This window comes from Xanthomonas sp. F10 (genome assembly GCF_014206815.1).
Lineage (GTDB): Bacteria > Pseudomonadota > Gammaproteobacteria > Xanthomonadales > Xanthomonadaceae > Xanthomonas_A > Xanthomonas_A indica.
This window is the reverse complement of the sequence record NZ_JACHNP010000003.1, coordinates 287,708-344,222: the sequence shown is the minus strand read 5'-3', so window position 1 is coordinate 344,222 and position 56,515 is coordinate 287,708. Positions and strand designations below refer to the sequence as shown.

Annotated in this window: 47 protein-coding genes and 1 pseudogene (1 of these 48 only partly in view); 21 read left to right on the top strand and 27 right to left on the bottom strand. The window is 67.2% G+C overall.

Annotation, left to right across the window (positions count from 1 at the left end):
- The 4 genes from FHR56_RS18275 to FHR56_RS18260 form a co-directional block, all read left to right on the top strand.
- Nucleotides 1-236, top strand: the final stretch of a protein-coding gene (locus tag FHR56_RS18275; protein ID WP_260400323.1) for a hypothetical protein. It extends 277 nt beyond the left edge of the window; the window shows 236 of its 513 coding nt (coding positions 278-513); its start codon lies off the left edge, out of view; it ends in the stop codon at nt 234-236.
- A gap of 212 nt (nt 237-448) precedes the next feature.
- Nucleotides 449-721: a hypothetical protein gene (locus tag FHR56_RS18270; protein WP_019797179.1), complete on the top strand. Its 273-nt coding sequence runs from the start codon at nt 449-451 to the stop codon at nt 719-721.
- A 185-nt stretch (nt 722-906) separates the two neighbouring features.
- The gene (locus FHR56_RS18265) at nt 907-1,518 is read left to right on the top strand and encodes an NAD(P)H-dependent oxidoreductase (protein WP_019797178.1); all 612 of its coding nucleotides are present in this window, start codon (nt 907-909) and stop codon (nt 1,516-1,518) included.
- A gap of 85 nt (nt 1,519-1,603) precedes the next feature.
- The gene (locus FHR56_RS18260; protein ID WP_184502720.1) at nt 1,604-2,311 is read left to right on the top strand and encodes a 2OG-Fe(II) oxygenase; all 708 of its coding nucleotides are present in this window, start codon (nt 1,604-1,606) and stop codon (nt 2,309-2,311) included.
- Nucleotides 2,312-2,483: 172 nt separating this feature from the next.
- On the opposite strand, the gene FHR56_RS18255 is transcribed toward FHR56_RS18260, so the two are convergent.
- Complete coding sequence (locus tag FHR56_RS18255) at nt 2,484-3,569, bottom strand: PA0069 family radical SAM protein (protein WP_184502719.1); 1,086 nt, start codon at nt 3,567-3,569, stop codon at nt 2,484-2,486.
- A 387-nt stretch (nt 3,570-3,956) separates the two neighbouring features.
- Here FHR56_RS18255 and cls point away from each other — a divergent pair, with 387 nt between their 5' ends.
- From cls to FHR56_RS18240, 3 genes are all read left to right on the top strand, one after another.
- Nucleotides 3,957-5,429 (top strand): cardiolipin synthase, encoded by a 1,473-nt coding sequence (gene cls / locus FHR56_RS18250; RefSeq protein ID WP_184502718.1) that lies wholly within the window; start codon nt 3,957-3,959, stop codon nt 5,427-5,429.
- Nucleotides 5,430-5,539: 110 nt separating this feature from the next.
- Nucleotides 5,540-5,806: a hypothetical protein gene (locus tag FHR56_RS18245; protein WP_010340662.1), complete on the top strand. Its 267-nt coding sequence runs from the start codon at nt 5,540-5,542 to the stop codon at nt 5,804-5,806.
- A 14-nt stretch (nt 5,807-5,820) separates the two neighbouring features.
- Nucleotides 5,821-6,573, top strand: coding sequence for a pyridoxine 5'-phosphate synthase (locus tag FHR56_RS18240; RefSeq protein WP_184502717.1), 753 nt, complete (start codon nt 5,821-5,823; stop codon nt 6,571-6,573).
- A gap of 193 nt (nt 6,574-6,766) precedes the next feature.
- Here the strand turns inward: FHR56_RS18240 and FHR56_RS18235 are convergent, their stop codons facing one another.
- The 12 genes from FHR56_RS18235 to dnaA all read right to left on the bottom strand — a co-directional run bounded on the left by FHR56_RS18235 (nt 6,767) and on the right by dnaA (nt 20,086).
- Nucleotides 6,767-7,174 (bottom strand): biopolymer transporter ExbD, encoded by a 408-nt coding sequence (locus FHR56_RS18235; RefSeq protein ID WP_184502716.1) that lies wholly within the window; start codon nt 7,172-7,174, stop codon nt 6,767-6,769.
- 317 nt (nt 7,175-7,491) lie between these two features.
- Nucleotides 7,492-7,905 (bottom strand): biopolymer transporter ExbD, encoded by a 414-nt coding sequence (locus FHR56_RS18230; RefSeq protein WP_010340665.1) that lies wholly within the window; start codon nt 7,903-7,905, stop codon nt 7,492-7,494.
- A 3-nt stretch (nt 7,906-7,908) separates the two neighbouring features.
- Nucleotides 7,909-8,334: a biopolymer transporter ExbD gene (locus FHR56_RS18225; RefSeq protein WP_010340666.1), complete on the bottom strand. Its 426-nt coding sequence runs from the start codon at nt 8,332-8,334 to the stop codon at nt 7,909-7,911.
- A gap of 40 nt (nt 8,335-8,374) precedes the next feature.
- A complete protein-coding gene (gene exbB, locus FHR56_RS18220) occupies nt 8,375-9,139 on the bottom strand; it encodes a TonB-system energizer ExbB (RefSeq protein ID WP_019796135.1) in 765 nt (254 codons plus the stop codon).
- Nucleotides 9,140-9,235: 96 nt separating this feature from the next.
- Nucleotides 9,236-9,796 (bottom strand): energy transducer TonB, encoded by a 561-nt coding sequence (locus FHR56_RS18215; protein ID WP_184502813.1) that lies wholly within the window; start codon nt 9,794-9,796, stop codon nt 9,236-9,238.
- Nucleotides 9,797-10,062: 266 nt separating this feature from the next.
- On the bottom strand, nt 10,063-11,256 hold the full coding sequence (locus FHR56_RS18210; RefSeq protein ID WP_184502715.1) for a tetratricopeptide repeat protein: 1,194 nt from the start codon (nt 11,254-11,256) through the stop codon (nt 10,063-10,065).
- 147 nt (nt 11,257-11,403) lie between these two features.
- Complete coding sequence (locus FHR56_RS18205; protein ID WP_184502714.1) at nt 11,404-12,210, bottom strand: M48 family metallopeptidase; 807 nt, start codon at nt 12,208-12,210, stop codon at nt 11,404-11,406.
- Between the two features lie 69 nt (nt 12,211-12,279).
- Nucleotides 12,280-13,131, bottom strand: a complete 852-nt coding sequence (locus FHR56_RS18200; protein ID WP_184502713.1) for a CPBP family intramembrane glutamic endopeptidase — start codon at nt 13,129-13,131, stop codon at nt 12,280-12,282.
- A 78-nt stretch (nt 13,132-13,209) separates the two neighbouring features.
- Nucleotides 13,210-15,672, bottom strand: coding sequence for a DNA topoisomerase (ATP-hydrolyzing) subunit B (gyrB, locus tag FHR56_RS18195; protein WP_184502712.1), 2,463 nt, complete (start codon nt 15,670-15,672; stop codon nt 13,210-13,212).
- 113 nt (nt 15,673-15,785) lie between these two features.
- Entirely contained in the window at nt 15,786-16,886 is a 1,101-nt protein-coding gene (gene recF, locus FHR56_RS18190; protein ID WP_184502711.1) for a DNA replication/repair protein RecF, read from the bottom strand.
- Nucleotides 16,887-17,370: 484 nt separating this feature from the next.
- Nucleotides 17,371-18,471, bottom strand: coding sequence for a DNA polymerase III subunit beta (gene dnaN / locus FHR56_RS18185; RefSeq protein WP_010340416.1), 1,101 nt, complete (start codon nt 18,469-18,471; stop codon nt 17,371-17,373).
- A gap of 274 nt (nt 18,472-18,745) precedes the next feature.
- Nucleotides 18,746-20,086, bottom strand: a complete 1,341-nt coding sequence (gene dnaA / locus FHR56_RS18180; protein WP_160947494.1) for a chromosomal replication initiator protein DnaA — start codon at nt 20,084-20,086, stop codon at nt 18,746-18,748.
- Between the two features lie 261 nt (nt 20,087-20,347).
- On the opposite strand from dnaA, the gene rpmH reads away from it, so the two are divergent.
- The 5 genes from rpmH (at nt 20,348) to mnmE (ending at nt 26,928) form a co-directional block, all read left to right on the top strand.
- A complete protein-coding gene (gene rpmH / locus FHR56_RS18175; RefSeq protein WP_003469983.1) occupies nt 20,348-20,488 on the top strand; it encodes a 50S ribosomal protein L34 in 141 nt (46 codons plus the stop codon).
- Nucleotides 20,489-20,526: 38 nt separating this feature from the next.
- A complete protein-coding gene (gene rnpA / locus FHR56_RS18170) occupies nt 20,527-20,964 on the top strand; it encodes a ribonuclease P protein component (RefSeq protein WP_160947493.1) in 438 nt (145 codons plus the stop codon).
- An 18-nt stretch (nt 20,965-20,982) separates the two neighbouring features.
- Nucleotides 20,983-22,713 (top strand): membrane protein insertase YidC, encoded by a 1,731-nt coding sequence (yidC, locus tag FHR56_RS18165; protein ID WP_160947492.1) that lies wholly within the window; start codon nt 20,983-20,985, stop codon nt 22,711-22,713.
- A 98-nt stretch (nt 22,714-22,811) separates the two neighbouring features.
- The gene (locus FHR56_RS18160) at nt 22,812-25,553 is read left to right on the top strand and encodes a tetratricopeptide repeat protein (RefSeq protein WP_160947491.1); all 2,742 of its coding nucleotides are present in this window, start codon (nt 22,812-22,814) and stop codon (nt 25,551-25,553) included.
- A gap of 31 nt (nt 25,554-25,584) precedes the next feature.
- On the top strand, nt 25,585-26,928 hold the full coding sequence (gene mnmE, locus FHR56_RS18155) for a tRNA uridine-5-carboxymethylaminomethyl(34) synthesis GTPase MnmE (protein ID WP_160947490.1): 1,344 nt from the start codon (nt 25,585-25,587) through the stop codon (nt 26,926-26,928).
- Nucleotides 26,929-26,957: 29 nt separating this feature from the next.
- Here mnmE and FHR56_RS18150 read toward each other — a convergent pair whose 3' ends face one another.
- The gene (locus FHR56_RS18150) at nt 26,958-27,863 is read right to left on the bottom strand and encodes an NAD(P)H-binding protein (RefSeq protein WP_160947489.1); all 906 of its coding nucleotides are present in this window, start codon (nt 27,861-27,863) and stop codon (nt 26,958-26,960) included.
- 132 nt (nt 27,864-27,995) lie between these two features.
- On the opposite strand from FHR56_RS18150, the gene FHR56_RS18145 reads away from it, so the two are divergent.
- On the top strand, nt 27,996-28,448 hold the full coding sequence (locus tag FHR56_RS18145; protein WP_160947488.1) for a helix-turn-helix domain-containing protein: 453 nt from the start codon (nt 27,996-27,998) through the stop codon (nt 28,446-28,448).
- A gap of 216 nt (nt 28,449-28,664) precedes the next feature.
- Here FHR56_RS18145 and FHR56_RS18140 read toward each other — a convergent pair whose 3' ends face one another.
- Nucleotides 28,665-29,507, bottom strand: coding sequence for an ATP-binding cassette domain-containing protein (locus tag FHR56_RS18140; RefSeq protein ID WP_160947487.1), 843 nt, complete (start codon nt 29,505-29,507; stop codon nt 28,665-28,667).
- Between the two features lie 132 nt (nt 29,508-29,639).
- Here FHR56_RS18140 and FHR56_RS18135 point away from each other — a divergent pair, with 132 nt between their 5' ends.
- Both FHR56_RS18135 and FHR56_RS18130 read left to right on the top strand, forming a co-directional pair.
- The gene (locus FHR56_RS18135) at nt 29,640-30,836 is read left to right on the top strand and encodes a fatty acid desaturase (protein ID WP_160947486.1); all 1,197 of its coding nucleotides are present in this window, start codon (nt 29,640-29,642) and stop codon (nt 30,834-30,836) included.
- Nucleotides 30,833-31,240: an EF-hand domain-containing protein gene (locus tag FHR56_RS18130; RefSeq protein ID WP_160947485.1), complete on the top strand. Its 408-nt coding sequence runs from the start codon at nt 30,833-30,835 to the stop codon at nt 31,238-31,240. Before FHR56_RS18135 ends, FHR56_RS18130 begins: the two co-directional genes overlap by 4 nt.
- A gap of 235 nt (nt 31,241-31,475) precedes the next feature.
- On the opposite strand, the gene FHR56_RS18125 is transcribed toward FHR56_RS18130, so the two are convergent.
- From FHR56_RS18125 to FHR56_RS20525, 5 genes and pseudogenes are all read right to left on the bottom strand, one after another.
- A complete protein-coding gene (locus FHR56_RS18125) occupies nt 31,476-31,886 on the bottom strand; it encodes a hypothetical protein (protein WP_160947484.1) in 411 nt (136 codons plus the stop codon).
- A 219-nt stretch (nt 31,887-32,105) separates the two neighbouring features.
- Entirely contained in the window at nt 32,106-32,552 is a 447-nt protein-coding gene (locus FHR56_RS18120; protein WP_160947483.1) for a hypothetical protein, read from the bottom strand.
- Between the two features lie 433 nt (nt 32,553-32,985).
- Nucleotides 32,986-33,516 (bottom strand): annotated as a pseudogene (locus FHR56_RS18115) (RHS repeat-associated core domain-containing protein); the annotation flags it as partial.
- 73 nt (nt 33,517-33,589) lie between these two features.
- Nucleotides 33,590-33,949, bottom strand: coding sequence for an ankyrin repeat domain-containing protein (locus FHR56_RS18110; RefSeq protein WP_160947482.1), 360 nt, complete (start codon nt 33,947-33,949; stop codon nt 33,590-33,592).
- Nucleotides 33,950-33,956: 7 nt separating this feature from the next.
- A complete protein-coding gene (locus tag FHR56_RS20525; protein WP_221441956.1) occupies nt 33,957-38,669 on the bottom strand; it encodes an RHS repeat-associated core domain-containing protein in 4,713 nt (1,570 codons plus the stop codon).
- Nucleotides 38,670-39,102: 433 nt separating this feature from the next.
- On the opposite strand from FHR56_RS20525, the gene mutM reads away from it, so the two are divergent.
- Entirely contained in the window at nt 39,103-39,915 is an 813-nt protein-coding gene (mutM, locus tag FHR56_RS18100) for a bifunctional DNA-formamidopyrimidine glycosylase/DNA-(apurinic or apyrimidinic site) lyase (RefSeq protein WP_160947481.1), read from the top strand.
- Between the two features lie 237 nt (nt 39,916-40,152).
- On the top strand, nt 40,153-41,757 hold the full coding sequence (locus FHR56_RS18095; protein WP_160947480.1) for a glucan biosynthesis protein D: 1,605 nt from the start codon (nt 40,153-40,155) through the stop codon (nt 41,755-41,757).
- Between the two features lie 445 nt (nt 41,758-42,202).
- Here FHR56_RS18095 and FHR56_RS18090 read toward each other — a convergent pair whose 3' ends face one another.
- Nucleotides 42,203-42,961 (bottom strand): sel1 repeat family protein, encoded by a 759-nt coding sequence (locus FHR56_RS18090; RefSeq protein WP_160947479.1) that lies wholly within the window; start codon nt 42,959-42,961, stop codon nt 42,203-42,205.
- Between the two features lie 165 nt (nt 42,962-43,126).
- A complete protein-coding gene (locus tag FHR56_RS18085; protein ID WP_010340794.1) occupies nt 43,127-43,747 on the bottom strand; it encodes a thymidine kinase in 621 nt (206 codons plus the stop codon).
- Between the two features lie 135 nt (nt 43,748-43,882).
- Between FHR56_RS18085 and rep the strand changes: the two genes are divergently transcribed.
- Nucleotides 43,883-45,859: a DNA helicase Rep gene (gene rep / locus FHR56_RS18080; protein ID WP_160947478.1), complete on the top strand. Its 1,977-nt coding sequence runs from the start codon at nt 43,883-43,885 to the stop codon at nt 45,857-45,859.
- A 512-nt stretch (nt 45,860-46,371) separates the two neighbouring features.
- Here the strand turns inward: rep and glyS are convergent.
- Nucleotides 46,372-48,591: a glycine--tRNA ligase subunit beta gene (gene glyS / locus FHR56_RS18075; RefSeq protein ID WP_160947477.1), complete on the bottom strand. Its 2,220-nt coding sequence runs from the start codon at nt 48,589-48,591 to the stop codon at nt 46,372-46,374.
- Nucleotides 48,592-48,746: 155 nt separating this feature from the next.
- Entirely contained in the window at nt 48,747-49,655 is a 909-nt protein-coding gene (gene glyQ, locus FHR56_RS18070; RefSeq protein ID WP_160947476.1) for a glycine--tRNA ligase subunit alpha, read from the bottom strand.
- Between the two features lie 76 nt (nt 49,656-49,731).
- Here glyQ and FHR56_RS18065 point away from each other — a divergent pair, with 76 nt between their 5' ends.
- A complete protein-coding gene (locus FHR56_RS18065; RefSeq protein WP_160947475.1) occupies nt 49,732-51,552 on the top strand; it encodes a GspE/PulE family protein in 1,821 nt (606 codons plus the stop codon).
- A gap of 318 nt (nt 51,553-51,870) precedes the next feature.
- Here the strand turns inward: FHR56_RS18065 and FHR56_RS18060 are convergent, their stop codons facing one another.
- Nucleotides 51,871-52,683, bottom strand: a complete 813-nt coding sequence (locus FHR56_RS18060) for a substrate-binding domain-containing protein (protein ID WP_160947474.1) — start codon at nt 52,681-52,683, stop codon at nt 51,871-51,873.
- Nucleotides 52,684-52,918: 235 nt separating this feature from the next.
- Between FHR56_RS18060 and FHR56_RS18055 the strand changes: the two genes are divergently transcribed.
- Both FHR56_RS18055 and FHR56_RS18050 read left to right on the top strand, forming a co-directional pair.
- Nucleotides 52,919-53,689: a glutamine amidotransferase gene (locus FHR56_RS18055; RefSeq protein ID WP_160947473.1), complete on the top strand. Its 771-nt coding sequence runs from the start codon at nt 52,919-52,921 to the stop codon at nt 53,687-53,689.
- A 47-nt stretch (nt 53,690-53,736) separates the two neighbouring features.
- Complete coding sequence (locus FHR56_RS18050) at nt 53,737-54,630, top strand: BPSS1780 family membrane protein (RefSeq protein ID WP_160947472.1); 894 nt, start codon at nt 53,737-53,739, stop codon at nt 54,628-54,630.
- An 11-nt stretch (nt 54,631-54,641) separates the two neighbouring features.
- Here FHR56_RS18050 and FHR56_RS18045 read toward each other — a convergent pair whose 3' ends face one another.
- Together FHR56_RS18045 and FHR56_RS18040 are read right to left on the bottom strand one after the other, a co-directional pair.
- A complete protein-coding gene (locus tag FHR56_RS18045; RefSeq protein ID WP_160947471.1) occupies nt 54,642-54,941 on the bottom strand; it encodes a hypothetical protein in 300 nt (99 codons plus the stop codon).
- Nucleotides 54,942-55,039: 98 nt separating this feature from the next.
- The gene (locus FHR56_RS18040) at nt 55,040-56,050 is read right to left on the bottom strand and encodes a trypsin-like peptidase domain-containing protein (protein ID WP_019795930.1); all 1,011 of its coding nucleotides are present in this window, start codon (nt 56,048-56,050) and stop codon (nt 55,040-55,042) included.
- Nucleotides 56,051-56,515 lie beyond the last annotated feature (465 nt).

Genomic DNA, 56,515 nt, shown 5'->3' with positions numbered 1-56,515 from the left:
CTCTTCCCGATGCGACGGCGACTGCGCTGACCACGGCACTGGAGCGAGTGCCACCATTCCAGGCCAAGGGCGGCGTGGTGGTGTTCGCGCTCAACGTCACCCTTTGGGACGCGCCGCCGACCGAGCGCCAAGGGCCAGCACCAGCGGCCTGGCAGCGTGCCGCCGAGGGCCAACGGGCGCCGATGGAGATCGGCGACCTGGTCGAGCGGGTCTGGCCAGCGCGTGCGGCGCACTGAAGCCGCCTCTGCGTCTTTGGTTGCATCGTGGCGCACGGCAGGCCATCCACCCCGACGGCCCCCCCCGGATTTGCGCCGACGGCCGTTGGCACATCGGCTTCGGCTAAGCATCCAGGCTGCGGTAGGGTAGCGGCAGCCCGGTGACATGCGCCGAGGGCGCCGATGCCTGGCGATCGTCGCGTGCACCGGTCGTACCGGGCGGGAGGAAACCCATGAACCAGACCCTCGTCGTGCTGTTCTTCTTCGCCACCGCACCGGTCGCGCTGATGCCTACCGTCATCGCGCTGTTCACCCGCCACCGCTGGCGAAAGCGCATCGTGTTGATCAACCTGGCGCTGTGGACGCTGTTGTTCTTCGCCGCCAGGAGCTTCACCCTGTCCAACTCCAGCCGTTTCGAGTTGCCGACCCTGCTGGCGCTGGCGATGTGGCTGGTGCTGCTGGGCATCGCGATCCGCGGCAACCCGGCGCCGGCCGCCAAGCGCTAGGCGACGGTCGCCGCGGCACATGCTGCGCTAGAGCACGACAGCCAGTGCGCCCGCAGTCGTCCGTCACCGCTGGGTCGCGATGCAGCCCGCCACGTCCACCTCACCCGGCCTGCACGCAACAGCGACGGCATGCGCATGCGCGACCGGCCACAGTGCGGCCACCCATCGTCCTCACGGAAGCAGCCATGTCCCTGCGCGCCTTCGGCCTGAACTGCACGCTCAAGCGCGGTACCGCGCCCTCGTCCACTCAGCGCCTGCTCGACCAGGTGCTGCAGGCACTGGCGGCGCACGGCGTGCAGGGCGATTCGGCGCGCGTGGCCGACTTTGACGTGCGGCCCGGCGTGCGTGCCGACGAAGGCGAGGGCGATGCCTGGCCGCAGCTGCGCCAGCGCGTGTTGGACGCAGACATCTTCGTGTTGGCCACGCCGATCTGGGTCGGCCATCCGTCGAGCCTGGCGCAGCGCGTGCTGGAGCGCATGGATGCGTTTCTTGGCGAAATCGGCGACGACGGCGTCTATCCGACCTTCAACCGCGTCGCCATGGTCGCGGTGGTGGGCAACGAGGACGGTGCGCACAAGGTCAGCGCCGACCTGTACCAGGGGCTCACCGATTTCGGCTTCAGCGTCGCCGCCGGCAGCCCGCCGTACTGGGTTGGCGAAGCCATGGGCAGCACCGACTACCGGGACCTGAAACAGACACCGAAGGTGCTGGCCGACACCATCACGACCGCCGCCAGCAACGCCGCGCACCTGGCGCGCCTGCTCAAGGCCAATCCGTACCCGCCGCCGCTGGCCTGAGGCGGCCCGCCGCGTCGCCGCGCCGATCGCTGGGGGCCGCTTCGCTGCGGCTGCAACCCTGCGAAATCGCTGGTAAGGTCGCGCGATGTCCGACCCGCATCCCGATTTCATCGAAGTGTTCGAGGGCGCCATGTCCCGCGAGGACTGCGCCGCCATCCTGCGCCGTCTGCGCGGCAGTACCCAGTTGCGGCCCGGCGAAGTCGGCAGCGGCGTGTTTCCCGAGCTCAAGCGCAGCCGCGACCTGCGCATCAGCGGCCTGGAACCGTGGCGCGACGTGGAACAGCGACTGCAGCAGGCCGTGTTCGGCGGGCTGCTGGGCTACCTGCGCAAGTACCCGCAGACCCTGATCTCGCCGCTGATGCTGCAGGTGCCGGGCGCCGACGGCCAGCCGCACCGGCTCAGTGCCGACGACTTCGCCCTGCTCGACGACGCGGCACTGTCCAACCTGGCGCGCACCTGCCTGCGCCCGGGCGCGATCAACCTGCAGTGGTACGAGGCCGGCGAGGGTGGCTATCCGTACTGGCACTGCGAGCTGTATCCGCGCGATCCCGGCGCCGAGACCCTGCACCGGCACCTGTTGTGGACCCTGTACCTCAACGACGATTTCGACGAGGGCGAGACCGAGTTCCTGTTCCAGCGCCGCAAGATCGCCCCGCGCGCCGGCAGCCTGCTGATCGCCCCTACCGCCTTCACCCACACCCACCGCGGCAACCGCCCGCAGCGCGGCGACAAGTTCATCGCCACCAGCTGGATCCTGTTCCAGTCGGCGCAGGCGTTGTACGGCCGGGAGTAGGGGTTCGTCAAAAGCAGGGAGTGGGGATTGGGGATTCGCAAGAGCGGCTTTCTTGGCGGTTGAATTGCAATGGCGGCGGACCGAGGCGTCGCGCCGCTTTTGCGAATCCCGAATCTCAAATCCCTAACCCCTGCTTTCGACGAATCCCCAATCCCGAATCCCCAATCCCCGCTCAAAACAACTCGCCCTGCGGCGATGGCGGGCGCGGCGGCAGCGGTTTGACGAAGTGGCTGCACTCCAGGCGGCGGCGTGGGGACTCGGCATAGCCCAGCCGCTTGTGCGCCAGGGCGAAGCGCCGCGCCAGCAGGTCGGCGTAGACGCCTTCGCCACGCATGCGCTTGCCGAACGTGCTGTCGTAGTCCTTGCCGCCGCGCAGTTGCTGCACCGTGCTCATCACGTGCGCGGCGCGATCGGGGTGGTGCGCCTGCAACCAGTCGCGGAACAGCGGCGCCACTTCGTGCGGCAGGCGCAGCAGCACGTAGCCAGCAGACTCGGCGCCTGCTTCGCGGGCCGCTTCCAGCACCGCTTCCAGCGCGTGGTCGTTGATCCACGGGATCACCGGCGCCACCATCACCCCGACCGGCACCCCGGCGGCGTGCAGGGTACGCATCGCCCGCAGCCGCGCGTGCGGGGCGGAGGCGCGCGGCTCCAGCCTGGCCGACAGCCGCGGGTCCAGCGAGGTCACCGAGAAGTGCACGCTGACCAGGTTGTCGCGGGCCAGCGGCGCCAGCAGGTCCAGGTCGCGTTCGACCAGCGCGTTCTTGGTGATCAGCGAGAACGGGTGGCGGGTCTCGGCGAAGACCTCGATCAGGCGCCGGGTCAGCTGCAGCTTGCGCTCGATCGGCTGGTAGGCGTCGGTGTTGATGCCCAGCGCGATCGGGCTGGGCACGTAACCGGGCTTGGCCAACTCGCGGCGCAACAACTCCGCAGCATTGGTCTTGGCGAACAGCCGCGTCTCGAAGTCCAGCCCCGGCGACAGGTTGAGATAGGCATGGCTGGGGCGGGCGAAGCAGTAGCTGCAGCCGTGCTCGCAGCCGCGGTACGGGTTGACCGATTGCGCGAACCCCACGTCCGGCGACTGGTTGCGGCTGATGATGCTGCGCGCCGTCTCCTCGCTCACCTGGGTGCGCAGGCGCGGGGCGGCGAATTCCTCGCTGTCGTCGGGGTACCAGCCGTCGTCCTCGGCCTGGCTGACGGTCCGTTCGAAGCGGCCGGGCAGGTGGCTGCCGGCGCCGCGGCCCTTGATGGCAGTGCTCATCGGCATAGGCTACGCGCCGAGCGTCTCGGCGGATGCGACGGTGCCTGCCGCTGCGCTGAATGTTTCAGGCCGACGATTGCGGCACGGCCACCTTCTCCGATTGCGCAGGATTGCGCGCTGGCAGCGCAGCAGGTCGACGCTCACGGTGTCCGGCCGCGATGATGCCGCGCTTGGCCGGGGGCCGGTCCCCGTAGCGCGCGACCAGGTCCCGCAGGTGTCACGCGGCTGCCGCGGGCAGCTGTCATACACCGTGCAGTGCCATGCCGGTTCGCGTCGCCAGTTGCCAGCAGCAAGACAGGCGGCCACCGCGTCGAGCCGGCCGACCGCGACATCCCGCGCCTGCACCGCCTTCGCCGCAACCTCCGCGCCACCCTCTAGAATCCGCCGATGCTCGTGATCGCGACTCTGCAGAACACCTGGGACCGGCTGACCGGTATCCCGCACATCGGCGCCTACCTCACCGCCGCCTACCTGCTGTACATCCTGTGGCTGAGCGGCTGGATCGTGCTGCAGAAGCGCGAGCCGGCGGCCACGCTGAGCTGGGTGCTGTCGCTGGCCGCCTTGCCCTACCTCGGCTTCGTCATCTACTACCTGCTGGGCCCGCAGAAGGTGAAGCGGCAGCGCCTGCGCCGCGGCCGCTCGCGCTCGGGCATGGAGCACTACAGCAGCGTGTGCCCGCCGGACGCCGACTGCACGGAACTGGCCAAGATCGGCCAGGCCACCACCGGGCTGGCGCCCAGCTCGGCCACCGCGGTGCAGTGGCTGGTCGACGGCGCGGCCACCTACGAGGCGATCGTGCGCGACATCGGTGCCGCCCAGCACCACGTGCACCTGGAGTACTACATCTTCAATCCCGACCGCACCGGCACGCGCATCCGCGACGCGCTGGTCGAGCGCGCCCGCGCCGGGGTGCGGGTGCGCCTGCTGCTGGATGCGGTCGGCTCCTCGCAGGTGCGCAAGCGCTTCCTGCGGCCGCTGCTGGAGGCCGGCGCCGAGGTGGCCTGGTTCCATCCCACCCAGCTGCTGCGGCCGTTCAAGTTCAAGCGGCCCTGGGTCAACCTGCGCACCCACCGCAAGATCGTGGTGATCGACGGCCGCATCGCCTTCACCGGCGGCATCAACGTCACCGACGAGGAGAACGAGGCGCTGCGCGCCGATGCCTACCGCGACCTGCACCTGCGCTGCGAGGGCCACGTGGTGCGCAGCCTGCAGCTGGTGTTCGTGGAGGACTGGCTGTACGCCACCCGGCAGGGCCGCGATGCCTTCGACATGGCGCGGATCTGGCCCAACGACATGCCCAGCCGCGACGCCGGCAGCATCCAGGCGCAGGTGCTGGTGTCGGGGCCGGATTCGTCGTGGGAGAGCATCCATCGCCTGCAGGTCGCGGCGATCTACGAGGCGCAGCGGCGGGTGTGGCTGGTCACGCCGTACTTCGTGCCGGGCGAAGCCGCGCGCATGGCGCTGACCTCGGCGGCGCTGGGCGGGCTCGACGTGCGCCTGCTGGTCCCCAAGCGCAGCGACTCGCGGCTGGTGACGCTGGCCGCGCGCTCGTACTTCGACGAATTGCTGCAGGCCGGGGTGCGGATCTACGAGTACGGCCCGCGCATGCTGCACACCAAGGCGCTGATCACCGACGAGGACCTGTGCCTGGTCGGCAGCGCCAACTTCGACAACCGCAGTTTCCGGCTCAATTTCGAGGTCGCCACGTTGTTCCGCGACCGCGGACTGACCCGGCAACTGGCCGAGTTGCTGGAAGGCGAGATGGCCGACGCGGTACGCGTACGCGACGACCGCAAGCGCTCGCTGTGGCGCTACCGGCTGCCTGAGGCGGTGGCGCGGCTGACCTCGCCGCTGCTGTAGCCGCGGCCGTCGCGCCACCCCGGCGCCCGGATGCGGCGCGCCAGCTGCGGCGCCACGTGGAACCGGCACGCCCGGCGGCGCTACACTGCGCCATCCTTGGGGAGATCGTCATGTATTGGCTCTTTCTGCCGCTTGCGCTGGGTGCTTTCGTTCTGGCGTTCACGACGCCGCACATGTGGTTGCTGGTGGTGAGCCTGCTGGCCGCGCTGGCCTTCCTGCTGGCCTGGGCGCGCGGCTGGTACGTGGCCAAGATCGGCGATGCCAGCCAGCGCGACGCGATGCCGATGATCGATCCGGCGGAACTGCGCCGCCTGCGCGAGCAGGCCGAGGCGCGCCGCGCCGCGGCCGCCGCCAGCGACGACGCCGCGGCACCGTAAGCGGCACGCCGGCGATGACCAAGCTCAGCGTCAACGTCAACAAGATCGCGGTGCTGCGCAATTCGCGCGGCGGCGACCTGCCCAGCGTGCTCGAGGCCGCGCGCGCCTGCCTGGATGCCGGGGCGCACGGCATCACCGTGCACCCGCGCCCGGACCGCCGCCACATCCATGCCGAAGACGTGCTGGCGCTGGCCGAGTTGATCCGCGACCGCGGCGTCGAATTCAACATCGAGGGCAACCCGTTCGCACCGCCGCGGCCCGGTTATCCCGGGTTGATCGCCCTGTGCGCGCAGACCCGCCCGGCACAGGCCACCCTGGTGCCCGACGGCGACGGCCAACTCACCTCCGACCACGGCTTCGACTTCGGCCGCGACAGTGCGCGCCTGCGCCCGCTGATCGCCGAACTGAAAGCGCTGGGCTGCCGGGTCAGCCTGTTCGTCGATGCCGACAATCCCGAGCTGGCGGTCGCGGCCGAACTGGGCGCCGACCGCATCGAGCTCTACACCGGCCCCTATGCCGCAGCGTGGGAGCGGGGCGACAGCGCCGCGGCAGTGCCGTTCGCGGACGCCGCACGCCGCGCGCAGGCGGCCGGTCTGGGCGTCAACGCCGGCCACGATCTGGCCCAGGCCAATCTCGGCGCATTCCTGGCGAACGTGCCGCAGGTGCTGGAGGTCTCGATCGGCCACGCGCTGATCGGCGAGGCGCTCTACGCCGGGCTCGACGCCACGGTGAAGGCCTATCTGGCGGTGCTGGCGGGCGCACGCTGAGCCAGGCCGACCACGCGAGGCGTGCGCACCCTGCTGGCCTGCACGCTGCGCGGACGCGATCGCGTTCTGCAAGACAGTAGCGATCAGCGCAGTCCGGTCAGCGTGGGGTTTCCGCTGCCTCCCGCAACCAGGGGGACGCGCGTTGCCAGGCGCGACGCCACCGGAACAGTGGCGTCGCATCGCGGGCGGCCTGTTACTGCACGAAGCCGATGCGCTGCACGTCGGCGTTTTTCGCCGCCGCCAGCACCTTGGCCATGGCGTCGTAGTCGGCATCCGGGCTGGCATCGATGCGCACATCCGGTGCGTTGTTGCCGGCCTGTGCCATCGCTTCCTGCAATCGCGGCTGCAGTTCGCGCAAGGGCAGGGGGATGGCATTCCAGAAGAGTTGCCCGCTCGCATCCAGGCGTAACTCGATCGGCTCGGGTGGTGGCAGCGGTCGCGTCGGCCTCGAATCGCGCTGCGGCAGGTCCATGGCGATCGTCCGCGTCAGCATCGGCGCGGTGACGATGAAAATGATCAACAGCACCAGCATCACATCGACCAGCGGGGTGACATTGATCTCCGCCAGCGGTCCCCGAGTCCCTGCAGCACTGAACGCCATGGCCAGCCTCCTGTGGGTGTGGTGTCGCGCTGCCAGCCTACACCTGCTACGCGGCGGTGCGCGAGGGGGAAGGATGGCGTGGTCGGCGTGACGGCCTGGCCCGGGCGGCGGACAAGCAGGCTGCAGGATGGACGGGAGGCGCGTGTCCGAACCAATCGGACGCATGTCGCTCCAGCGTATTCGGCCGGACCTGGCACGCCTGGCGAACGGGCAGGGGATGGCGTCCGTCCGCGCATAAAAAAAACGCCACCGTTGCCGGTGGCGTTTGCAGTCGCGTCATGACTGAGGTGTTGCGGTGAAGCGAATTGCGGTGAAGCTTATTGCTGCACGAAGCCGATCTTCTTCATGTCCGAGTTCTTGGCGGCGGCCAGCACCTTGGCCATCACTTCGTACTCGGAATCCGGATTGGCATCGATGCGCAGTTCCGGCTGGTTGGTCGGATCGCGCTGGACTTCGTTTTCCATCATCTGCGGGAGCGCACTCACCGCCACCGGGCTGTTGTTCCAGAACACCTGGTTCGACGCATCGATCCGCAGATCGATCGGCGGCGGCGGATCGCGCAACTGCGGCGGCGGGTTGATGACCCGCTGCGGCAGATCCACGTCGATCGGGTACGTCATGATCGGCGCGGTGACGATGAAGATGATCAACAGCACCAGCATCACGTCGACCAGCGGCGTGACGTTGATGTCGGCCATGGGACCACGGCCGCCTCCTGAGCTGAACGCCATGGCTCAGTTCCCCTTCTCTTTGGTCGCAACGAAGCCGACGTCCAGCATGCCCTGACTCTGCGCGATCTTGGTGATCTCGTTGATCGTGCGCATCTTGGTGGTGCGGTCGCCACGCAGGTTGAGCGGCGGCTGCGGGGTCTGCTGTGCGGCGGTCGAGAAGCGCGACTCCAAAGCTTCCTTGGAGATCGGCTCATCGTTCCAGTACAGCGACCCATCTTCCTTGACCGCCAGCGTGATCGGATTCGAACGCTTGTCGTCCTTGTCCGGATCCTGCTTCAAGTTGGCTTGGGGCAGTTCCACCTTGACCTTGTGGGACATCAGCGGTGCCGTGATGATGAAGATGATCAGCAGCACCAGCATCACGTCCACAAGGGGCGTGACGTTGATGTCGGCCATGGGGCCGCCGCTGTTACCACTACTGAAAGCCATAACGGGCTCCGTTAACGTTGCGTGGACGACTTAGCCGGGATCAGCGAACGCGCGAACCGGTGGCGAAGAAGTCGTGCAGGTCGTGAGCGAAGGTGTCGAACTTGGCGATCACCGAGCTGTTGACCTTGCTGAAGAAGTTGAAGGCGAACACGGCCGGGATCGCGACGAACAGACCGATCGCGGTCATGATCAGCGCTTCACCGACCGGGCCGGCCACGGCGTCGATCGAGGCGGAGCCGGTGGCACCGATCTTGATCAGCGCGCCGTAGATGCCCCACACGGTACCCAGCAGACCGACGAACGGCGCGGTCGCACCGACGGTCGCCAGCAGGGTCATGCCCGACTGCAGCTTGGTGCTTTCGCGGGTCACGGCCTGACGCAGGGCGCGGTCGACGAACTCCGAACGGCTCAGGGTCTCGCCCAGGCCGGTGCCGGCGCCGGCTTCGGCGCGCTGGTGGTGCGCAGCGGCCTGCGCGGCGTCCAGCGCGATCTTCGAGAACGGCTCGGAAGCCGGCTGCTCTTCCATCGCACGGATGGCGTCCTGCGCGTTCGGGGTGTCCCAGAACAGGCTGGTGACGCGGTCGGCCTGGCTCTTCAGGCGGGTGGCGCGGAAGATGTTGATGATCGTCCAGTACCAGGACGAGGCGGACATGATGATCAGGGTGATGAGCACCACCCAGGAGACGGCGAAGTCACCCGGCTTGGAGGTCATTTCGGTGATCAGGTGCTCGAAGCCCATCTGCGACAGGGCGTTCGATGCGTTGTTGCCCCCCGCAGCAGCGGCGATGAAAATTTCCTGCAGCATGACGCTTACCTTTGTTGTGTGTGGTGGTGATGAGGGTGGTGCAAAGAGTAGACAGGCCGTGCGGACCGGCGGTGCGCCGGCCCGCGAACCCTTGTATCAGTTCAGCGCGAAGTTGACCGGGACGCGGACGCGGCCGGCGGTCTTTTGTCCATTAGCCATAGCGGCATTGAACCGCCACTTGCGCGCTGCTTCCATGGCGGCGCGGTCCAGGTCGCGGTTGCGGCTGGATTTCTCGACGGCAACGTTCGTCACGTTACCATTCGCATCGACATCGATGATCAGGATCACCTCGCCCTGCGCGCCCGACCGGAATGCGGCCGGCGGATACTTCGGCGGGTTCATGTTCTTCGACGAGATATCGACGCTCGCGCCGATGTCGGTCGGCTGCGACGGCGGCGCAGGCGGCGATGGCGGGGTAACCACGTCGTTCGGGCGCGGCTCCGGCACGTCGATCACCGGGGCTTCCGGCGGCGGCGGCAGCGGGGTCGGCTTCGGCGGCGCCAGGTTCTTCACCGGCGGCGGCGGAGTTTCCGGCGGCTTCGGCGGCGGCGGCGGCGGCGGGGGAGGCGGCGGCGGTGCATCCACCAGGGTGACCATGATGTTGCGTTCCTTCTCCGCCACCGCCTTGGGCGCAACGGCCGGAATCAGCAGCAACATCAGCGCCGCAAGATGCAGCGCGATTACGAAGGCAATACCGATGATGCGCGGCCAGCTGAGGCCGGAGGCGTCATCTTTGTCGTACTGCCGATGGATGACCAGTTGTTCCGTCATGCGCCAATGACTCGATTAAAGGGGGGCGGATTCCGCTGTGGAGCGGGATCCAAGTTCACGCGGCGATGACACCGCAGGAACCTCCAAGCTTATACCAATCCCTGTTACCTGCACTACTTTCAGCACTGGTCGTCGGGGGCTTTTTTTGCGTGCTACTTCAGGTTGATGATCTTCTTGGCGTCTTCGGGCTTTTTGACGCCCTTGGCCAGTGCCTGCTGCGCGGCCTGCTTGGCTTCGGCCACACGGCCTTCCGAATGCAGCACCTTGGCCAGGTTCAAATAGGTTTCGCCGTCCTTGGACAGCGGCGCGGCCTTCTGCCAGTTCTCGATCGCCTGCGGCAGCTGGTCGGTGTAGTAGTACGACTGCGCCAGGGCGAGGTAGGTCTGGTAGTCCGGCTTCAGAATGCCCTTCTGCATGCCTTCGTTGATGACCGCGATGACGTCCTTTTCGTGGCCCTCGGTGTTGGCGTAGATCGAGTACAGCTGCTTGTATTCCTTTTCGTCGGTCAACTGACCGGCGGCACGCAGCTTGTCCATGACCGCTGCGGCCTTGTCCATCTGGTCGGCCTGCATGTACATGCTGGCCAGGTTGAGCTGGGCCTTCTTGTCGTTGGGCGACTTGGCGGCCAGCGCCTCGGCGGCCTTGACCGCCTCACCGGTCTGGCCGGCTTCGGCGTAGGACGCCATCAGCAGCTGGTTCCAGCTGTCCTTCGGCTCCGGCGAGGCGGCGATCGCCTGTTTCAGCACGGGGATCGCTTCCTGGTAGCGCTGCGCCTGGTACAGGGCCTGGCCCTTGAGGATCAGGTCTTCCGGACGTGTCGACTTGGACTCGGCGAGGAACTTGTCCAGCGAGGCCAGGCCTTCGGCGGTCTGGTCGTCCTGCAGCTGCAACTGCGCCAGCATCAGCATCGACTGGAAGTGGCCGTTGTTGTCCAGGCCGTTGAACTGGATCGCCTGCTTCAGGTACGCCTGCGCGGCCTTGCTGTCGTCGAGGTTGTAGGCGGCCTGCGCGGCCAGCTGCGCGGCCAGCGACTTGTCGTACTCGTTGGCGCCGCTGTTGGCCAGGATCTCGTCGGCCTGGGTGCGCACCGAGGCGTAGTCCTCGCCCTTGTTGTAGGTGTCGATCAGCTTCTGCAGCTTGCTGCCGAGCTTGGACGACGGCTTGCCGTTGGGCTCCTTGCGCTCGGCGTTGGGGAACAGCACCGCCGCCTTCTCGGTCTTCGCGTTGCGAGAGGAGCGGTGGTCGGAGCGATCGCTCTGCGCAGCGGCATCGGTCACCACCGCGCCACCGAGGGCACCTGCGATCACCAGGGACAACAACGCTTGCTTGCGGATGCGGAATTTCATGGGTCACCTCGGTGGAAACCGCCCGGAGCGGCACGGAAGACGGAGCGGCCATTCCTCGGCCGAGCCAGCAAACCTATCAGAAACCTGTACGCCGTGAAAACGTTTTTAGATGCGTTTTCTGTGACAGGCGCGGGGACGACGACCGACTCAGCCGCACTTGGGCGTCCTGCCGGCGCTGCGCGCCTGCGCATACACCGGTTCCAGCGCGGCGACGTCGCGCTGCAGCTCGCCGATGCGGGCACTGGGATCGGGGTGGGTGGAGAGCCATTGCGGAGGACGGTCGCCGCCGGCGGCCATCATGTTCTTCCACAGATCCACCGCCTGCGCCGGGTCGAACCCGGCCTGCGCCATCAGGCGCTGGCCGACGATGTCCGCCTCGGTTTCCTGCTGGCGCGAACCCGGCAGCAGGAACAGCGTCTGCGCGGTCATGCCGCCGACCTGGCCGACGGTGTCGGCCGCGCCCTGACCGTAGCGCGCGCCGGCCAGCGCGCCGATCACGCTCAGACCCGCCTGCGCGCCGAGCTGGCGGGTGATGCGTTCTTCGTGGTGACGCGAGATGACGTGGCCGATCTCGTGGCCGAGCACGGCGGCGAGCTGGTCCTGGTTCTTGGCCACGCTGAAGATGCCGCTGTTGACCCCGACCTTGCCGCCGGGCAGGGCGAACGCGTTGGGTTCCTTGTCGTTGAACAGCGCGGTTTCCCAGCCGGTGCCGCGCCATTGGTCGGGCAGTTGCGCGACCAGCGCGTTGACCACGCAGCGCACGTACGCATTGCGCTTGGGATCGGTGTCCAGCTGTTCCTTGGCCTTGGCTTCGGCGAACGCCTGCGCGCCCATCTGGTCGAGTTGTTGTTGCGAGATGCCGCCGACGACCTGGGTGCGCCCGGTTGGCGATGTCGTCGTCGCACACGCTGCCAGCAGCATCGCGAACGACGCGCCAAGTACCACTTGCTTCATACGGTCCCCCCCTCCTAACACGCCTCGCAGTGTGGGGGGCCACGTCTTAACATTTCGTCAAACAAACCTTCAGGTTGCGCCAAACCAATAGAGCCCGGCCACCGCGAGGGCGTTGTTGAGCCCATGCGCGGCGATCGGCGCCCACAGGGTGCCGGTGCGCTTGTACAGCCAGGCGAACGCCGCGCCCATGCCGCCGTAGACCAGCCACAGCTGGGCGGTCGCGGCCAGGCTGTTGCCGGTGGTTCCCGGCACCTCGTGCACCAGGGCGAAGGCGGCGCCGCTGAGCAGCATGCCCAGCCGTGGCCGGCCGGCATCCCACAGCCGCCCGAACAGCACGCGGCGGAACAGCAGTTCCTCGTAGGCCGGGGCGATCACCACGGCGAACACGATCAGGAACAACGGCATCTGCGCCATCGCCTCGCGCATCAGCGGCAGGTTGGTGGGTTCGGGCTTGATGCCGAACTGCGCCGACACCGCGGAGATCGCCGCGCTGCCGAAGAACACCCCGGCCGCGACCAGCAGCACCCAGCCCCAGGTCGACGGCACGCGCGCCGCCTGCCACGAGGCGCGGCGCTCGGCGGCACTGGCCGGGCGCCGCAGGAAGTACAGCAACAGCGCCGCGGACAGGGTGCTGACCAGCGCGATCAGCAGCTGCGCCAGCGCGCCCGGCTGGCCGACCTGCTGCGCGACCAGCGTGGCCAGGCGATCGGCGGGAATGCCCTGCGCCTTCAGCTGCATGGCCAGTTGGAAGCCGCGCAGCACGCCCCAGACCAGGCCGCACAGCACGCTCACCCCAAGCAGCACCACCGCCGCCAGCAGCACGTCGAGGAAGAAACCGAGGATCGGCCGGCGCGGACGGGTCGGCGCCGGCGGGGAGGACAAAGACAGCGGAGCGGCGGGCAACGGCGGCGGTGCGGTCATCGCGGTCCTGCGCGGAAGCGGGCGGAAGGCACGGAGGGCAGCCGGCCCCGGCACGCGCCGGGGCGACCGCCGCCGCGGTCAGATGTCGAGGTTGGCGACCTTCAGCGCGTTTTCCTCGATGAAGTCGCGGCGCGGTTCGACCACGTCGCCCATCAAGGTGCTGAAGATCTGGTCGGCGGCGACCGCGTCCTCGATGCGCACCTGCAGCAGGCGGCGCGTGTCCGGGTTCACCGTGGTCTCCCACAGCTGCTCGGCGTTCATTTCGCCCAGGCCCTTGAAGCGCTGGATCTGGCGGCCCTTCTTGGCCTCCTCGAACAGCCAGGCGTAGGCCTGGGCGAAGCTGGTGATGGCCTGGGTCTTGTTGCCGCGCACGATCTGCGCGCCCTCGCGCACCAGCCCGTGCAGCTCCCGCGCGATCTCGCGCAGCGGACGCAGCTCGCCGCTCTCGAACACCGCCATCGGCACCACGTAGGTGGTCTCCTCGCCCATGTGCCGGCGCTCCACCAGCAGGGTAGCTGGACGCTGCGCGTTGGAGGCCTGGAAACGCAGGCTGTAGCGCGCCGAGCCCAGGCTGCCGCGGTTGAGCACCGCCTGCAGCGCCTCCAGGCTCGGATGCGCCTCGCCCTCGGCCTCGAGCTGGGCCACGTCCAGCGGCGGCAGATCGATCAGCGCGGTCAGCAGCGCCGGGTCGTAGCGGTGCGCATTGCGCGCCACCGCCTCGTTGGCGCTGGCGAACAGCAGCAGCAGCTTCTCCAGCGCCGCGCCGGTGATCGGCGGCTCGTTGCTGGCCGGGATCAGCGCCGCGCCTTCGACCGCGCTGCTGGCCAGGTAGGCGTTGAGCGCATTGTCGTCCTTCAGGTACAGCTCCTGCTTGCCCTGCTTGAGCCGGTACAGCGGCGGCAGGCCGATGTAGACGTAGCCGCGCTCGATCAGTTCCGGCATCTGCCGGTAGAAGAAGGTCAGCAGCAGGGTGCGGATGTGCGCGCCGTCGACGTCGGCGTCGGTCATGATGATGATGCGGTGGTAGCGCAGCTTGTCCGGGTTGTACTCGTCGCGGCCGATGCCGGTACCCAGCGCGGTGATCAGCGTGCCGACCTGGTCGGAGGACAGCATGCGGTCGAAGCGCGCGCGCTCGACGTTGAGGATCTTGCCGCGCAGCGGCAGCACCGCCTGGTTCTTGCGGTTGCGGCCTTGCTTGGCCGAGCCGCCCGCCGAGTCACCCTCGACGATGAACAGCTCCGACAGCGCCGGATCCTTTTCCTGGCAGTCGGCCAGCTTGCCGGGCAAGCCGGCGATGTCCAACGCGCCCTTGCGGCGGGTGAGGTCTCTTGCCTTGCGCGCGGCCTCGCGGGCGCGGGCGGCATCGACGATCTTGCCGGCGATGGCCTTGGCCTCGTTGGGGTTCTCCTGCAGGAACTCCTCCAGGCGCGCACCGAAGGCGTTCTCCACCGCCGGGCGCACGTCCGAGCTGACCAGCTTTTCCTTGGTCTGGCTGGAGAAGCTCGGGTCCGGCACCTTCACCGACAGCACCGCGATCATGCCTTCGCGCATGTCGTCGCCGGTCAGGTTGATCTTGGCCTGCTTGGCGATGCCGTTCTGCTCGATGTAGGTGTTGAGCACGCGGGTCAGCGCGCCGCGGAAGCCGGCCAGGTGGGTGCCGCCGTCCTTCTGCGGGATGTTGTTGGTGAAGCAGTACATCGTCTCCTGGTAGGAGTCGGTCCACTGCAGTGCCACTTCCACGGTGATGCCGTTGTGCTCGCCGGTGACCGAGATCACGTTCGGGTGCAGCGGGGTCTTCAGCTGCGCCAGGTGCTCGACGAAGCTGCGGATGCCGCCCTCGTAGTGGAAGTCGTCGCGGCGGCCCTCGCCGCGCTCGTCGGCGAGCACGATCTTGACCCCGGAGTTGAGGAAGGACAGTTCGCGCAGGCGCCGGGCCAGGATGTCGTAGTGGAATTCCACGTTGTTGTGAAAGGCCACCACCGACGGCCAGAAGCGCACCGTGGTACCGCGCTGGGTGGTCTCGCCGAGCTTGGCCAGCGGCGCCACGGCCGCGCCGTTGCTGAATTCCTGCTGGTAGTGAAAGCCGCCCTGGAACACGTCCAGCAGCAGCTTCTCCGACAGCGCGTTGACCACGCTGACGCCGACGCCGTGCAGGCCGCCGGACACCTTGTAGCTGTTGTCGTCGAACTTGCCGCCGGCGTGCAGCACGGTCATCACCACCTCGGCGGCGGAGACCTCGCGGCCGAGCTTGGCGCTCATCTGCGCGTGCTTGCCGACCGGGATGCCGCGGCCGTTGTCGGACACCGACACCGAACCGTCGGCGTGGATGGTCACCGCAACGTGATCGGCATGCCCGGCAAGGGCTTCGTCGATGGAGTTGTCGACGACCTCGAACACCATGTGATGCAGGCCGGTGCCGTCATGGACGTCGCCGATGTACATGCCGGGCCGCTTGCGGACCGCCTCCAGGCCTTCCAGGGCGGTGATGCTATTGGCGTCGTAGTTGCCGTTGCTTGCCGGGGTGTTCTGTTCGTCGGTCATTGCGCGTGCCGTAGGCTCCACGAGGCGGCGAAGACAGGCCGGGGCCTGTTCGCGCCGCTGGATAGGGGATTGGCAGAAATTATAGCAGCCCGGGCCGCCGGACCCGTGGCGGCCTAGGAAACGGCCAGGATCTGGCCATGTTCCACGTGGAACCGCGCGATCGGCAGGCCGGCGTCGGCCAGCGCCTGCGGCGTTTCCGTCGCGGTGACGAAGACCTGGGCCGGTCCGGCACGCAGCCGCTCCAGGACCCGGCCCTGGTGGTGGCGGTCCAGTTCCGAGGCCAGATCGTCCAAGGCAATCACCGGCCACTCGCCGCGCTGCTCGGCATAGTCCTCGGCTTGCGCCAGCAGGCAGGCCAGGGCGGTGAGCTTGGCCTGCCCGCGGGAAAGCGCGTCGCGGCCGGGGATCTCGGCGAAGCTGAGGCTCCAGTCGGCGCGGTGCGGCCCGGCCGAGGTATAGCCCAGTTGCCGGTCGCGTTCGCGATTGAGCAGCAGCGCATCGGCCAGCGAAACCTCCTGACGGCGCCAGCCGGGCGCGAACTGCAGATGCGCGATCCCCAACGCCGGCGCCAGATCGGGGGCAAGGGCGAGCAGGCGCTGCAGCAGGCGGTCCAGGTAATCCTGGCGGCGCGATGTCAGCGGCTCGCCTGCCTCGGCCAGTTCGTGATCCCAGGCGTCGAGCGCCGCGCCGCTGCCGCCGCTCTTGAGCAGGGCGTTGCGCTGCTTGAGTGCCCGCGCATAGCGCCGCCATAGCGACAGGAAGTCAGGTTCCACGTGGAACAAGCCCCAATCGACGAAGCGGCGCCGCGGCTCGCCACCACCGCTGACCAGCAGATGACTGCCCGGCTCGAAGGTGACCACCGCCAGTGCCGCGCACAGTGTGCCGAGGTGGGCGACGTCCTGCCCGTCGAGCCGGCCGCGCCATTCCTGGCCGCTGTGGCGCAGCCCGGCGCGCCGCCGGCGGGTCGCGCCAGCATCGTCGGCCTGTTCCTGCCATTCCACGAAGACATCCAGCGCCTCCTGACCCTGGCGGACCAGCCCATCGCGCACACGGCCGCGGAAGCTGCGGCCATAGGCCATCAGGTGCATCGCCTCGAGCACCGTGGTCTTGCCGGCGCCATTGTCGCCGGTGATCAGGTTCAGCCCGGGCGCAGGGGCCAACTCGAGCGTCACGAAGCGGCGCAGATGGTGAAAGTCGAGGCGAGAGACGTGCATGCGGGGATAGAGGCGAAAGCGCTCGCGCCGGGCGCACGCAGATCGAAGGCTGTGGGGTAGGGCGGCAGCATACCCAAAACGGTTGGGTCGCGTTGGTCGGGCAATCCCGTGCGGGGGCACGCTACGTCATACCGATTTCGTTATGTCCCGCTGAGCCAGGCAGCTCGCGGCCTAGCCCAACGGCGGTGCGCTGCGTCGAAACGCAAGCCGCAAGACATGGAGGAAGGGGCGCTGCTTCCGGTTCATCGACGACGGGATGTGCTTGGCGTCGAAGCCGTCCCTCGATGTCCTTGCGCCGAGCCGGACAGCGTCTCCGTCGATGACCTGCGCGCGCACCGAATGGATCCACCTCGTCGGTCATTGGCCTGCGCGGATCCAGCTCAATGCGCCTTGCAGTGCTTCGTCCCAAGCGACAAAAAGAAAACCCGGCACAAGGCCGGGTCGCTTTTCGCGCGTGTTCCACGTGGAACACGAAGCGAGAACGTCAGAGACGCAGCGGCATCACCACGTGGCGCGAGCGGGCGCTGCTGGCTTCGCGCACCAGCGCCGACGAGTTGGCGTCGCGCAGCTGGATCACCACGAACTCCTCGCGCAGCGCGGACAGCGCATCGAGCAGGTAGTTCACGTTGAAGCCGATCGCCAGGTCGCTGACCTTGGTGTCCGCTTCCACTTCTTCCTGCGCTTCTTCCTGCTCCGGGTTGTGCGCGCTGATCTTCAGCTGGCCCGGGGAGACTTCCACGCGCACGCCGCGGTACTTCTCGTTGGACAGGATCGCCGCACGCTGCAGCGCCGCGCGCAGGGTTTCGCGATCCAGCTTGACCTCGCGGTCGGCACCGATCGGGATCACGGCTTCATAGTCGGGGAAGCGACCATCGATCAGCTTGGAAGTGAAGGTGACATCGTCGCGCTTCACCCGCACGTGCGCGCGACCGACTTCCAGTTCGACTTCGCGCTCGCCGCCTTCCAGCAGGCGCTGCAGCTCGGTCACGCCCTTGCGCGGCACGATGATCTGGCGCTTGGCGCCGCCAGCGTTCTCCAACTCGGTCTCGCACAGCGCCAGGCGATGGCCATCGGTGGCCACGCAGCGCAGGGTCTGGTCGCGCAGGTCGAACAGCAGGCCGTTGAGGTAATAGCGCACGTCCTGCTGCGCCATCGCGAACGCGGTGCGCTCGATCAGTTCCTTCAACGCGGCTTCCGGCACCACCACGCGCTCGGTGGCTTCGACTTCGTCGACCGACGGGAAGTCGTTGGCGGGCAGAGTGGCCAAGGTGAAGCGGCTGCGCCCGGCCTGCACGGTGATCTTGTCGCCGGACTGGGACACGGTGACCTTGCTGCCGTCTGGCAGGGCACGCACGATCTCGAACAGCTTGCGCGCCGGGATCGTGGTTTCGCCGTCCTGGGCATCGTCGACCGCAATGCGCGAGACCATTTCCACTTCCAGATCGGTGCCGGTCAGCGACAGCTGGCCGCCCTGCACCTGCACCAGGAAGTTGGCCAGAACCGGCAAGGTCTGGCGGCGTTCGACCACATTGACGACTTGCGCCAATGGCTTGAGGAAGGCTTCGCGCTGCAGTGTGAAACGCATGTGGTTCCGTGCCCCTATGCTTTAAAAGATGTGGAATAAATCAAAAGCTTGGTGGTGATGGTAGAGCGAAATTCGGTGCAAATGTAGCTCAAGCGACTGAAAACAAAGAATTTTTGGCGCTCCCAATCCCGTGTACTACTGTCCCGGAACTGGTGGGGAAACCTGTGGATAGTTTTGCCGTCGCCGCCGCGTCGCGCTTTATCCACAGTTTCTCCCGGATTTGTCGCGAAGTCATGCACCGATTTATCCGGCGTCCTCCGCACCGGCCGCCGCCCTACTCGCTGAGCTTGCGGATCAGCTTGTCCCAGTCCTCGCGGAGCTTGCCGTCGGTCTCCATCAGGTGCTTGATCTGGCGGCAGGCGTGCAGCACGGTGGTGTGGTCGCGCCCGGCGAACGCGTCGCCGATTTCCGGCAGGCTGTGTTCGGTCAGTTCCTTGGTCAGCGCCATCGCCACCTGCCGCGGCCGCGCCAGCGAGCGCGTACGCCGCTTGGACAGCAGATCCTTGATCTGCAGGCCGTAGTAGTCGGCCACGGTCTTCTGGATGTTGGGGATGCCGATGGCCTGCTGCTGCGCGCGCAGCAGGTCGCGCAGGGTTTCCTGGGCGAACTCGGTGGTGATCGCGCGGCCGGTGAAGTTGGCGCGGGCGGCCAGCGTGTTGAGCGCGCCTTCCAGGTCGCGCACGTTCGAGCGCATCTTCTTGGCGATCAGGAACGCCACGTCGTCGGGGATTTCCGCGCCGCGCTCGCGCGCCTTGGCCAGCACGATCGCCGCGCGGGTCTCGAAATCGGGCGGATCGATCGCCACCGACAGGCCCCAGGCCAGGCGCGACTTCAGCCGCGGCTCCAGGCCCTCGACCTCGCGCGGATACCGGTCGCAGGTCAGGATGATCTGCTGGCGGCCGTCGAACAGCGCGTTGAAGGTGTGGAAGAACTCTTCCTGGGTGCGGTCCTTGCCGGCGAAGAACTGGATGTCGTCGATCAGCAGCGCGTCCACCTGCTGGAACTGGCGCTTGAACTGGTCCATGGTCTTGTCCTGCAGCGCGCGGATCATCGCGCTGAAGAACTGTTCCGAACGCAGGTACATCACCCGCGCATTCGGGTTCTGCTCGCGCATGGCGTTGCCGGCGGCGAACATCAGGTGGGTCTTGCCCAGGCCGGTGCCGCCGTACAGCAGCAGCGGGTTGTGCGCGCGGTCGCCGGGCTTCTGCGCGGCCTGCACCGCTGCGGCCAGGCCGAGCTGGTTGCTGCGGCCCTCGACGAAGTTGGCGAAGGTGTAGTGCGAATCGAGATTGCCGGCGAACGGCTCCAGCAATGGCGGCGCCGGCGTGCGCGCGGCGGCGGCCTCGCTGGGCGGGGCGGCGACCGGTTCCGGCGCGCGCGGGCGCGAGCCGACCTGCAGCAGCACCTCGCCGCTGCCGGCGAAGTAGGTCAGCAGCTCGCGGATGCGCGGCAGGTAGCGCTCGCGCACCTGCTCGACGATGAAGGCGTTCGGGGCGTACAGCACCATGCTGTTGTCATGGCGCTGTTCGGCTTGCAGCGGTTTCAACCAAGTGTGAACGTCCTCGGCTGGAAATTCGGCTTCCAGACGTTCCAGGCAACGGGGCCAAGCATCCATCAGATCTAAATTCGTCGATAGACCGGGCATGAAGGGCGCGCTCGGGCGCGGCGCATTCGGCCGGTGGGAGAGGAAAGCGGATGGATCAGACTACCACCGGCGCGCAGGGTCGGGAATGGTTTTCCCATGGCTATTCACAGATCCATCCACAGGCCGCGGCGGGGGCCTGACGGGCGTAGCAGGTACAGGGAGTTGACCGCGCCGTGAGTGGTCCTATAGAATTTCCGGTTCTTTCCGCCCCATTCAGATCAGAGCGCCCCGATGGCCACCAAGCGCACCTTCCAGCCCAGCAACCTCAAGCGCAAGCGCGACCACGGCTTCCGTGCCCGTATGGCCACCGCCGACGGCCGCAAGATCCTGGCCCGCCGCCGCGCCAAGGGCCGCAAGCGCCTGAGCGCTTGATTGCTTCGCCGCCCCAGGCGGCGCCTGCAATCCGGACCGTGAATCCTCCCGACCCGCGTAGGCGATTTCCTCGCTCTGCGCGGGTTCGCACGTCTGCGGAATACCGCGTCGTGTTCGATGCCGCGCGCCGCTGCTCCGAGCCGCTGATGAGCCTGCACTGGCGCAGTGCGCCGCACCCGGCACGACTGGGGTTGGCGGTGTCGCGCAAGGTCGACAAGCGCGCGGTCGTGCGCAATCGCATCAAGCGCGTGCTGCGCGAGGCCACGCGGCAGCTGTTGCCGTGGCTGGCGCCCGGCGATTACGTGGTGGTGGCGCGCAGCGCCGCCGCCCAGGCCAGCGGCGTGCAACTGCGCCAGGCCTATGAGCGCCTGCTGCGTCGCGCCGGCGCATTGCCGGCCCCGGCCGCGGACGGCACAATGCCGCCGCCTCTCCGTCCTTCTTCCCCCACTTCCACGTCAGAAACCGCTTCTGGCTGAGCCGAGCTTGCCTGTCCGATGAACCAGACCCGCCTTTTCCTGATTTTCGCCTGGCTGATGGTCGCGGCGCTGTTGTGGATGGAGTGGAACAAGGAGCATGCGCCGAACGCCACTGCGACAACGGTCGCGGCGGCGACCACGGTGCCGCCGGCGCAGGACGCCGACGCCGGCGCCACGCATGCGCCCGCGGTGCCGCAGGCCACGGTGCCCGGCACTGCGCCGGCCAGCACCACGCCCGAGACCGCCGCGGCCAGCGCCGCGCCGCGGGTCACCGTCACCACCGACGTGCTGCGCCTGACCCTGGATGGCCGCAGCGTGTTCGACGCCGACCTGCTGCTGTTCCCGCAGACCAAGCAGCCCGGCAGCCCGCCGGTGCAACTGCTGACCGAGGACCCGGCGCATCCGTACACCGCCATCAGCGGCTGGGTGGGCGAGCACAACTCGCCGTCGCCGGGTCCGGGCGGCTTCCGCCCCGAGCAGCCGGGCCAGGACTACGTGCTGGCCAAGGGCCAGGACAGCCTGCAGGTGCCGTTCGTGTGGAACGGCCCGGACGGCGTCAGCATCCGCCGCGTCTACACCCTGCAGCGTGGCCACTACGCGGTGCAGGTGCACGACGAGGTCATCAACCACGGCAGCAAGCCGTGGCAGGGCTATGTGTTCCGCAAGCTGAGCCGGGTGCCGACCATCGTCAGCCGCGGCATGACCAATCCGGATTCCTTCAGCTTCAACGGCGCCACCTGGTTCAGCAAGCAGGACGGCTACCAGCGCAGGGCGTTCAAGGACTACATGGAAGATGGTCCGCTCAACCAAACCATCAAGGGCGGCTGGATCGCACTGCTGCAGCATCACTTCTTTACAAGCTGGATTCCGCAGGCTGATCAGCAATCCCTGTTTGTGCTGTCCAATGACGGTCCGCGCCACGTGATCGAAACGCGCGGCCCGGGCTTCACAGTGGAGCCGGGCGCCAGCGCAAGCACCGAAGCGCGGTTGTGGGTTGGGCCGAAGTTGGTCAACCAAATTGCTAAGGAACAAGTGCAGGGCCTGGATCGCGTCGTCGATTACAGCCGCTTCACTTTGCCCGCAATGCTGGGCCAGGGCCTGTTCTGGATCCTCAGCCATCTGCACAGCCTGCTCGGCAACTGGGGCTGGTCGATCGTCGGCCTGGTGGTGCTGCTCAAGCTGATCCTGTATCCGCTGTCGGCCGCGCAGTACAAGAGCATGGCCAAGATGCGCAAGTTCCAGCCGCGCATCCAGCAGCTCAAGGAGCGCTACGGCGACGACAAGCAGAAGTTCCAGACGGCGATGATGGAGCTGTACAAGAAGGAGAAGATCAACCCGATGGGCGGCTGCCTGCCGGTGCTGATCCAGATGCCGATCTTCTTCGCGCTGTACTGGGTGCTGGTGGAGTCGGTGGAACTGCGTCAGGCGCCGTGGTTCGCCTGGATCCAGGATCTGACCGCGCGCGATCCGTATTTCATCCTGCCGGTGATCAACGTGGCGGTGATGTGGCTGACGCAGAAGCTGACGCCGTCGCCGGGCATGGATCCGGTGCAGGCCAAGATGATGCAGTTCATGCCGCTGGTGTTCGGCGTGATGATGGCCTTCGTGCCGTCCGGCCTGGTGCTGTACTGGGTCACCAACGGTTCGCTGGGCCTGTTGCAGCAGTGGTGGATGACCAAGCGCCACGGCGAACCGGCCACGGCCGGCGGTGGCGGCAGCGGCAAGCCGCCGGCCAAGGCCAAGAAGTAAACCCGACAAAGCCCGCCCTCCGGCGGGCGTTGCGCATGCGGCCGGGGGAGGCGCCGGCGTGTGCGTTTCCGCACCGTCTTGCTCGCGAGTCCCTGGTCATGCGCAAGCGCCGTCGTCCGTTGTCGCCATCCGTGGCCGTGATCGGCCTGCTCGCGTTGGCCCTGGCCGCCTGCCAGCGCTCGCCGGCCGGCAGCGAGACGGCGGCCGCCAAGCCCGCATCGCCCGAGGCGGCGATCGCCATCCCCGGCTCGCCGGTGTTGCAGACCCAGGCCACGGCGCTGCTGCAAGGCCTGCAGGCGCAGCTGGCGGCGCAGCGCAAGATCATCGTGCTGCTGGCCGACGAGGCCGGACAATCGCCGGCCGACCGGCAGACCTCCAGCAGCGTCGGACAGCAGCTGTTCCATGAGGGCCTGGAGCGCCGCGAAACGCTGGCCAGGCAGTTCGACGCGCTGCTGGCGCTGCCCGATCCGCAGCGCTTCGCCGCGGTCGGCAGCCTGCTGGACTACGTCGAATCGGCACTGGACCTGTACGACGCCGACCGCCTGGCATTCCGCGAGATTCTCGCCGACTGGCAGCTGCGCATCGGCAAGGATTCCTCGCTGCCGGCGATCAAGCTGCACCAGCGCATCGGCGAGGACCTGGAGGCGCTCGACGAAATCGAGCGCACCTACAACCGCGAGATCACCGCGATCTTCAGCCGCTTCGATCGCACCCGCGCGATCGTGCAGAAGCGCGAGAAGTGGGAGGACTACGTCGCCCACCTGGGCACGTTGTACACGCGCGAGGCGATCCTGCGCGACTACGGCGTGATCACGCCGTACCCGATGTCGATGAAGGACAGCGACCGAGAGGTGTTCGGCCGCGACCTCCCGCCGAAGACCGTGGTGCTGAGTTTCGACGACGGCCCGCACCGCGCGTACACCGACGAGATCGTCGCCATCCTCAAGCGCTACGACGTGCCGGCCACGTTCTTCGAAGTCGGCCGCAACCTGGGCAAGCTGGAGCCCGATGGCAAGGTCGACTTGTCGCCGCTGGCCAACGTCAGCCGCAGCCTGATGGAGCAGGGCTACACCGTCGGCAACCACAGCCTGACCCACGCGCAACTGTCCAAGGAAACCGGCGCCGCGCTGCGCAGCCAGATCCTCGACACCGACCGCATGCTGCGCGCGGTCGATGCCAAGCGTGCGCCGCTGTTCCGCTTCCCCTATGGCGCGCGCAACGCCGAGGGCATGCAGATCCTCGGCGAGGCCGGGCTGAAGTCGGTGATGTGGAACGTGGATTCGCTGGACTGGGCCGACCCGGTGCCGGAGTCGATCGTGCAGCGCGTGCTCGAGCAGGTCGGCCGCGAGCAGCGCGGCATCCTGCTGTTCCACGACATCCACGAACGCACGGTCAAGGCGCTGCCGCAGATCCTGGACCGGCTCAGCGCCGACGGCTACCAGTTCGCTGCCTGGAACGGGCGCGACTTCAGCGTGGCGCGCGCGGCCAGCAACGCTGCCGCACCGGCGGTGACCAGCGGCTACGACAAGTCGTGGGCGATCGTGATCGGCATCGACGACTACGCGCACTGGCCCAAGCTGCAGTACGCGGCCAACGATGCACAGGCGATCGCGCAGACGCTCACCGGCAGCTTCGGCTTCCCCTCGTCGCAGGTGATCGTGCTGAAGAACCAGGAAGCCACCCGCAACAATATCCTGGCCGCCTTCCACGATCGGCTCGCGCACGGCGGCGTGGGCAAGAACGATCGCGTGTTCGTGTTCTTCGCCGGCCATGGCGCGACCCGCAAGCTGGCCTCCGGACGCGACCTCGGCTACATCATCCCCGCTGATTCGGACCCGGCGCAGTTCGCCACCGACGCGATTCCGATGACCGAGATCCAGGACATCGCCGAAAGCCTGGAAGCCAAGCACGTGCTGTTCGTGATGGACGCGTGCTACAGCGGCCTGGGCCTGACCCGCGGCGGCGGCACCAGCGCCTACCTGCGCGAGAACGCGCGGCGCATCGCCCGGCAGATGCTCACCGCCGGCGGCGCCGACCAGCAGGTGGCCGACAGCGGCCCCAACGGCCATTCGGTGTTCACCTGGGTGCTGTTGCAGGCGCTGTCGGGCAAGGCCGACCTCAACGGCGACGGCCTGATCACCGGCACCGAGCTGGCGGCCTACGTGGCGCCGGCGGTGTCGAGCATCTCGCAGCAGACGCCCGCGTTCGGCAGCCTGCCCGGTTCGCAGGGCGGCGAGTTCGTGCTGCAGGTGCCGGAGGGCGAGGAATTCCTCACCGCCAGCACGCAGCAACTGTCCTCGGCGGCGATCGCGATGAACGACCGCGTCGATGCGGCCGCGCCGGCATCGACCGCGACGCCGAACGCCGGCGCCAGCAGCGCCGACGCGCCGGCCGCCCCGGCCAAACCGGCGGTGGTGGTCAAGGACCTGCAGGGCGGCGAGCGGCCGCTGGCGGTGCCGGCGGCGGCCGGCCCGGTGTCCGACCGGCAGCGCGCGCAGCGCGCCAACGACCGCGGCCTGCAGCTGTACAAGGAGAAGCGCTACGACGAGGCCGAAGCGCAGTTCACCGAGGCGCTGAAGCTGCGCCCGGACTTCGCGCTGGCGGCCAACAACCTGGGCTTCATCTACTATCGCCAGGGCAAGTACGCGCAGGCCGTGCGCTGGCTGGAGAACACGCTGAAGATCGACCCCTCGCGCGCGGTGGCCTACGTCAACCTGGGCGACGCCTACCGCCAGCTGGGCGATGCCGCCAAGGCCAAGCGCGCCTTCCAGACTTACCTGGAACTGCAACCCAATGGTGCATCGGCCGCCTACGTCCGTGGCCAGTTGCAGACGCTCTAATCCACCGCACCACCAACCTGCCGCCCTCGCCATGCCGTCTTCCGCCACCGACACCATCGCCGCCATCGCCACTGCCCCTGGTGCGGGCGGTGTCGGCGTGGTGCGCGTGTCGGGTCCGGCGGCGGCGGCCGTTGCCGCCGGTCTCGGTCTTGGCGGATTGGTGCCGCGCAGCGCCCGCTACGCGCGTTTCCGCGACGCGCATGGCGAGGTCGTGGACGACGGCATCGCGCTGTGGTTCCCGGCGCCGCGCAGCTTCACCGGCGAGGACGTGCTGGAACTGCAGGCGCATGGCAGCCCGGTGCTGCTGCGGCACCTGGTGGCGCGCTGCTGCGAACTCGGCGCGCGTCCCGCACGTCCGGGCGAGTTCAGCGAACGCGCCTTCCTCAACCGCAAGCTCGACCTGGCCCAGGCCGAGGCGATCGCCGACCTGATCGCTGCCGGCGACCTGCGCGCGGCACGTGCGGCGCGGCGCTCGCTGGACGGGGTGTTCTCGCGCCGCGTCGACGACCTGGCCGAACAGCTGATCCGCCTGCGCATCCATATCGAAGCGGCGATCGATTTCGCCGACGAGGCGCTGGACACGCTGGGCGGTGCGCAGGTCCGCGCCGGGCTGGAGCAGGCGCGCGCGGATCTGGCGCAGCTGCGCGTCGACGCCGAACGCGGCCGGCGCCTGCGCGATGGCCTGCACGCGGTGCTGGTCGGCCCACCGAATGCCGGCAAGAGTTCCCTGCTCAACGCGCTGGCCGGCAGCGACCGCGCCATCGTCACCGACATCGCCGGCACCACCCGCGACACCTTGCACGAGACCGTGCGCCTGGATGGCGTGGAACTGACCCTGGTCGACACCGCCGGCCTGCGCGAGGGCGGCGATGCGATCGAGCGCGAGGGCATGCGCCGCGCGCGCCAGGAACTGCAGCGCGCCGACCTGGCGCTGATCGTGCTCGATGCGCGCGAGGCCGGGGCCGGGCAGGCGGCGATCGCCGATGCCATCGCCGAGGTGCCGCAGCGCCTGTGGATCCACAACAAGAGCGACCTGCTCGCTGCTGTACCTGCCGCCAGCGCCGAGCGCGTCTATGTCTCCGCCGCCACCGGCAGTGGTTTGGAGCAGTTGCACGCGCAATTGCGCGCGATCGCTGGCGCCGCGGCCGGCGAGGGCAGCGACGGCGAGTTCTCCGCACGTGCGCGCCACGTCGATGCGCTGCAGCGGGCCGCCGCCCATGCCGACGCGGCCGTCGCCGAACTGCAGCACGAACGCCTGGAACTGGCCGCCGAGGAACTGCGCCTGGCGCATGCCGCGCTCGGCGAGATCGTCGGCACGCTCAGCGCCGACGACTTGCTTGGGCGGATCTTCTCCAGCTTCTGCATCGGCAAGTAGCGCGCACGCGCGCGCGCCACCGAGCCTGCTTACGGCTTCGACGCCGCCAGCTGCGCGCGCTGGTCCTGCAGCCACTGTTCGAACGGCAGCGGTGCCTGCCCGGTCAGCGCCTGGTAGTCGCCAGTGACCGTGGCGACGCGGCCGGCCGCGGTGTTGGTGTCGAACGAGGCATAGACGCGCGCGACCGGCTCGGGCAGGCCGGCGCCGACCATGCCCTGCACCAGGCCCTCGACCGGCACCGGCACCACCTGGATCCGTACGTCCAGGACCTGGGCGACCAGTGCGGCGATCTCGGCGGTGGTGTAGGCGCGGGCGCCGCTGAGGGTGAGCGTGCGCTTGCCGTCGCCGCTGGCCAGGGCGACCGCGGCAGCGCGGGCCAGGTCGTCTCGGGCGATGTGGGCGATGCCGCCATCGCCGGCTGCGCTGTACCACTGGCCCGAGGCCAGCACCGACGGCAGGCTCATGAACAGATTCTCGAAGTACCAGTGGTTGCGCAGCACGGTCCAGGCGGGTAGGGCGCTGGCGGCAAGGGCGTCTTCGGTACCGGCATGGTCGGTGGCCAACAGCAGCGGCGAGCCGTGCGGTTCTGGGCAGGAGGTGTAGACCAGGTGGCCGACGCCGGCGCGCTCGGCCGCGGCGATCGCCGCCTGGTGCTGCTGCAGGCGGTGGCCGGGGCGGTCCAGTGCGTCGGTGCTGATCAGCAGCAAGCGGCCGGCGCCGCGGAACGCTGCGTCGAGCGAGGGGGCGTCGTCGAAATCGCCGTGGCGCACGTCCACGCCGCGCGCCGCCCAGGCGGCCAGGCGTTCGGGCTGGCGGGTCATCGCCACCACGCGCGATGGCGCGATCTGCAGGGTGTCGAGCAGGTGCGCGAGCACGCGCTGGCCGAAGTGGCCGCCGGCGCCGGTGACGAGCAGGGAGTCGGAAGATGCGGACATGACAGGTCTCCTGAGGAAGGGGGCGTCGCTGGACGCCTTGGTCTGGAAAAGGAACCTGGTCTATCCTAGAGACCTCGGCCGACCTGTAAAGACGGCACTTTCTCCGCCCCTGCTTACCTCGAGGTAACCTCCATGGACATCGTCGCACCGCCGGCCGCCACCTGCGACGTGCTGATGAGCCAGCAATTGCAGGACTACCAGCGCGCCGGCATGGCCATCGACCAGTGCCCGGTGCGCGACGTGCTGGCGCAGATCGGCGACAAGTGGAGCACCCTGTTCGTGATGCTGCTGGCCGAACGCCCGCACCGCTTCGGCGAACTGCGCCGCGCGCTGCCGGACATCTCCCAGCGCATGCTGACCCAGACCCTGCGCGACCTGCAGCGCGAAGGGCTGGTCGCGCGTGAGGTGCTGCCGACCGTGCCGCCTGGGGTGGAGTACCGGCTCACTCCGCTGGGCCAATCGCTGAGCGTGGTGCTGGCGCCGCTGGTGCGCTGGGCCGCCGATCACCACGCGCAGATCCGCAGCGCTCGCGCCGCGTTCGAGAGCGATTCACCGGCACCGAGCGCGCACGCCGCCGCTGGCTGAGCGCAGTGTGAGCACGAATGGTGGGGCTGCTGATCACCGAGGACGCCCCATACGTAGATACGTAGGAGCGGCTTCAGCCGCGACGGGCTTTACTGGAACGCCCGGTCGCGGCTGAAGCCGCTCCTACGGACATTTCCGCATTACCGGCATCACTTGCGGCATCTCGCAACCCTGCAAACCCGACAGCCCCGAACGCCCGACCTCGGCAACCCCGGATCAGCGCTCCGCGATCACCCGCGCGCTGTAGCTGTCGCCGTCGCGCTGCACCCGCACCGGTCCGCCGAATACCGCCGACAACGGTGCATCGGCCAGCAGGTCCTCGCGCGTGCCGTCGGCGTACACCTGGCCCTCGCGCAGCAGGATCACCCGCGCGATCTCCGGCACGATCTCTTCGATGTGGTGCGTGACCAACACCAGGGTGATGCCCTGGCGGGCGAGGTCGCGCATCGTCGCCAGCAGGTGCTCGCGTGCGACCAGGTCCAGCCCGGTGCTGGGTTCGTCCAGCAGCAACGCCTGCGGCCGGTTGACCAGGGCGCGCGCGATCAGCACGCGTCGGGTTTCGCCGGCCGACAATTCGGCGTACGGGCGCCGCAGCAGCGGCAGCGCGTGCGCGGCCTGCAGCGCCTCGCGCGCCCGCGCCCGCATTGCCTCGGTCACCTCGCGGTGCGGCGGCACCACATAGCTGGCGAAGAACCCGGACAGCACCGCGCTTTCCACATCCAGCCCGGGCATGTCGGCGAGATTGACGCTGAGATCGCCGGTGACGATGCCCAACTGGCTGCGTAGCCGATCCACCTGCCAGCGGCTCTGGCCGAGCACCCGCACCGCCGGTTCCTCGCCGGCGCGCGCCAGCGGATACAGCTCGCGGGTGATGAGCTTGATGAACGAGGATTTGCCGCAGCCGTTCGGGCCGAGGATGGCGGTGTGCTGGCCGAGTGCGATGCGCAGGCTCAGCGCGTGCAGCACGCGGACCTGGCCGCGCACGACGCTGGCGCGGTCCAGTTCGATCAGCGGCGCAGATGCTGGCACAGGGGTTGCTTGGGGAGAGGCGACTGACATGGAACCGACACCGTTCTGTGATCGGAAGCGCTTGGCGGCTGAATACCATACGCGAGCGCCGGGTGAAGTTTGCAGTCGCAACCCCCATCATGTTCTGACCCCACGCCGTCCTACGCTCTGGAGCTTCTGGCAATGTTCGACGCGATCCTCGACTTCCTCGGCAACGGCCTGCTCGGCGTCGGCTGGTGGGGCATGCTGGCCGTGCTGCTGTTGTTCACCCAGCTCACCATCTTCGCGGTGACCTTGTATCTGCACCGCAGCCAGGCGCACCGCGGCGTGGATTTCCATCCGCTGCTGTCGCACTTCTTCCGCTTCTGGACCTGGTTCACCACCTCGATGATCACCAAGGAGTGGGTGGCGATCCATCGCAAGCACCACGCCAAGGTGGAGACCGAGGAAGATCCGCACAGCCCGCAGACCAAGGGCATCGCCCGCGTGTTCTGGCGCGGCGTGGAGCTGTACCGCGAAGCGCGGACCCAGCGCGGCGACATCGAGCAGTACGGCAAGGGCGCGCCGGACGACTGGATCGAGCGGCACCTGTACACCCCGCACGCGAACCTGGGGCCGCTGGCGCTGTTCGTGGTCAACTTCGCGCTGTTCGGCCTGCCCGGCATCGCCCTGTGGGCGCTGCAGATGGCCTGGATCCCGTTCTGGGCCGCCGGCGTGATCAACGGCCTGGGCCACTGGTGGGGCTACCGCAACTTCGAGTCGGCCGACACCTCGACCAACCTGACGCCGTGGGCGCTGTGGATCGGCGGCGAAGAACTGCACAACAATCACCATGCCTTCCCGAGCTCGGCCCGCTTCTCGATGCGCCGTTGGGAACTGGACATCGGCTGGATCGCGATCCGTGCGCTGGCGGCCCTGCGCCTGGCCAAGATCCTGCGCGTGGCGCCGACCCTGGACGTGCGCCCGAACATCGCCGTGCCCGACGCCGACACCCTGCGCGCGCTGCTGTCGCATCGCTTCCAGGCGATGACCGATTACCAGCGCAACGTGTTCGCGCCGACGCTGAAGGAAGAAGCCGCGCAGGCCGGCGCCAAGCTGCGCAAGCTGCTGCCGCGGCGCCTGCGCAAGGGCCTGGTCGACGATGGCCGCTGGCTCAAGCCCGACGCCCGCGCACAGCTGCAGCACTGGGTGGCGCAGCGTCCGCGCATGCGCACCCTGGTCGAGCACCGCGCGCGCCTGGCCGCCCTGCTGGAAGCGCGCACCCACGACGCCAGCGAACGCCTCAAGCACCTGCAGGCCTGGTGCCACGATGCCGAAGCCAGCGGCATCGCCGCGCTGCAGGCGTACGCGGCGCGATTGAAGGGCTACGCCCTGGCATGAGCCGCGGCGGACCGCGCACCCGGTCGCACGAACGCCGCCTTGCGCGGCGTTCGTCGTTACTGGCCTTGTCGACGCTGAGCCTCGCTGGCGCCCTGTTCGCTGGTGGCATCGCCGACGCCCAGGCGCAGGCGATCGACAGCACCGCCAGCTACCTGCAGCGCATGGACCGCGACGGCGACGGCCGTGTCAGCCTGGACGAATACCTGGCCTGGATGAGCTACGCCTTCGATGCACGCGACCGCGACCACGACGGCGTGCTCAGCCCTGCCGAACTGCCCGGCGGCCGCGGCCCGCCGATCACCCGCACTCAGCACATCGCCACCCTCACCGCGCGCTTCCGCAAGCAGGACACCAACGGCGACGGCTACCTCAGCGCGCGGGAGTTGGCGGCGCCGCCGCAGTGAGCAAGGATCCGAGGTACAGCGGAGAACCTCTGGCTCTACTGCTGGGGTTTATAAAAATCCAGACTGTGGCGTGTTGATGCTCTGGTGCGTGGGGAATAGCGCAACCACATTAAAACGAAACCAACGACAGCCCTATTTCCCCAGACTCGCCCCGCCGAGGGGACATGCAATCCGGTGCAGCCTGTATGGCTCCAGTGATTGGCTCAACGCGCCCGCGGTACTAGGCGAAGTTCTCCTACGAGATTCCGTTTGCAGAGTGCTTCGCTCTATCAGATAGCAGCGATTTGGACCAGCGCTTTCCTGTTCGCGACCATGCCAAATAAGTCACCGCGATCTCCAACACCTGCCACCACCAATATGCTCCGCCCGTATGTGCATTCATCACAGACACGACGAAATGCACCGCAATCAGCGCCGGCAGGCAAAGGAAGACAGCAACGAAAAAATGTGACCACATACTTGCTTTATAGAGTGAAAACGCCAGATATAAGCAGAGCGTTATTCCAGGAAAGAAAAATAAATATCTGAAATAGTCTCCCGCCGAATAGCTATTAAGTAAGTGCTTATTAGCAAAAAGGGTGTTCAATGCGATAAGAGAAAATGCCAAAAAAGATAAAAGCATTAACGCCCACTTGAAAATCTTCATCCCTGCCGTCTACCGTTGCAATCGCTTTGGCAAATAGTACGATATCTGTTCCGCAAGCATGGTTTGTATAATTTACTCAAATACTCCGACTTGGTCCGCTAAGAATCAGATTCTGTTGCTCTGAATATAATTTTACACCTACGCCCAAATAGGATTTTGGTTCTAGAGATTGCTTAGGTTTTAACTCGTGGCTTCGCGGGCATGTAGTTTTACTTAGTGCTATCGGCAATATCTAGAGTCACTCTTTTGTGACGCCCAATAAGCACCTGATTCAACAACAAATTCTTTATCGGTCTTTTTGTATATTTCCACATCAAGAGCTGTGGATTGGCGACAAAAAACTTTTCGATAATGAGCGTTAGAGCCGACATTGGATTTCTCATGAAATCCTTCAGCGTTAGCCAGCTTTTCGATAGCTTTGCCGCTTTCTATTATGTCGACAGGGCTATTCTTGGATATGGCATATCCGATGAATGTTACTTTATTAATGGTTGCTTCTAAGGTCGTCGGCCAATTTGATGGCAGAGATGATCTTGCAGCCTTCTTAAGATCAGCCATGGCAACTTTATCAGAGCCGTCATGGCCCAGAATAATAGATAAAGCTATGGCTCCAAAAGCAACAAAAAAGACTACTTTGAAGAAAATATTAGTTTTTTTACCAGCCACTTCCGATCCTCCACTTCTCTGTAGTGACTTCTCCGGGTGAAGCGCCAGCGCCAATGCCTAAACCCACTTCAGTAGCCGTACCTTGGCCAGGTGACCATGCAAAGGCGCCTCCAATTCCACGATAGCCACCTGCAGCCCCCATGCCAAAACCACCGATAAAATTGTCAACCTCGCTACCGCTTGGGTCGTCACATTGATTCAAGAATCCTGCCGATAGTGAGATTCCTGGGGTTTTAGTATTGTACGTCAAATAATTACGAGCAAATCCTCCCCCCACAAAAACTTTCCCACTACGTGACAGCGTAATTGAAAAACTGAAAACATAGAGGTCTGATTGAAGCTTAAAATAATCGGGGGTACGCTTCGGGCCATCCTCCCAAGACATTCGATGGCCGCCGTTATTAAACGAATCGACCGATTCGAGGCCATAAAAATCTATAGCTGACACGGGCCGCGATTGAGCGTAGATAAAAGTGCCGATTCCCCCTGCCAACCCAATCGGATCACTCTGCACATACCGCCCCGTACCGGCCTCGTAGTCACGGAAGTAGTTCCGATTGAGCCCACTCAACGCGTCGTAGCGCTGGCCCGGGAAGCGCATGTCGAACACGAAGGCCGTGCCGTCCTTGTCCGGATCCTGGTCCGGGGCAGTAGTACCGAAGGCTTCGCCCTTCAGGTCCCAGCGCCAGATCGCCACGTCGCGGACCGGGTCGATCACCGCGCGTGGGGTGCCAGATGGTCCGGCTGCACGTAGCGCAGCGTGGTCTTGGCCAGCACGCCGACCGGCAGATCCTCCAGCCAGATCGCCTGCTGCACGACGGCGCCGTTGTTGTCGTAGTCGCCCAGCCAGTGACCGCTCTCGTCGTACGCGTGTAGACGTTGGTCTTGCCCACCCGCCGCACCTGCTCCCTCGGCCGTTGTAGGCATAGTTCGCCACGGTGGTGCCGCTGCGCTTAACCTGTGTCGCCAGCCGCGGATGCCATACGAGTACTGCATGGTCGTAATCAAGGCAGCGGCAAGCATCTTAAAAACACACCTCAACAAGAATTCAAGATCGACCCAATTAAAGTCTCACACAAAATGTTTGCCAAATCAGCGGGAGTTTCACCTGCCGAGTTAAGCAAACTCTTATCTGCACCATTCTCTAAAAGCCACCTAACAGCATCAACATTACCTTGCTCAACCGCATTATGAAGAGGCGTATATCCATGCTCACCAGGAGTATTAAGGTCTGCGCCAGAAATAAAGAGAGCAGACATCTCTCGCACAGAGCCCCGCGTTGCTGCAACATTAATTGGATAGTCGCCGAATAGACTCACCCTTTTCACACTATCCAAATCAATTCCAGCATATTCAGGAAGATCTTTGTACAATGAAAAAACATCCTCTATTTTCATGGCAACCTCAGCTAATGATCATTGCGGGACAATTGCGGCCAATAAAATCCTCCAACTTCCTAATTGCCCTCCGGGTATTTTCAACCTCGATTACATGCCCGACATCCTGATCATTAAACCATTTTTTACTAAAAGCGTCCCGCAACTGCAGGCACTGTTTAAGACGCTGGAGGTTCGCAAGAGCATCCTTACATTTATCGCCCGTAGGCGGTATTGGCGATTTACAAATCCGACTATACTCCCGCCTTTCTATCGCTTGCTGTGCGCGCCCAACAGCGACGTTAGTGGCAATCCAGGGCAACCCCTTGATGCTGAAAACACTTTGCGGACCGACCAATTCAAATAAATTTGCAAGCAACGAAACATTCTCTTCCGTAACCTTTGGTCCGCAGCTATTTAAGTCGTATTTATTCTCAATGTTATTTGAGCCATTTGCCGCAGCGGCACCAGCAGCACCAGTCATACCGGGCCCAAAGCTAATGGGGAACGCCTGCAAGCCGCTGGCATCACTTAACATTAGTGAAGAACCGGCCACATAGCCATATGTACTAATACCCCCATCCAACCCAATCGGATCACTCTGCGCATACCGACCAGTGCCCGGCTCGTAGTCGCGGAAGTAGTTCTGGTTGAGCCCGCTCAGCGCATCATAACGCTGCCCCGGGAAGCGCATATCGAACACGAAGGCGGTGCCGTCCTTGTCCGGATCCTGGTCCGGCGCGGTGGTGCCGAAGGCCTCGCCCTTCAAGTCCCAGCGCCAGATCGCCACGTCGCGGGCCGGGTCGATGACGGCGCGCGGCGTGCCCAGGTGGTCGGGCTGCACGTAGCTCAGCGTGGTCTTGGCCAGCACGCCCACCGGCAGGTCGTCCAGCCAGATCGCCTGCTGCACGACTGCGCTATTGTTGTCGTAGTCGCCCAGCCAGTGACCACTCTCGTCGTACAGCGTGTAGGTGTTGGCCTTGCCCACCCGCCGCACCTGCTCCCCTCGGCCGTTGTAGGCGTAGTTCGCCACCTTGGTGCCATTGCGATTGACCTGGGAGAGCCGGCCGTTGGTGCCATACACGTACTGCACGGCGGTGCCGCCGATGGCGGTGGTGTTGCCAGCCGCATCGTAGCTGCGCGCCGTGCCGGCCACGCTGCTCAGGCGGTGGCTGGTGTTCGGATACGTATAGGTCTGCGTCGTGGTGTTGACCTTGGTGCTGAGGCGGTTGCCCGTGGCGTCGTAGGTATAGCCGTCGATCACCGCATCGGTCGGGCCGTCCTTGAACGCGGTCAGCCGGCCCAGCGGGTCGTAATCCAGTTTGATCACCGGTGCGGTGTTGCCGGGCGCGGTCAGCGCGCTGAGGTTGCCGACCGGGTCGAAGGCGAAGCCTACCGCCAGTCCATCGCTGCGGGTGTCGTTGATCGCCAGCGGGCGATAGTCCTGATCCAGCACGCGCTGCATCGGACGGCCGTTGCCGTAGGTCCACCCGGCCACCGGGCCGAACGGATAGTAGGTGGCCTGGTTCAGCAGCACTTGGCGCGTGCCGCCGGGCGGAGTCACCCCGACCTCGGTGGTCTGGCCCTGGGCGTTGCGCACGTAGTCCACCACCGCCCCATCCGGGTAGGTCAGGCGGCTCAGCTGCCCGGCCTTGGTGTAAGCGTAGCGAACCACGAACACCTTGCCGTTGGTGGTCTGCACCTTGCGCACCAACTCGCCGAAGCGATCGTAACAGTAGTCGGTGCTGCCGCTGCCGTCCTGCATCCGGGTCAGGCGGCCCACGGCGTAGGTCTCGCCGCTGGCGCAGGTCGGCTGACTGACGTCGTAGGTATAGCTGACGTTGAGGCTGGTGGTCGGATAGGTGACCTGGGTCAGCCGGTTCAACGCGTCGTAGCCGTAGCTGGTCTTGATGTTGCGCGCATCGGTCTGCGTCGCGCGGTTGCCGGCACTGTCGTAGGTATAGGTGGTGCTGCCGGTATCCGGGCTGGTGAGCTTGGTCAGGTCGCCCAGGCCGTTGTAGGCGTAGGTGGTGTCCAGGCCCTTGGGATCGGTGACCTTGGTGAGGTTATCCAGAGCGTCGTAGCCGAACTTGGTCTCGGCGGCGATGCCCCCCACGTCCTGCAGCGTACGCGCCAGGCGGTTGAGCGGGTCGTAGTCGTTCTGGGTGACATGCCCGAGCGCGTCGGTGACGGTCTTGGTGTTGCCGTTGCCGTCGTAGCCGAAGTCGGTCGGATCGCCCTGCGCGGTGGCCTGCGTGGCCAGTTGGCCAAGCTGGTTGTAGATGCGCGACAAGGTGCGCTTGAGCGTGCCAGACGCGTCCTTGGTGTCTTCCTTGAGCCGGTTGCCGGCATTGTCCAGGGTGTAGTGGATGGTGTTGCCGGCGTTGTCGGCGAGATCGGTCAGCCGATGCGCGGCGTCGTAGGTGAAGCGGGTGAACGCGCCATCGGGTTGCGTCACCTGCTTGACCAGGCCGGTCGGCCAGTAGTCGATCGTGGTGATGCGATCGTCGCTTTCGCTGCTGTCGTCGGCCCCACGCACCGTGGTGGCGGTCAGCCAGCCACGCGAGTGGTACGTGTAGTCGGTGACCACGCCATTGGCGTCTTTCGCCGACAGCACGCGGCCAGCGCTGTCGTAGGCCAGGTATTCGGTGACCTGGCCGAGCGCGTTGGTCGTCTTCCACAGGTCGCCCTTGCGGTGCGAGCAGGTGGTCGGGGAGGTGGCGCAGGTGCTGTCGTCGGTTGCGTAGTAGGTGAACGTGGTGGTGTCGTTGACGTCGGTGCGCGCGCCATCGACCGTCTTGGGCAGGCCCAGGATCGGGCAGGTGCTGTCGGTCGCGGCCACATCCGCCACTTCGCAGTAGCTGTAGGTGACCGTGCGCTGCTTGCCTGAGGCCGTGTCGCTGCTCGTCATCTGCACCGGCTGCAGGCGATCGTTGTAGCTGTAGGACACGGTACGCCCACCGGTCTGCACCGACAGCAGGCGATTGCTACCGGCCGCGGTACGCGTCGTTGTGGTGCGCTCCTGTGGTTGCCCGACCGCCTCGCGCACGGTGTGAATGTTCACCGCCACACCATTCTCTGTCGCTTCGGCATAGCTGTGCTGGGTCTGGACGCCACGGCGATCGGTGACGCTGCTGAGCCGGCGGCGGAAGTCGCTTGACTGATCGTTGTAGCTGTACTGCAGCGTGCCGTCGGTCCTGGCAACGGTGGAAACCTTCGGCGAGGCACCACCCGCCTCGGTCATCGTGTAATCGTTGACATCGCCCAGCGCATCGGTCACGCGAGTGCCGGCAGCCGAGTACGCCAACGTGACGCCGTCGATGCCACCGGCATGCTGGCTGGAGATCGCCCGGCCTACCTCGTCGTAGGCGAAGGTGCTGAAGCGCTGGCCGTCTTCGGTGGTCACGCCGGTCAGGTGGCGCGGGAAGCGACTGTCTTCATAGTGATAGATCCGGCTCTTACCGTCTGCATACATGACGCCAGTCAGGCGCTGTTGGTCGTAGCTGTAACTGGCCAGTTGCATCCCACCGGAAACGATGCCGGTGATCAGCGCGTCGTCATTGTCGTCGGCATACACCAGTTCGAGGGAGCGCCCCTGCAGCGAGGCGATGCTCTGCAAGCGCCCACGCGCGTTGTAGCCATACACCAACCCACTGCCATCCTCGGCCATGCGCGAGACCAGCTTGCCCTTGGCATCGAAGGTGTAGATCGCATCCTGGCGATACAGGACCCACTTGTCGCCGTTGGCGACGATGCGTTCGCCCGAGGCATTGGCTGCGCGATACTCGGTCCCCAGCTTGCGGAACGGCACGGCATAGCCGCTGCCCTCTACTAGGCCAAGCGCGTCGCCCTGGATCGTCAGGCGCAGGCTGTGCGAAAAGGTCCAGCCGGGGCCGAATCCACCCGTGTTCAGTGCGATACCCGAGTGGTAATAACGCGACAGGGTGATCCAGCCCAGGTCCAGATCGCGCTCGGCCTGGAATTTCTCGCCGGTCTTGACGTCGCAGGGGTTGCCCCGCATTCCGGAGTTGCCGCCATTTTTTTGCGTCTCGCATTGCAACGTCGAGACTTCGATGGTGGCGAAGAAGTCCTTATTCGTGCAGCCTTGGTCGCTGATGTGCCAGGTGGCATAGGGTTTCGGACACTCGGAGCGACGCGTACGCCCCATGAATGTGGTGTATTCGTTAGGGCCGCTGCAATCGTCATAGTACGTCCGAACGCTATACCGCCTACTTTGGGCTTCAATGCCGGCGTCATACTCGGGATATGGACCGAACGACAGTTCCCATGGCCCTTCCGGCGCGACCGAGGCCGAAGGGCAATTGGGTCTGGTAGCACTGATTTCCTGTGCAAGTACGGCCGCAGCCTGCTCTTCGGTCGGGATCTTGGACGCGTGCCAAGTGTCATATGTCCAGTTTTCGTCCTTGGCTTCGGTACGACCCATCCAATAGGTGATCACGGATGTCCCATTTTCCTGGACTACCGTGTCCTTGATCGTATCGACGTACTGGTACACATCCTCCATGTCCTGAGGCCCAGGAATTGCCTTGATCGCTGCCTCCGCAGCTGCTTGGGTGTAGTAGACGCCATGGGAATTCCCATCCTCATCACGGACCAAGAACTGCTGCTTCTTCCCTTCTGCCCCGGCGAACGCTGAACCCATGAACAGAAAGAACAGCGCCATTACCAACGCGAGGCGGGTGGCGCCGCTGGAGGTACGTTCGTGGTGCATCGTGTTCATCGCGCGTCCTTGCAAGAAGTCGATCAAGTCAATCGAGTCAGCGGCTACCAGTTGCCTGTCCAGCCGGAGGCCAATCGACGCGCAACAGCGCGTCACCAATGGCAGGCACAGGACTCGGCCGTGTTATCGGAGAACCAAACGGGTGGGGTGCCCGAGAGCGGGCAGTCGCGTCCTGAGCGACGCAGTACAGCGAACGGGTGCACGCACGTTGCGCATACGACAATCCTTGTCATTACGATGCGCAATGCTAGACGAGGGCATGGTCGTCTGCAACAACCCCGTCGGAAATCTCGCGTCTCCATTAAAGACTAAAGACGCGTCACACCTCCTCCTTGCACCCTCTCGGGCGACTTGGCGATCTGTCCGGCAGGAGCCATACGACCACGGTGCTAAAGTTGTCGATCAGCGTCCTCCACCGTCTGCGACTGCGCCCATGCCCGAACTCCCCGAAGTCGAAACCACCCGGCGCGGCCTGGAGCCGCATCTGTCGGGGCGGCGCATCCATGGGGTGATCCTGCGGCGGCCGGATCTGCGCTGGCCGATTCCGCCGGAGGTCGCGGAGCAGTTGCCCAGGCAGCGCATCGACGGGATTCGCCGGCGGGCCAAGTATCTGTTGCTGGACACCGCGGTCGGGAGCGCGCTGTTGCATCTGGGCATGTCCGGCAGTCTGCGCGTGCTGCCGGGCGACACGCCGCCGCGGGCGCACGACCACGTCGACATCAGCCTGGAAGACGGCCGGGTGCTCCGCTTCAATGATCCGCGGCGGTTCGGCTGCCTGCTGTGGCAGGCGCCGGGCGAGACCCATCCGTTGCTTGCCGAACTGGGGCCGGAGCCGCTGTCGGATGCGTTCGACGGCGATCATCTGTTCCGGCTCAGTCGCGGCCGCACCGCGCCGGTGAAGACGTTCCTGATGGATCAGCGCATCGTGGTCGGCGTGGGCAACATCTACGCCGCCGAGAGCCTGTTCCAGGCCGGCATCAGTCCGCTGCGCGAGGCCGGCGAGGTGTCGCGCGCCCGTTACGCGCGCCTGGCCGAGGCGGCCAAGGCGATCCTGGGTTATGCGATCCAGCGCGGCGGCACGACGCTGCGCGATTTCATCAGCCCGGACGGGGCGCCGGGCTACTTCGAGCAGGAACTGTCGGTCTACGGCCGCGAGGGCGAGGGCTGCAAACGCTGCGGGCGCACGCTGCGCCATGCCAGCATCGGCCAGCGCGCCAGCGTCTGGTGCGGCCAATGCCAGCGCTGAGCGATGGCGGCGCTCGCCGTGGTGTGCGGATGACGCAGTCGGCTCGGCGCGGGTAGAGCTCTTGCCCGGTCCGCATTGCCAAATCCGGGAGGCAGGGGCGGGAAGACGCGTCCCACTCGCCAGGTCTCGGCCGTCCGGCGCGCCCGTGCCCGCGGATTCCACCGCACGGGCGCCATCACCGCCGCCTTCGGCACCGCTTGTCTATGATGAGCGTCCTTTTCCGTTTCGATCCCGGCCATGCAACGACGCGATTTCCTCAAGAACGCCGCCGCCGCCTTCGCCGCCATGGGCTTGCCGGCAATGCCGATGCTCGGCCAGGCCGCCCCCGCGGTGGGCCTGCGCCGCCTGGGCACGCCGCAGCCGTTCGACTACGCCTGGCTCAAGGGCCACGCGCGGGCCATGGCCCAGGCGCCGTACCAGAGCCACAAGCGGGTGCTGCCGGCGCCGGTGGAGGGATTGACCTGGGACCAGTACCAGTCGATCCGCTACCGCCAGGATCACGCGCTGTGGGCGGCCGAGCAGGGGCCGAAGTTCCAGGCCAAGTTCTTCCACCTGGGCCTGTACTTCAAGACGCCGGTGCACATGTTCGACCTGGTGGACGGGCAGGCGCAGGAACTGGCCTACGACAGCGCGGCGTTCGACTACGGCAGCAGCGGGCTGAAGGGCAAGCCGCTGCCGAAGGAACTGGGCTTCGCCGGCTTCCGCCTCAACACCAAGCAGGACACCGACCGCGACTTCGCCGCCTTCCTCGGCGCCAGCTACTTCCGTGCGGTGGGCAAGGAAGGCCAGTACGGCCAGTCGGCGCGCGGGTTGGCGATCGATACCGGCACCGGCGGGCCGGAGGAATTCCCGGACTTCATCGCCTACTGGCTGGAACAGCCCAAGGCCGGCTCGGACACGGTGGTGGTGTACGCGTTGCTGGATTCGCCCAGCGTGGCCGGCGCCTACCGCTTCGCGATCACCAACGGCGACGTGCTGCTGATGGACATCGACAGCGCGCTGTATCCGCGCAAGACCATCGAGCGCCTGGGCCTGGGTCCGTGCACCAGCATGTACCAGGTCGGCGAGAACGATCGCCGCATGGACTGGGACTGGCGCCCGGAGATCCACGACACCGACGGCCTGGCAATGTGGACCGGCGGCGGCGAGTGGATCTGGCGGCCGCTGTGCAATCCGCCGCACCTGCGCTTCAACATGTTCGTCGACGAGAACCCGCGCGGCTTCGGTCTGCTGCAGCGCGACCGCAATTTCGATCATTACCAGGACGACGGCGTGTTCTACGAGAAGCGCCCGTGCCTGTGGGTGGAGCCGAAGCAGGGCTGGGGCAAGGGCTCGGTGCAACTGGTGGAGATCCCCACCGTCGACGAGACCTTCGACAACATCGTCGCGTTCTGGAATCCGCAGGACAAGCCGCAGCCGGGCCAGGAGCTGCTGTTCGGCTACCGCCTGTACTGGGGCGCGCAGCCGCCGGCGTCCTCGTCGCTGGCGCACTGCGTGGCCACCCGTACCGGCCTGGGCGGCGTGGTCGGGCAGAAGCGCCACTATTTCTCGTGGCGCTTCGCGGTGGATTTCGCCGGCGGCGAGCTGGCCAAGCTCGGCAAGGAGAAGGACGCCAAGGTCGAGGCGGTGCTGCAGCTCAACCGTGGCCGCACCGAAATCGTTTCGGCCCGGCCGCTGCACGAGATTTCCGGCTACCGCGCGATGTTCGACGTGGTGCCGCCGGACGACGGCAGCGAGCAGATCGACATCCGCCTGTACCTGCGCAGCGGCGAGCGCCCGCTGACCGAGACCTGGCTGTACCAGTGGACGCCACCGCCGGCGGCCGAGCGCAAGGTGTATTGAGCAGGCTGGGTATGCAAAACCGAAGTGTGTGCCCGTCGCATCTTCGAAGTGCAGGCGGCCACACCGTTGGCGTATGGGTGAGCGCGGGCCGGGATGCCCTGGATGCATTCTGATGCGTCAGCGCTGGGGTGACCCGTCAGCCGACGTATTGCTTCGTCGCGGCTGAAGCCGCTCCTACAACGTGTACAACGTTGCAGCTGCATTGACGCGCCCCCAACGAAGCACATATCTGTGGCGCCCGCAGGCCGACCGCCCAACCGTAGGAGCGGCTTCAGCGCGACCGCCCCTAACCGATAAGGCGGGCCCCACCGCCGATCCGGCATACAGACAGGCGTTGCCGCCCTAGCAGTACGCGGTGATACCCGGGCCTTCTCCTGTGGGAGGGACTTCAGTCCCGACGCTCTTTGCGCCGCGCCACAAGCGCGACGCAAGGGCGGACCTGCGCTCAGTGCTTGGCCGGCTCCTGCGGCGGCGGCGTGGCGTCCGTGCTGATGTCCTCGACATCGCCGATGTCGACCCGGCCCGGGGTGCGGCCGTCCCACACCTGGTCCTGCAGCTTCCAGTACGCGCTCGGTTCCCAGAACTGCTTGGCGTAGAACACTTCCGGATCGATGCTGCCGCCGCGCGGGCCGTTGATCGACAGCGGGCCGGCCGCACCGGAGTGGCCGAGCAGGCCGCCGGTGCTGCGCATCGCTTCGCGCCGCAATACCGCTTCCTGGCGCGGCTTGGCGACCTGGTCGCCGTACTCGGCGAGCATGGACTTGTCGAGCTTGACCGCGCGCTTGCGCTCGTCCGGGGTCAACTGGTTCCAGTACTCCATCTTGCGCGCGCCGAACTGGTCGTAGCCGCGCTCGGCGGCCAGCGCCATCCACAGGAAGCCCATCGTATGGTCGGCGGCGCCGCCCTGGCCTTCCCAGTACATTTCGCCCAGCCGCGCCTGCGACGGCTTGTCGGCATAGCGGGCGGCCAACTGGTACTGCTTCCTGGCCTCGGCGTACTCGCCCTTCTTGTCGGCGCGGATGCCGGCGCGGCGATAGAACAGGTCCAGGTGCGCGTCGAGGAAGCCGTCGGTCAGGACCTGCGCCGGGATGTCCTGGAAGGTGTGGTCGCCCGGGGCCGCAGCGGCGGGGCCGGGGAGGGCAAGCAGCAGGGCACAGGCCAATGCGGTACCGCTGGCGGCGAAAAATCCTTTCAACGAAAGCATGTTCCTCATCCCATGAGTGCGATCGGCGCGATTCTAGGCATGCCGCCCGGGGGCGCTCCATAGACTGATGGCATAGGCACCGCCGCGCGTGCGGCACGCGTCAGCCACGGTTCATCGCCTCCAGACCTGACGCACCAGCACGGTGCGTCGGCGGTTGCAGTCGCGTTACAGCGGCAGCGCGATCTGCAGCGGATCGATGCGGCCTTCGCCGCGCATGATCTTCTTGAACTCGGGGCGGCTGACCGACACGTAGCGCTCGTTGCCGCCGATCTCCACCTGCGGGCCGTCCTGCACCGCGTGGCCGTTCTCGTCCACGCGCACGGTCATCGTCGCCTTGCTGCCGGTGTGGCAGATGGTCTTGATCTCCTGCAGTTCGTCGGCCCAGGCCAGCAGGTACTGGCTGCCCTCGAACAGTTCGCCGCGGAAATCGGTGCGCAGGCCGTAACAGAGCACCGGGATGCGCAGCCGGTCGACCACTTCGCTGAGCTGCCAGACCTGCGCACGGCTGAGGAACTGGGCCTCGTCCACCAGCACGCAATGCAGTGGCCCGTGGCTGGCGATGTCGGCCTCGATGGTGGCCAGCAGATCGGTCTCGGCGACGAACGGCATGCCGTCGGCGCGCAGGCCGATGCGCGAGGCGACCACGCCGCTGCCGGCGCGGTGGTCTAGCCGCGGCGTCAGGATCGCCGTGCGCATGCCGCGCTCGCGATAGTTGTGCGCCGACTGCAGCAGCGTGGTGGTCTTGCCGGCGTTCATCGCCGAATAGTAGAAATACAGTTTCGCCATGCCGCCGATTCTAGCGCGGCGGCCGCGCGCCCCGGCCTTCGTCGGCCGGATCGCGAACGGGTTCAGCGCCGGCGCGGAGGCGGGGCGTCGCCGCCGGCCGGCGCCCGGTACAATGCGCGGCCAAGGGAAGTCTTCATGCACGGTCTCAATCCTCCCCAACGCGCCGCGGTCCTGCATTGCGAAGGTCCGTTGCTGGTGCTGGCAGGCGCCGGCAGCGGCAAGACCCGCGTGATCGTGGAAAAGATCGCGCACCTGATTGCCAGTGGCCGCTACCCGGCCAAGCGCATCGCCGCGATCACCTTCACCAACAAGTCGGCCAAGGAAATGCGCGAGCGCGTGGCCAAGCGCATCCGCAGCGAGGCCGCCGACGGCCTGACCATCTGCACCTTCCACGCCCTGGGGCTGAAGTTCCTGCAGATCGAACATGCCGCGGTGGGACTGAAGCGCGGCTTCTCGATCTTCGACGCCGACGATGCCGCCGCGCAGATCAAGGACCTGATGCCCGGCGCCAAGCCCGATGCGATCGAGGACGCCAAGAACCTGATCTCGCGCGCCAAGAACGCCGGGCTGTCGCCGGAACAGGCGATGGCGGCGGCGCGCAGCAACCGCGAGCAGGAAGCGGCCAGCCTGTACGAGCGCTACCAGGCGCGGCTGAGCACCTTCAATGCGGTGGACTTCGACGACCTGATCCGCCTGCCGGTGCAGGTGCTGGAGGAGAACGAGGACATCGTGATGGCCTGGCGCGAACGCATCGGCTACCTGCTGGTGGACGAAAGCCAGGACACCAACGACGCGCAGTACCGCCTGCTGAAGATGCTGGCCGGCCCGCGCGGCAACTTCACCTGCGTGGGCGACGACGACCAGAGCATCTACGCCTGGCGCGGCGCCAATCCGGAAAACCTGATGCAGATGGGCCGCGACTACCCGGCCCTGCAGATCATCAAGCTGGAGCAGAACTACCGCTGCTCCAACCGCGTGCTGCGCGCGGCCAATGCCCTGATCGCGCACAACCCGCACGAGCACCTGAAGACGCTGTGGAGCGACCAGGCCGACGGCGAGCGCATCCGCGTATGGGAGTGCCGCGACAGCGAGCACGAGGCGGAGAAGGTGGCTGCCGAGATCGCCTACCTGGGCACCGCCAAGCAGGTGCCGTGGAGCGACTTCTGCATCCTGTTCCGCGGCAACTTCCAGTCGCGGCCGCTGGAAAAGGCGCTGCAGATGGCCGGCGTGCCGTACCACATCACCGGCGGCACCGCGTTCCTGGAGCGGCAGGAGGTCAAGGACGTGCTGTCCTGGCTGCGCCTGCTGGTCAATCCCGACGACGACGCGGCGTTCCTGCGCGCGGTGCAGGCGCCCAAGCGCGAGGTCGGCGCGACCTCGCTGGCCAAGCTGGCCGAACTGGCCTCGGCCAAGCACCTGCCGATGTCGCGCGCGGCCGAGTCGGTGGGCGCGCTGCAGCAATTGCCGCCGCGCGCAGCCAACGGCCTGAGCGACTTCGTCGACATCCTGCACGAACTGCGCGCGGCCTCGACCACGCTGTCCTCGGCCGACGTGGTGCGCCAACTGGCCGAGCAGTCGGGGCTGATCCGCGAACTGCGCAGTCAGTGCAAGGACGAAGCGAGTTTCCAGCGCCGCCGCGGCAACCTGGAAGAACTGGCCAAGTGGTTCGAAGGCGGCCCGCGCGGCGCCACCGTCGGCGACCTGGCCGCGCAGCTGGCGCTGCTGTCGCGCAACGACAAGGACGACGGCGGCAACCAGGTGCGGATGATGACCATGCACGCGTCCAAGGGCCTGGAGTTCCGCTACGTGTTCATCGTCGGCTGCGAGGACGGCGTGCTGCCGCACGAGGTCAGCCTGGAAGAGGGCAACCTGCAGGAAGAACGGCGCCTGCTGTACGTGGGCATCACCCGCGCCAAGGAGCAGCTGTGGATGAGCTACAGCAAGCTCACCCGCAAGTTCGGCGAGCACATCCGGCTCAAGCCCAGCCGCTTCTTCGACGAGATCCCCGCCGAGGAAATGCAACGCGACGGCGCCGACCCGGTGGCCGACGCCGCGCGCAAGAAGGAGCGCGCCAACGCGGGGCTGGCGGCGATCCAGGCGTTGTTTGATTGAGAGCCGGGATTGGGGAGTTGGGATTGGGGATTCGTAACGGCGGGGTGCGTTGCGCTGCGGGTGGTGAGGCTTGGGTTTAGTGCGTGTAGTGCGTGGACTTGCCGCTGTTCCTTCTCCCTGCGGGAGAAGGTGCCCCAAAGGGCGGATGAGGGTACGGGCGAAGCCTCGTGCACCCACACACGGGTCGCTTCGCGCCGTACCCTCACCCCAACCCCTCTCCCGAGGGGAGAGGGGCTTGAGCAGGGGGCTGCACACCGTCGGCTGTATGCGCACCGCGGACAGGATCTAGTCGGGCGCTTCCTTGGTTTGCTGTGGAGCTTGCCGGCGTTCGCGCGTCGCGACTGAAGTCTGTGCTTGCGGAGAGCGGGCTGGAGACGGTGTGGGAGGGACTTCAGTCCCGACGCATTGGTGCCTGTCGAAGCCAGTGGCGCCGCGCATCGTGGCGGCAGCCATCGCGATGAAACGAAAACGGGTCGCGCTAGGCGGCCCGTTCCGGATGACGAAGTTGGCGCTTACGCCGACAAGTGCTCGATCGCGGCGACGCTGCCGAGGCGATCGCCCAGGCGCTTGAGCAGGGCCAGGCGGTTGCGGCGCAGCGCCGGGTCGTCGGCGTTGACCATCACGCCGTCGAAGAACGCGTCCACCTGCGGACGCAGCCGCGCCAGGAAGTTCAACACGGTGACGTAGTCGTGCTGGCGCAGCGCGCCGTCGGTCTCGGCGATGGCCGCTTCCACCGCCTCGGCCAGCGCGCGTTCGGCCGGTTCACGCAGCAGGCCCGCGTCGACCTGCGCCGGAATCTCGCCCTCGGCCTTGCGCAAGATGTTGCGGATGCGCTTGTTGGCCGCGGCCAGCGCCTCGGCCTCCGGCAACGCGGCAAATGTGCCGATCGCGTCGATGCGGCGGTCGAAGTCGTACAGCGAACCCGCCACCGCGGTCGTCGGCGCCGTCGTAGGAGCGGCTTCAGCCGCGACCGAGAACAGCGCGGCTACGGCGTTGAACTGCGTTGCCGGAACACCCTTATCGGTGTAGTAACCGCGCAGGCGGTCGACGATGAAGTCGAAGATCTCTTCGACCTGCTCCAGTGAAACCGCGCCGACTTGATGTTGGCCGGGCGCAGTCTCAGCGCCTTCGCGCTTCGCCTGTGCTGCGGCATCCAGCTTCTTCAGCAACGCAGAGCGTCGAATCGCCTCCATTGCCTGGGTCGCAGCAGTCGATAGGAGCGTCTTCAGTTCGAGATCAAACCCACTCTCAATCACCGTCCGCGCCAACCCCAGCGCATTGCGCCGCAGCGCGAACGGATCCTTGTTGCCGGTCGGCTTCAACCCGGCGGCGAAGCCACCGGCCAGCGTGTCCAGGCGTTCGGCGATCGCCAGTACCTTGCCAAGCGGCGACAGCGCGATGTCGTCGCCGGCGAAGCGCGGTTGGTAGGCCTCGTCGATCGCCAGGGCGATCTCGCTCGGTTCGCCGGCGGCGAGCGCGTAGTGGCGGCCGGCGATGCCCTGCAGTTCCGGGAACTCGTTGACCATGCGCGACTGCAGGTCGTTCTTGCTGAGCTCGGCGGCACGGCGCGCCTGTGCCGGATCCACGCCGACCTGCGCGGCGATCGCCTCGGCCAGCGCGGCCACGCGCTGCACCTTGTCGGCGATGCTGCCGAGCTTGGCCTGGTAGGTGACGCTGGCCAGGCCGGCGCCCATCGCCTCCAGGCCCTGCTTGAGGTCTTCGTCGAAGAAGAACTTGGCGTCGGCGAAGCGCGGGCGGATCACCCGCTCGTAGCCCTTGGCCACTTCGGCGACGTCGCGCGAGACGATGTTGGCGATGCCGATGAAGTGCTCGGTGAGCTTGCCGCCGGCATCCAGCACCGGGAAGAACTTCTGGTTGCTCTCCATGGTCTCGATCAGCGCTTCCTGCGGCACCGCCAGGAACGCCGGCTCGAACTTGCACAGCACCGCCGACGGCCATTCGACCAGGTTCACCACCTGCTCCAGGTTGTCTTCGGCGATGCGCGCGCTGCCGCCTGCGTCGCGTGCGGCCTGCTCGACTTCGGCGACGATGCGCGCGCGGCGCAGGTCCGGGTCCACCAGTACCTGCGCGGCCTGCAGCGCGGCCACGTAGTCGCCCGGCTGCGCCAGCGGCACCGGCGCGTCGTGCAGGAAGCGGTGGCCGCGGCTGTCGCGGCCGGCCTCCACGCCGAACAGCGGCATCGGCACCACCTCGCTGCCGAACAGCAGCACCAGCCACTGCACCGGCCGCGCGAAGCCGTAGTCGTGATCGCCCCAGCGCATCGGCTTGGGGATCGGCATTGCCGCGATCGCCTCGCGCAGGATCTCCGGCAGCAGCGTGGCGGTGCGCGCACCCGGGTTCACCGCCCGGTGCACGAAGCGTTCGCCCTTGGCGTCGCTGGTGCGCTCCAGCGCGGTCCAGTCGATCCCGGCCTTGGCAGCGAAGCCCTGCAGCGCCTTGGTCGGCTGGCCGTCGGCGTCCAGCGCGATGTTGAGGTAGGGGCCGAGCACTTCCGCGCGCTGCTCCGGTTGCTCGACGGCCACGCCCGGCAGCAGCACCGCCAGCCGGCGCGGCGTGGACAGCGGCTTGGCGTCGCCGCGTTCGACCGCGATGCCGCGCTTCTCCAGCCCGGCGATCACGCCGTCGAACAGCGCCTGGGCCAGGCCCGGCAATGCCTTGACCGGCAGTTCCTCGGTGCCCAGTTCGATCAGCAGGGGAAGGTGTTGGCTCATGTGTCAGACCTTGCTTAGCGGTTCCTTCTCCCTGCGGGAGAAGGTGCCCCGAAGGGGCGGATGAGGGTGCGGGCGCCTGGGGAGTCGGAGCAGCCGGCCGTGCGTGCCGGCGTACCCTCACCCCAACCCCTCTCCCGGTGGGAGAGGGGCTTGCATCACTTCTTGACGCCGGGGAAGCCCAGCTTCTCGCGCTGCGCGTAGTAGGCCTTGGCCACCGCCTGTGCCAGCGCGCGTACGCGCAGGATGTAGCGCTGGCGCTCGGTCACCGAGATCGCGCGGCGTGCGTCGAGCAGGTTGAAGGCGTGGCTGGCCTTGGTCACCTGCTCGTAGGCCGGCAGCGGCAGGCCGACTTCGACCAGCGCCTGCGCTTCCTGCTCGCAGGCGTCGAAGCGGTGGAACAGCTCGGCCACGTTGGCGTGTTCGAAGTTGTACGCGCTCTGCTCCACCTCGTTCTGGTGGTAGACGTCGCCGTAGGTGACCGGGCTGCCGTCGGGGCCGTAGGTCCACACCAGGTCGTAGACGTTGTCGCAGTTCTGCAGGTACATGCACAGGCGCTCGAGCCCGTAGGTGATCTCGCCCAGCACCGGCTTGCACTCCAGGCCGCCGGCCTGCTGGAAGTAGGTGAACTGGGTGACTTCCATGCCGTTGAGCCACACCTCCCAGCCCAGGCCCCAGGCGCCGAGCGTCGGCGATTCCCAGTTGTCCTCGACGAAGCGCAGGTCGTGCACCAGCGGATCGATGCCCAGCGCCTTGAGCGAATCCAGGTACAGCTGCTGGATGTTGTCCGGGTTCGGTTTCATCGCCACCTGGTACTGGTAGTAGCGCTGCAGGCGGTTCGGGTTCTCGCCGTAGCGGCCGTCGGTGGGGCGGCGGCTGGGCTGCACGTAGGCCGCGTTCCATGGCTCCGGCCCGAGCGCGCGCAGGAACGTGGCCGGATGGAAGGTGCCGGCGCCCACTTCCAGGTCCAGCGGTTGGATCAGCACGCAGCCGTGCTGCGCCCAGAACTGGTTGAGGGTCTGGATCAGACCCTGGAACGTGATCGGAACGGACCGGGAAACGGACATCTCGCAGGGGGCCGGTTGAGGGGTGCGCTAGTATAGCGACCGACTCGCGGGGACTTCCGCGCACCGGACCTGGACCATGGATTCGCGCCCTGCCGCGCCGCCCGCGTCGTCGCCCGCCGAACCCACCGTGGCCTTGCCGCCGGGCCGGCTGAGCTTCGAGCGCGTGGCTGCCGCGCTGCTCGCCGACGGCCTGGTCGCACCGGCCGAACGCGGCCGCGTGCAGTTCTCGGCGCAGACCGCGCGCACCGTCAGCGACGTGCATCCGCTGGTGCTGCTGTCCAACCTGAAACTGGCCGCGACCCGCCCGCCGGGCAGCGAGCTGAGCCTGGAGCGGCTGACCGAATGGCTGGCGCAGCGTTGCGGCTTGCGCTACCTGCGCATCGATCCGACCCGGGTCGACGTGGCCGCGGTCACCGGCGTGGTTTCGCACGCCTACGCGCGCCGCCACCGCATCCTGCCGCTCGCGCTGCAGCCCGAGCGCCTGCTGGTGGCGACCAGCGAACCGCTGGCGCTGGACTGGCTCGGCGACGTGCAGCACCTGGCGCGGCGCCGCATCGAAGTGGTGGTGGTCAACCCGCTGGACCTGCATCGCTACACGATGGAGTTCTTCGGCGTGACCCGCTCGGTGCGCGGCGCCAAGGACGGGCGCACCGAGCAGAGCAGCGGCCTGCCCAGCTTCGAGCAACTGGTGGAACTGGGCCGCGGCGGCGACGTCAACGCCGACGACCACCACATCGTGCACATCGTCGACTGGCTGCTGCAGTACGCCTACGAGCAGCGCGCCAGCGACATCCATCTGGAGCCGCGGCGCGAGGCCGGGCGCATGCGCTTCCGCATCGACGGCGTGCTGCACAAGGTGCTGGAAGTGCCGCCGGCGGTGATGACCGCCATCGTCAGCCGCATCAAGGTGCTCGGGCGCATGGACCTGGCCGAGCGGCGGCGCCCGCAGGACGGGCGCATCAAGACCCGCTCGCCGGGCGGGCGCGAGACCGAGATGCGCCTGTCGACCATGCCCACCGCCTTCGGCGAGAAGTGCGTGATGCGCATCTTCGACCCTGATGCGGCGTTCAAGAGCGTGGATCAGCTCGGCTTCAGCGCGCAGGAAGCGGCGGGCTGGAACGCGCTGGTGGAACGCCCGCACGGCATCGTGCTGGTCACCGGCCCCACCGGCTCGGGCAAGACCACCACGCTGTATTCCACGCTCAAGCGCCTGGCCACGCCGGACGTGAACGTGTGCAGCGTGGAAGACCCGATCGAGATGATCGCCACCGAATTCAACCAGATGCAGGTGCAGCCCAACATCGACCTGGACTTCGCCAGCGGCGTGCGCACCCTGCTGCGGCAGGACCCGGACATCATCATGATCGGCGAAATCCGCGACCTGGAAACCGCGCAGATGGCGGTGCAGGCCTCGCTGACCGGACACCTGGTGCTGTCGACCCTGCACACCAACGACGCGCCCTCGGCGATCACCCGCCTGCTCGACCTGGGCGTGCCGCACTACCTGGTCGCCTCCACCCTCAACGGCGTGCTGGCGCAGCGCCTGGTGCGCACCCTGTGCGGCCACTGCAAGCGGCCGCACACGCTGGAGCCGCACGAGTGGGACGCGTTGCGCGACCCGGGCGAGGCCTTGCCCGAGCCGCTGCAGCCCTACGCCCCGGTCGGCTGCCTGGAATGCCGCCGCACCGGTTACCTGGGCCGCGTGGGCCTGTACGAACTGCTGCCGGTGACTCCGCGCCTGCGCACCCTGATCCGCGCCGACATGGACCTGGCCGGTTTCAGCCGCGCCGCCCAGGACGAGGGCGTGCGCACGCTGCGCCGCGCCGGCCTGGAAAAGGTGGCCGCCGGACTGACCACCATCGAGGAAGTGCTGTCGGTGCTGCCGCCGCGGGAGTGAGTGGGCAGGAGGCGCGGTTGGCGTTGGTCTCTTCGTGCGGCAGCTGCGCGCCCGATGTCGCTTGCGGAGGCGTCTCACTGCGCGCCGGACGCGATCCCCCATCCCGACGCTCCCACCCCAGTCCCATCATCGCGATGGCTGGCGCACCTGTAGGAGCGGCTTCAGCCGCGACCAAGCGTTCCCGGGAACGCCCGTCGCGGCTGAAGCCGCTCCTACGGGATCACGGTGTGTCGCGCCAAACCGCACAATGGGCAACGATGCGCGCCGCCCACGCGTCGGACGAGGATGCCGGACGCAACGCCGCGATCCGTCCTGCGGCTATTTCTTCTTCCCGGCGAGCGGCGTCAGCCCGCTATCCGCAATCGCCTGGGCAGCCGCCGGGGACGCCAGGTACTCCAGCAGCGCCTGCGCCGCCTGCGGCTGCGTGCTGGCGGTGGCGACGGCGCCGGAATACAGCGTCATCTGCTGCGCCTGCTTGGGGATCAGGCCGACGATGGTGATGCCGGGGACCGGCTTGAGTTCGCTCAATTGCTGGAAGCCCAGTTGCGCCTCGCCACGCGCGACAACCGCGCCCACCGGCTCGGCGGGAATCATCCGGGCCTTGGCGGCGAAGCCGTCGCCGAGCCGCATCCGCGGGAACAGCGTGCGCGACAGGTAGACGCCGCTGGCGCTGTCGGAATAGGCCACCGAGCGGCTGTCCAGCAGGGTCTTGCGGAAGGCGTCCATGGTGGAGATGTCCGGCTCGGGCGCGCCCTGTTTGACCGCCATGGCGATGTAGGACTCGCCCAGGTCCACGCGGCTGGCGGGGCGCGCCTGGCCGCTGGCAACGAGCTTGTCGAGCGCCGCACCGACCATCAGCAGCACGTCCGCCGGCTCGTGGCGGGCGAGGCGGTTGGGAATCGCCTGTGGGGTGTCGCCCATCGACGGCGCCGCCTCGATCTGCAGCTTTACGCCCGTGGCCCGCTCGTAGTCGGGCGCGACGGCGCGGATCGCGCCCATGATGCCGCCGGAACTGAGGACGGTCAGCGTCGTGGGCGGGGCGGGGCGGCTCGCTTCCGGCGCCGCCGCCGATGCGGACGCGGATGCGAGCAGCAGCGCGGCCAGGGTCAAGGGGATCAGGGAACGACGCATCGCAAACCTGCCAGGGGGAAAAGCGACAGCCTGCGCGATCGGCGCTGAAGCGGATGGGAAGCCGCAGGCGGCGTGCCGGGACCTGCTCGCGTGCGTGCCGGATCGCCTGCACGGCCCGGCGGCGGCGCCACGGATTGGGGGCGTGCCGCCGCCCGCTTGCTCGCAGTTATATGCTTATGCCATCGGCGGCCTCCGGGCTTGGAAAAAGCCGCGCGCTGCCGTCTAGAATCCCACCATGCCGTTGGCTTCTTCCGTCCGTCGCCGTGCTGCGCCCTTCCTGATCCTCGAGACCGGTGAACCGGTGGCGACGATGCGGCGCTACGGGCGCTTCCCGCACTGGATCCGGGTCGCCGCCGGCCTGGCCGAGGGCGACACGGTCGTGGCCAATGTCGCCGCCGGGGAGGCCCTGCCGGCGCGGGGCGACTTCGCCGGGGTGATCGTCACCGGCTCGGCGGCGTTCGTCACCGATCGGGCCGACTGGAGCGAGCGCTCGGCCGCCTGGCTGCGCGAGGCCGCCGAGGACGGCACGCCGCTGCTGGGCATCTGCTACGGCCACCAGCTGCTGGCGCACGCGCTGGGCGGGGAGGTGGCCTACAACCCGGCCGGGCGCGAATCGGGCACGGTGCACATCGAATTGCATCCGCCCGCGGCCGAGGATCCGCTGTTCGCCGGCCTGCCGGCGCGCTTCCCCGCGCATGCCACGCACCTGCAGACGGTGCTGCGCGCGCCGGCCGGCGCCACCGTGCTGGCGCGCTCGGCGCAGGACCAGTGCCACGCCTTCCGCTGGGGCGAGGCGACCTGGGGCCTGCAGTTCCATCCGGAGTTCGCCACCCACCACATGCGCGGCTACGTGCAGGCGCGTGCCGACTGTCTACGCAGCGCCGGACGCTGCGCCCGTACCATCGCCCGCGAGGTCAGCGCCGCACCGCTGGCGCGCAAACTGTTGCGGCGCTTTGTTCAGCACGCACGCGGGCAGCACAGCAGCGGCCAGGCAAAACCGCGATAATCTGTGCAGTCGCCGCGCTGTACGGCGTCCCCCACTTCGGATTGGCAATGATCGAGATTCGCAAGCTGCCGGCCTCGGCCGGCGCGGAATGGCTGTTGGCCGGCATGTCCCTGCTGCGGCGGGCGCCATGGGCACTGGGCCGGCTCGGACTGATCTGGGGGCTGACGGCGCTGATCGCCCTGTTCCTGGGCGTGCTCAACCCGACCCTGGGCATGCTGGCGCAACTGCTGATGGGCTTGGCCGGGCCGCTGCTGTTCGGCGGGCTGGTGTGGGCCGTGCGCGAGGTCGACCAGGGCCGCAGTGCCGAGCCGGCGCATCTGCTGCAGGGCCTGCAGGGCGGCCGCACGCCGAACCTGCTGGTGGCGCTGTTGCCGCAGGTGGTGGTCGGGCTGGCGCTGGCCCTGCTGGCGGTGGTGGTGATCGGCCCGGATGGGTGGATGCAGTTGACCACGGTGATGAACAAGCTCAACGAGCTGGGCCAGTCCGGCGCGCAGCCGGATCCGCTGCAGGTGGAGCAACTGGTCGCGACCCTGCCGGCGCTGCGCATCCTGCTGTGGCTGATGCTGGTGGCGGTCGGGTTCGTGGCCGTGGCGCTGACCCTGTTCCTGTTCGCGCCGCAGGTGATGTTCGACGGCCGCAACGGCATCGCCGCCATCGGTCACGGCCTGCGCGCCTGCCTGCATAACCTGCCGGCGATGCTGGTGTTCTTCGTCCTCGCCTTCCTGGCCATGTTCGCGTTCTATTTCGCGCTGACCGTGGTGATGCTGGTGCTGCAGTTCCTCGTCGGCACCGCGGTGGCGGCGCTGGTCGCGCAGTTGCTGCTGATGGCGCTGCTGATGCCGGTGCTGGCCGGGATCGTGTACGCGGCCTGGAAGCAGATGTTCGTGCACGCCGGCGATGCGGCGGCCGTGGCGCCGCCACCGAACGTCATCGAAGCCTGATCGCGGCAGGCTCAGCGACGGCCGCTGCGGTCGCCGGGAGCGCTCTGGGCCGCCCGTGGCATCGCCTCCAGTTCGTCGATCACCCGCCTGGGCGCGCGTAGGCGGATCCGCACCGGGAACGATTCGTACACCACGACGCCCTCCACCACGCCCCGCTCCTTCAGTTCCATGACCCGGGCCAGCACAGGGTCCGGGGATTGCGCGCTGCCGACAATCAGCGCGGACTCCAGCGGCTCGCGATTCGCGGCCGGCCCGCTGCCGAGGCTGCAGCCCGCCACCAGGACCAGCGTCGCGGCAAGCATCCGTCTCATCTGCAACTCCTCTCGCATCGTCGGTTCGGCGTAAGCCGTGGTGCGCAGTCCTCCGCAGCACCACGGCGATGGCACTCAGGATCGGGAGCGGGCGCTCGTCACGGGTTGTCGGCGATCCAGTTCTGCAGCGTGTTGAAGACGGTACTGGTCAGCCGCGTCCCGCAGTTTTGGCTCGAAGAGCCGGTCGTGTGGACGCCGCGGACCACGTAGCCGCTGTCGTAGATGCCGCTTCCGCTGTTGCCGCCGCTGGTGTCGATGGTGTAGCAGAGCCTGTAGGAGCCGCTGGTCGAGACACCGCCGGACGCACTCCACATCGTTCCGAACGGCTTGTCGCCCGGGTATCCGGTGATGGTATGGGTGCCTCCGGAGTAGGTGCCCCAGCCCGCATTCCCGCCATGGGGAGCAGTGCTCAGGACGATCAGCGCATAGTCGTAGTTGCTGTCGCCGTTGTTGAGCCACGCCGTCGTGGTGATGGCACGCGCCCACGTCGCCGTTCCCCACGGCTGGTAGCTGCCGTTCTGGGCCACGGTGAAGTCGAGGCTGGAATACCAATTGCCAGCGCCGTCGGACACGCAGTGGCCGGCGGTCAGGACGTGCTTGGGTCCGATCAGCGTTCCGGTGCAGCCGATGCCTATGCGCCCGATGTGCCAGTACGGCGCGTTGGTGGTGGTGGTCACCTGGACCCGTTCGTCGGTCCCGATCACCACGTTGGGGACGGCGCGGCCGGCACCATCGCCGGTGGGGCGCGTCGGTGGCGTGCCGGGCACGGAGTGCGGCAGGCGGCCGAGCAGTTCCATCGCCTTGATCGCCTCCTCGAAGAGCGCCACGTCCTCCGCGCTTGCCGACGAGACGTATTGGTCGCCATTGCGGGTGACCATCACCGCGCTCAGGCCGGCGGCCTTCTGTTGCGGGCTCTGCAAGCGCGTGTCCGCCGGGGTGGCCGTCTCCGCGTACACGCCGGTCACCAGATTGTCGCCGTTGATGAACTTCGCTTTCCCGCCCTGTTTCTGGAACGATGGCGTACCTGCGACCGCCGCGGTCGCCGCTGTCGATACCAGCAAGGTAAATCCCAGTGCAGCCAGACGTTTCATGACGTACTCCTTGGTCATTGGGATACTGCTTCATTGCGAGCGATGCCGGTCGTGAGCGACGTCCTGCGCTCTGCCGGCTTGCCTGTCCGTCAGGGACAGGGGGGCGGCGGCGCGAGTGCCACCGCCATGAAGACGGTCTTCCATGGCCGTGTCGGCAGGGCCGGGTGCGGCCCGGTGCCGATGCTGCTGTGATCGGATGCGGCTCCGACGCCGTGTGCGCGGATCGCGCGATCCGGCGCCGGCCACGAGCCGACAACACATCTCTCTACTCAGGCGCGGCGTTGGCGAAATGGCGGGGAATGGCGCGCCGCAACGCGGCCCGCGCCGCGCTGTGGAAGCGCATCGCACCGCTGGATTCCTAGATCACGTCGTCGCGCAAGCGACAGCACCCGCGCACGGGCGATCAGCATGCGCTCAAGGGAATGGTCTTGGTCCTGTGCACCGGCAGTCATTCGCACGCGGCACCTTCCTTGGGTTTATTCG

What these genes read in the sequence shown, in the direction of transcription:
- FHR56_RS18270 (WP_019797179.1), top strand. Translation starts at nt 449, where the DNA reads ATGAACCAGACCCTCGTCGTGCTGTTCTTCTTCGCCACCGCACCGGTC.
- FHR56_RS18265 (WP_019797178.1), top strand. Translation starts at nt 907, where the DNA reads ATGTCCCTGCGCGCCTTCGGCCTGAACTGCACGCTCAAGCGCGGTACC.
- FHR56_RS18260 (WP_184502720.1), top strand. Translation starts at nt 1,604, where the DNA reads ATGTCCGACCCGCATCCCGATTTCATCGAAGTGTTCGAGGGCGCCATG.
- FHR56_RS18255 (WP_184502719.1), bottom strand. Translation starts at nt 3,569, where the DNA reads ATGAGCACTGCCATCAAGGGCCGCGGCGCCGGCAGCCACCTGCCCGGC.
- cls (WP_184502718.1), top strand. Translation starts at nt 3,957, where the DNA reads ATGCTCGTGATCGCGACTCTGCAGAACACCTGGGACCGGCTGACCGGT.
- FHR56_RS18245 (WP_010340662.1), top strand. Translation starts at nt 5,540, where the DNA reads ATGTATTGGCTCTTTCTGCCGCTTGCGCTGGGTGCTTTCGTTCTGGCG.
- FHR56_RS18240 (WP_184502717.1), top strand. Translation starts at nt 5,821, where the DNA reads ATGACCAAGCTCAGCGTCAACGTCAACAAGATCGCGGTGCTGCGCAAT.
- FHR56_RS18235 (WP_184502716.1), bottom strand. Translation starts at nt 7,174, where the DNA reads ATGGCGTTCAGTGCTGCAGGGACTCGGGGACCGCTGGCGGAGATCAAT.
- FHR56_RS18230 (WP_010340665.1), bottom strand. Translation starts at nt 7,905, where the DNA reads ATGGCGTTCAGCTCAGGAGGCGGCCGTGGTCCCATGGCCGACATCAAC.
- FHR56_RS18225 (WP_010340666.1), bottom strand. Translation starts at nt 8,334, where the DNA reads ATGGCTTTCAGTAGTGGTAACAGCGGCGGCCCCATGGCCGACATCAAC.
- exbB (WP_019796135.1), bottom strand. Translation starts at nt 9,139, where the DNA reads ATGCTGCAGGAAATTTTCATCGCCGCTGCTGCGGGGGGCAACAACGCA.
- FHR56_RS18215 (WP_184502813.1), bottom strand. Translation starts at nt 9,796, where the DNA reads ATGTTGCTGCTGATTCCGGCCGTTGCGCCCAAGGCGGTGGCGGAGAAG.
- FHR56_RS18210 (WP_184502715.1), bottom strand. Translation starts at nt 11,256, where the DNA reads ATGAAATTCCGCATCCGCAAGCAAGCGTTGTTGTCCCTGGTGATCGCA.
- FHR56_RS18205 (WP_184502714.1), bottom strand. Translation starts at nt 12,210, where the DNA reads ATGAAGCAAGTGGTACTTGGCGCGTCGTTCGCGATGCTGCTGGCAGCG.
- FHR56_RS18200 (WP_184502713.1), bottom strand. Translation starts at nt 13,131, where the DNA reads ATGACCGCACCGCCGCCGTTGCCCGCCGCTCCGCTGTCTTTGTCCTCC.
- gyrB (WP_184502712.1), bottom strand. Translation starts at nt 15,672, where the DNA reads ATGACCGACGAACAGAACACCCCGGCAAGCAACGGCAACTACGACGCC.
- recF (WP_184502711.1), bottom strand. Translation starts at nt 16,886, where the DNA reads ATGCACGTCTCTCGCCTCGACTTTCACCATCTGCGCCGCTTCGTGACG.
- dnaN (WP_010340416.1), bottom strand. Translation starts at nt 18,471, where the DNA reads ATGCGTTTCACACTGCAGCGCGAAGCCTTCCTCAAGCCATTGGCGCAA.
- dnaA (WP_160947494.1), bottom strand. Translation starts at nt 20,086, where the DNA reads ATGGATGCTTGGCCCCGTTGCCTGGAACGTCTGGAAGCCGAATTTCCA.
- rpmH (WP_003469983.1), top strand. Translation starts at nt 20,348, where the DNA reads ATGGCCACCAAGCGCACCTTCCAGCCCAGCAACCTCAAGCGCAAGCGC.
- yidC (WP_160947492.1), top strand. Translation starts at nt 20,983, where the DNA reads ATGAACCAGACCCGCCTTTTCCTGATTTTCGCCTGGCTGATGGTCGCG.
- FHR56_RS18160 (WP_160947491.1), top strand. Translation starts at nt 22,812, where the DNA reads ATGCGCAAGCGCCGTCGTCCGTTGTCGCCATCCGTGGCCGTGATCGGC.
- mnmE (WP_160947490.1), top strand. Translation starts at nt 25,585, where the DNA reads ATGCCGTCTTCCGCCACCGACACCATCGCCGCCATCGCCACTGCCCCT.
- FHR56_RS18150 (WP_160947489.1), bottom strand. Translation starts at nt 27,863, where the DNA reads ATGTCCGCATCTTCCGACTCCCTGCTCGTCACCGGCGCCGGCGGCCAC.
- FHR56_RS18145 (WP_160947488.1), top strand. Translation starts at nt 27,996, where the DNA reads ATGGACATCGTCGCACCGCCGGCCGCCACCTGCGACGTGCTGATGAGC.
- FHR56_RS18140 (WP_160947487.1), bottom strand. Translation starts at nt 29,507, where the DNA reads ATGTCAGTCGCCTCTCCCCAAGCAACCCCTGTGCCAGCATCTGCGCCG.
- FHR56_RS18135 (WP_160947486.1), top strand. Translation starts at nt 29,640, where the DNA reads ATGTTCGACGCGATCCTCGACTTCCTCGGCAACGGCCTGCTCGGCGTC.
- FHR56_RS18130 (WP_160947485.1), top strand. Translation starts at nt 30,833, where the DNA reads ATGAGCCGCGGCGGACCGCGCACCCGGTCGCACGAACGCCGCCTTGCG.
- FHR56_RS18125 (WP_160947484.1), bottom strand. Translation starts at nt 31,886, where the DNA reads ATGAAGATTTTCAAGTGGGCGTTAATGCTTTTATCTTTTTTGGCATTT.
- FHR56_RS18110 (WP_160947482.1), bottom strand. Translation starts at nt 33,949, where the DNA reads ATGAAAATAGAGGATGTTTTTTCATTGTACAAAGATCTTCCTGAATAT.
- FHR56_RS20525 (WP_221441956.1), bottom strand. Translation starts at nt 38,669, where the DNA reads ATGAACACGATGCACCACGAACGTACCTCCAGCGGCGCCACCCGCCTC.
- mutM (WP_160947481.1), top strand. Translation starts at nt 39,103, where the DNA reads ATGCCCGAACTCCCCGAAGTCGAAACCACCCGGCGCGGCCTGGAGCCG.
- FHR56_RS18095 (WP_160947480.1), top strand. Translation starts at nt 40,153, where the DNA reads ATGCAACGACGCGATTTCCTCAAGAACGCCGCCGCCGCCTTCGCCGCC.
- FHR56_RS18090 (WP_160947479.1), bottom strand. Translation starts at nt 42,961, where the DNA reads ATGCTTTCGTTGAAAGGATTTTTCGCCGCCAGCGGTACCGCATTGGCC.
- FHR56_RS18085 (WP_010340794.1), bottom strand. Translation starts at nt 43,747, where the DNA reads ATGGCGAAACTGTATTTCTACTATTCGGCGATGAACGCCGGCAAGACC.
- rep (WP_160947478.1), top strand. Translation starts at nt 43,883, where the DNA reads ATGCACGGTCTCAATCCTCCCCAACGCGCCGCGGTCCTGCATTGCGAA.
- glyS (WP_160947477.1), bottom strand. Translation starts at nt 48,591, where the DNA reads ATGAGCCAACACCTTCCCCTGCTGATCGAACTGGGCACCGAGGAACTG.
- glyQ (WP_160947476.1), bottom strand. Translation starts at nt 49,655, where the DNA reads ATGTCCGTTTCCCGGTCCGTTCCGATCACGTTCCAGGGTCTGATCCAG.
- FHR56_RS18065 (WP_160947475.1), top strand. Translation starts at nt 49,732, where the DNA reads ATGGATTCGCGCCCTGCCGCGCCGCCCGCGTCGTCGCCCGCCGAACCC.
- FHR56_RS18060 (WP_160947474.1), bottom strand. Translation starts at nt 52,683, where the DNA reads ATGCGTCGTTCCCTGATCCCCTTGACCCTGGCCGCGCTGCTGCTCGCA.
- FHR56_RS18055 (WP_160947473.1), top strand. Translation starts at nt 52,919, where the DNA reads ATGCCGTTGGCTTCTTCCGTCCGTCGCCGTGCTGCGCCCTTCCTGATC.
- FHR56_RS18050 (WP_160947472.1), top strand. Translation starts at nt 53,737, where the DNA reads ATGATCGAGATTCGCAAGCTGCCGGCCTCGGCCGGCGCGGAATGGCTG.
- FHR56_RS18045 (WP_160947471.1), bottom strand. Translation starts at nt 54,941, where the DNA reads ATGAGACGGATGCTTGCCGCGACGCTGGTCCTGGTGGCGGGCTGCAGC.
- FHR56_RS18040 (WP_019795930.1), bottom strand. Translation starts at nt 56,050, where the DNA reads ATGACCAAGGAGTACGTCATGAAACGTCTGGCTGCACTGGGATTTACC.